This window comes from Microbacterium sp., assembly GCF_052102115.1.
Lineage (GTDB): Bacteria > Actinomycetota > Actinomycetes > Actinomycetales > Microbacteriaceae > Microbacterium.
Genome location: NZ_JBQDVP010000023.1, coordinates 1 through 43,688, shown reverse-complemented (window position 1 = coordinate 43,688; position 43,688 = coordinate 1). Strand labels below are relative to the sequence as shown.

Genomic DNA, 43,688 nt, shown 5'->3' with positions numbered 1-43,688 from the left:
CAGCGCCGCTGAGGTCGAAGGCACGCATGAGGTCGGCGGAGCGCTTCTCGATGACATCGGCGGGGAGACCGCGCAGCAGGCCGTAGTAGTGCAGCAGCTGCCGCCCGGTCAGCCGGTCGAAGGTGCGCAGGCGATCGGGCAGCACCCCCATGACCCGCTTGGCGCCGAGCGGATCGGTCGCCTGGTCGATGCCGCACACCTCGACCTCGCCGGCGTCGGCGCGGAGGAGCCCGGCGAGAATCGAGAGAGTTGTCGTCTTTCCTGCGCCGTTCGGTCCGACGATCCCGTAGAAGGTACCGGTCGGCACGGTGAGGTCGATCCCGTTCACGGCCCGCTGATCGCCGAACTCCTTCACGAGGCCGCGAATGACGATCGCATCGGATGCCGCCCCCGCGCGCACGTCCGTGACGACGGCCTCGGCGGCAGCGACAGGGTCGGGAGACGGTTCGGGGTCGGATGCAGGTTCGGGCTCCGACTCGGGCTGAGGTTCCGGCTCCGGCTCGGGCTGCGATTCCGGCTCCGGCTCGGGCTGCGATTCCGGCTCCGGCTCGGGCTGGGGTTCCGGCGCCGGGTCCTCCTCCGGAACGACCGAAGGCGCGGGCTCAGGGGCTGGCGGGATCTCCGGCTCGACGGGTGCGATGACGGCTTCGGCCGTGGGTGCCGCGTCGTCGGCGATGGCTGCGGCGGTGGCATCCCGCTTCTCGTCCGCCGCGCGCTGCGCCTCTTCCTTCGCGGCTTTCGTCGCCGCGGCCTTCGCGGCCCTGGTCTCCGCAGCTTTCTTCGCAGCCGCCGTCTTCGCGGCGCTCGTGCGTGCACTCGTCTTCTTCGCGGTCGCCTTCGCGGTGGTGTTGCGCGCGGATGCATCCTTGGCTGCCGCGGTCTTCGCAGCATTCGTACGCGCCGTGGTCTTCTTCGCGGCACCTGCCTTGGTCTCTTCGGACTTCACCGCGGCAGCCCGTGCCGACGTCTGAGGTTTCGGCGTCGCCTTCGGTCGCGACGCCACCGTTCTCACAGCGGAAGTACGCGTCGTGGTCGCCGATGAGCGTGCCGGAGCGTCCGATGCGTCGCCATCGGAGCCTTCGACGTGAGCGTCTTCAGAAGCAGTCACTGCTCTAACGTATCAACGGCAGTGGACTTTCCCGCGGTCACGCGAAACAATCGAAGCAGGAAGTCTTTCGACCCACGAGACCTGTGGATCCGGTGTGCACCTCATCACGAAACGGCAACAGCGGGGCCTCACCCCGCAGCTTCCCAGGAGGAATGGCTACCATGAAGGCGGCACGAAGAAGTGTCTGGTCGGTAAACCGGCCATGAACACCGATTCTTTTTAGGAGTATTCGTGACTCTTCAGACCGTCATCCTCGCCGCAGGCATGGGCTCGCGCCTCGGGCGCGCGCTGCCGAAGCCGTTGACGCAGCTCAACGATGGCCGCACCATCATGCAGCAGCAGCACGAGAACATCCGGGCCGTGTTCGGCACCGAAGCCCGCATCACCGCCGTCGTCGGCTACCGCGCCGAGACGATCATCGAAGCGTTCCCGAACGTCAACTACGTGCATAACGAGCGCTACGACGAGACGAACACTTCCAAGAGCCTGCTGCGCGCCCTCGGCGCCACGGGCAAGAGCGGTGTGCTCTGGATGAACGGCGACGTCGTCTTCGACCCGCGCATCCTCGGTCGTGCGATCGAGTTCATCGAGCGCGACCAGTCGTTCGTCGCCGTGAACACTTCCAAGGTGAGCGACGAAGAGGTCAAGTACACCGTCACCGCGGAAGGCTTCGTCAAGGAGCTCTCCAAGAGCGTCAAGGGTGGTCTCGGCGAGGCCATCGGTATCAACTACATCTCGTCCACGTACAAGAAGGCGTTCATGCGCCAGCTGTCGCGTGTGGATGACCAGGAGTACTTCGAGGGCGGTCTCGAGCTTGCGATCGCCGAAGACGGCCTGCTGCTCGAGCCGATGGACGTCTCCGACCTGTACGCGGTCGAGGTCGACTTCGCCGAAGACCTCGAGCAGGCGAATCTGTACGTCTGATCTGCTCGTCCCGAAAGCCCGGCTCCGCATGGTGCCGGGCTTTCGGCATTCTCGCGGACACTCTGCATAGGATCTGGACATGGCCAACAAGGTGCACAAGATCCACTCCCTCCCGGACGACTCCGCCTGGGACAAGGGCGTGCCACCGGTCGGCTCGGACGAGCATCCGCTGACCGTACGCGGCATCGATCGTGTGCTCGCGATCCAGCGTCCTCTCGTGCTCGCGCATATCCGCAGCATCCGCCTGCGCAATCCGGATGCCACCCCCGAGAAGCTCGTGCGCGTCCTCGAACGCCGCTATCTCGCGGCCGTGACGACCGGCGGCGCGGCCGTCGGTGCGACGGCCGTGGTGCCTGGCATCGGCACGGGGGTCACACTCGCCCTCTCAGGAGTCGAGACGATCGGGTTCCTCGAATCCACCGCGCTGTTCGCGCAGTCGCTCGCCGAGGTGCACGGCATCGCGATCGAGAACCCGGACCGCGCGCGTGCGCTCGTGATGACGCTGATGCTGGGCAAGGAGGGCGTGGATCTGGTCGCTCAACTGGCCAGGCAGGCCACCGGACGAGGTACCGGGCGCGCGTCGTACTGGGGCGAAATGGTGACCAAATCACTCCCCCGCGCCGCGATCGGGCCGATCGTCGATCAGCTGAAGACGCGCTTCGTCAAGCACTTCGCAGCGTCCGGGGGCGCTTCGTTCATCGGCAAGGCCATGCCGTTCGGCATCGGTGCCGCCGTCGGCGGCGCAGGCAACCATCTGCTCGGCCGGCGCGTGCTCACCACCTCGCGTCGTGCCTTCGGCATCGCGCCGGCGACGCTTCCCGCAGAGCTGGAACCCGGAGCGGATGCGGAGAAGCTCGAGCTTCGGATGCTGCGGGGCGCCCGCTACGCCAGCACCGCGATCACCGGTGCCGCGGGGACCGTCACGCGCGGTGTCGGCTGGGTCGGGCACAAGGCCGGAGCGGTGATGCGGACGAAGCGTAAGGACCGCGAGCTCGACTCGGCCTCCACAGACACCGATCTGTAGCGGTTCTCCCCCGTTTCTGGCTAGGCGCGCCTCGCCGCGCTCGTGGCGTCGGATGCCGCTCATACCGTGGCGCGCATGCTGCGCCCCATCGAACCTTCACAGACTCCGCCTCCCGTCGCTTATCGCGTGCCCTGGTCCATCCGTCGCGCTGACCCCAGCCATCCAGTCGTCACGAACGACAGCGCGGAGAGCGCCGACTTCGTACGTATCGTCCGTGCCGACCAGAGCGGCGAAGTGGTCCAGCTCTGGGGTCAGGTGCTGCCGTCCGAGGACATCGAGCTGTGCCTGTGCGCGGCCGATCTCGACGAGGTGATTGTCACCCTCGCATGGTTCCGACCGGTGGACGGGCTCGAGTACGTCTGGCGATTCGTGGTGTGAGTGGACCGTCAGTCCGCACGAGCCGACTCGCGCACGGGCTCGTTCATCGCGAGCAGCACGGCGAACACGCCCCAAAGCATTGAGATGTTCATCGCCGTGTCCTTGCCGTTCCACGACGAGGACTGCCACATGGCGAACCACTCGGAGCCGATGATGACGAAGCCGAGATACCAGATGAGGAAGCCGAGTCCGTAGGCGGCGAACCCCCAGATCTTCGCTCGGTTGAACCGCGCCGCGTCGTTCCGGCGCAGGAACAGCAGGATGCCGCCGACGATGCCGAGCGCGGCGAAGGCGCCCTCGGCGAGGATGATGCCGATGTAGGCGACGTGGTGGATCCAGGTCACGTCGATCGCACGCCACATGAGGGCGTTGCCCTCGAACGTGGTGTCCATCGAGAGGACGTGCTTGACGAACTGGAAGTTCGAGTCGTAGTCCATGAGGTTGCCCGCGAAGACGAACAGGGCGAACACGCCGGACAGAAAAACGACGAGGGACTGCAGCAGCCGGAGCGGGAACTTCATCGTGGATCTTCCTTTCGCATGAAAACGAGATCGAATCGAGGTTCGGAATAGGTGTCGAACGAGATCGCCTGGACGAACGTCCACCCGAGCTCAGCACGGTCGCGGATGATCTGGCGGTAGTCGTCAGCGAGTCGATGGCCGTCGCGGTGCTGCGTCACCGCGATGCTCACTATGTCGTACTGGGTCATCTCTGCCACCCGCGCGCTTGCCGTCTGATTTGGTATGTGCTGGGCGTCCGGTCCGTGCCACGCGGGAGCGCCCCGGCCGTGGCCGGGGCGCTCCCGCCGAACGAACCGAACTCAGCTGAACTGGTTCATCGTGTTGTCCTTGCCGCCGGCCTTGAGAGCCGCGTCTCCGGCGAAGTACTCCTTGTGGTTGTCGCCGATGTCGCTGCCGGCCATGTTCTGGTGCTTGACCGTCGCGATCCCCTCGCGGATCTCGCGGCGCTGGACGCCGGTGACGTAGGCGAGCATGCCCTCGTCGCCGAAGTAGCCCTTGGCCAGGTCATCCGTCGAGAGTGCTGCCGTGTGGTAGGTCGGCAGCGTGATGAGGTGGTGGAAGATCCCCGCCTGTGCGGAACCGTCGCGCTGGAACGAGCGGATCATCTCGTCGGCGACCTGCGCGAGCTCGGTGCCGTCGTAGTCGACGCTCATGAGCTCGGCCCGGTCATAGGACGACACGTCCTTGCCCTCTTCCACGAACCGGTCGTACGCCTGCTGGCGGAAGTTGAGCGTCCAGTTGAACGACGGGCTGTTGTTGTAGACGAGCTTCGCGTTCGGGATGACCTTGCGCACCTCGTTCATCATTCCAGCGATCTGCGCGACGTGCGGCTTCTCCGTCTCGATCCACAGCAGATCGGCACCGTTCTGCAACGAGGTGATGCTGTCGAGCACGCAGCGCGCTTCACCCGTGCCTGCACGGAACTGGTACAGGTTGCTCGCCAGACGCTTCGGCCGCAGCAGCTTGCCGTCGCGCTTGATGACGACATCGCCGTTGCCCAGCTGGTCTTCCGAAATCTCCTCGACGTCGAGGAACGAGTTGTACTGGTCTCCCAGGTCACCCGGCTCGTGGGTGACTGCGAGCTTCTGCGTGAGCCCGGCACCGAGCGAGTCGGTGCGGGCCACGATCACGCCGTTGTCGACGCCGAGCTCGAGGAACGCGTAGCGCACGGCTGCGAGCTTCGCGACGAAGTCCTCGTGCGGAACCGTGACCTTGCCGTCCTGGTGGCCGCACTGCTTCTCATCCGAGACCTGGTTCTCGATCTGGATGGCGCAGGCACCCGCCTCGATCATCTTCTTGGCAAGGAGGTAGGTCGCCTCCGGGTTGCCGAAACCGGCGTCGATGTCGGCGATGATCGGCACCACGTGGGTCTCGAAGCTGTCGATCTGCGACTGGACGAACTCCACCGCTGTCTCGTCTCCGGCGCGGCGCGCGTCATCGAGCTGGCTGAACAGCAGGTCGAGCTCACGGGCGTCGGCCTGACGCAGGAACGTGTAGAGCTCCTCGATGAGCGCCGGGACCGACGTCTTCTCGTGCATCGACTGGTCGGGCAGCGGCCCGAACTCCGAGCGGAGAGCGGCGACCATCCACCCCGATAGGTAGAGGTAGCGCTTATTCGTCGTCTTCAGGTGCTTCTTGATCGAGATGAGCTTCTGCTGGCCGATGAAACCGTGCCAGACGCCGAGCGACTGCGTGTAGAGCGACGAGTCGGCGTCGTATTCCGTCATGTCGCGACGCATGATGTCGGCGGTGTACTGGGCGATCTCGAGTCCGGTCCTGAAGCGGTTCTGCGCCCGCATGCGGGCGACGTACTCGGGGTTGATCGCATCCCAGCTGGAGCCGTTCTGCTCCTTGAGAGCCTGAACGGCGTCGATGTCGTCTTGGTACGCAGTCATCTTGTTTCCTTTGCGGTGGTGGCTGAGTCGCATTGCTTCCACCTTGTGTCAAGAACGAAGCCCTTTCCCGACATTGGAAGGGTGAAGATTTGCCGATCTTCTACGAAGCGGAATATGGTCTGCGCAGCCCCGCACGCGCGAACCACCAAAGGAACCCGCAACCCGTTGTGCGAGGCATCCAACGAGACGCGACCTCCCGCTACTAGGGTTGAATCCGTGACGGAAACGCCTGACCTCTCCACGACCGCCGGCAAGATCGCCGACCTCCGCTCCCGCTTCAGCGAAGCGGTCACCGAGCCCGAGAAGATCGCACGGGAGAAGCAGCACGCCAAGGGCAAGATGACCGCCCGTGAGCGCATCGAACTACTGGTCGACCCCGGCAGCTTCGTCGAGTTCGACGAGTACGTCCGCCACCGCACCACGTCGTTCGGCATGGACCGCAACCGCCCGTACGGCGACTCGGTGGCCACCGGAATCGGCACCATCCACGGCCGCACCGTCGCCGTCTACTCGCAGGACTTCACGACCTTCGGCGGGTCGCTCGGCGAGGTCGCCGGCGACAAGATCATCAAGATCATGGAGTTCGCCCTCACCAGCGGCATGCCCATCATCGGCATCCTCGACTCCGGTGGCGCCCGCATCCAGGAGGGCGTGCTCGCTCTCAGCAAGTACGGCGAGATCTTCCGCCTCAACACCCGCTCGTCGGGCGTCATCCCGCAGATCTCGATCATCATGGGGCCGGCCGCCGGCGGCGCCGTCTACGGCCCTGCCCTGACCGACTTCGTCATCATGGTCGACAAGACCAGCCAGATGTTCGTCACCGGGCCCGACGTCATCAAGACCGTCACCGGCGAGGACGTCGGCATGGAGGAGCTCGGCGGCGCCCTCACCCACAACACCCGCTCTGGCGTCGCGCACTACCTCGCCGATGACGAGGACGACGCGATCGACTACGCGCGGACGCTCCTCGGCTATCTGCCCGACAACAACATGGCCGAGATCCCCGGCTATGAGACCGACTTCGAGTTCGAGACGACGGATGCCGATCAGCGCCTGAACACGGTCATCCCCGACTCGGCGAACCAGCCCTACGACATCCACACGGTCATCGACCATGTGATCGACGACGACTTCCTCGAGGTGCAGCCGCTGTTCGCACCGAACATCGTCATCGGCTTCGGCCGCATCGAAGGCCGGTCGGTCGGCATCATCGCGAACCAGCCCTCACAGATGGCGGGCACGCTGAACATCGAGGCCGGCGAGAAGGCGAGCCGCTTCGTGCGGTTCTGCGACGCGTTCTCGATCCCGATCGTCACGCTCGTCGACGTGCCGGGATACCTGCCCGGAACAGACCAGGAGTGGACCGGCGTCATCCGCCGCGGAGCCAAGCTCATCTACGCTTACGCGGAAGCCACTGTGCCTCTGGTCACCGTGATCCTGCGCAAGGCCTACGGCGGCGCCTACATCGTGATGGGCTCCAAGCAGCTCGGCGCCGACGTCAACCTCGCCTGGCCGACGGCCGAGATCGCCGTGATGGGCGGCCAGGGCGCCGTGAACATCCTGTATCGCAACGAGATCAAGAAGGCAGAAGAGGCCGGCGAAGACGTCGCGGCCGTCCGCACCCGGCTGGCGAACGAGTACACCTACAGCGTCACCTCGCCGTTCCTCGCCGCCGAGCGCGGCGAGATCGACGGCGTCATCGAACCAGCGAACACCCGCGTCTCGGTCGCGAAGGCGCTGCGGGCGCTGCGGGGCAAGCGCGCCGAACTGCCACCCAAGAAGCACGGGAACATCCCGCTGTGACCGACGAGCACGCCGCACCGGATCTTCGCATCGTCCGCGGAACCGCGAACGAAGAAGAGCTCGCCGCGCTCATCGCGGTGGTCACCGACGCGTACGAGCGTGAGGCGACGGATGCTGTCGCCGAACAATCACGAGAGTCGGCGTGGCAGCGTACGCAGCGCCCGTTGCGCAAGCCGCTGCGCCGGGATATCCCGTGGGGTCGGTTCTCGGGGTAGCGAGAAAGCGCGGCGGAGCCGACGTCCCTCAGCCGCGCGGACGACGAAAGCGCAGGGTGACGAGCTGGAACGGTCGCAGCGCCAGCTCGACATTCTGCCCCGACGCGGAGCCGACGGCCGCGGCATCCACCTCGCGCTCGAGCAGATCCGTCTCGGAGAAACCATCGAACGCGAACGAGGTCGACAACGTGACCTGAGCCCGGCCGCCGAACGCTTCGTATAGCCGCACGATCACGTCTCCGCTGCGGTCCTCCGCCAGCTTCACCGCTTCGACCACCACGGCATCCGAGGAAACCGACAGCAGCGGCGCGATGCCCTGAGCGCCCACCACCTGCCGGGTCGGCAGATTCAACCGGTATCCCTCACGCACAGCATCCGCGATCGACGCATCGGGGCGGATGCTGACCCGGAAGGTGTGCTCGCCCTGGTCGGCCTCGGGGTCGGGGTACAGCGGCGCACGCAGCAGCGACAGCCGCACGTTCGTAACCGTGCCCCCTAACCCACCGACTTCGCGCGGGGCGCTCGTGATGTCGTGGCCGTACGTGGAGTCGTTCGCCACAGCGACACCGAATCCGTGTTCGCCGACGTGCACCCACCGGTGGGCCACCGTCTCGAACCGGGCCATGTCCCACGACGTGTTCGCGTGCGTCGGACGCCGCACGTGCCCGAACTGGATCTCTGAGCTCGCCTGGTCGGTGTGCACATCGAGAGGGAACGCGAGCTTGAGCAGCTTCTGGCGCTCATGCCAGTCCACGACCGTCTCGATCTCGACCGCACGCGAACCTGCCGCGAGCGTCAAAGTCTGCGTGATCCGCGTAGCCCCCCGGCCGCGGACCACGCAGACGACTGCGGCGGTGGGATGGGCGACCTGCTCGACGGATTCCGCTTCGGTCAGGTCGACGACCTGCCGGCGGTAGTGCTCGTCGATGTCCCAGGCATCCCACCTGGTCGGAGTGTCTCGATGCAGTTGGAGAAGATTGGCGCGCTGCCCCGGCGCGATGGTCTCGCGGCCGGAAGAGCGGTCGACGAGCGAGGTGATCAGACCCTCGCCGTCGATGTGCACGACGAGGTGCTCATTCGACAGCTCGAACTCCGTGTCAGTACGCGTCAGAGTCGCAGCCGGTGCCGCAGGCGGCGCCGGCGCTCCGATGCCCATCGGTTCGGTGCCGTCCTGCGCGTACGGGCCGGCGTTGGCCGCCAGCGCCGTGCCGCCCTCGCCGACGAGGGCGGAGAGCGCTCGCGTCGTCAACTTCTCGGTGGTCGCCAGCACCTCGTCGTAGCGCCGCTCGGCCTCACGGTGCACCCAACCGATCGAGCTGCCGGGGAGGATGTCGTGGAACTGCTGCAGCAGCACCGTCTCCCACAGCCCGTCCAGCTCGTCATAGGGGTATTCCTCGCCGCGGAGCGCCGCAGCCGTCGCCCACAGTTCGGTCTCGCGCAGCGCATGCTCGCTGCGGCGGTTGCCGCGCTTGGTGCGGGCCTGCGACGTGTACGTGCCGCGGTGGAACTCGAGGTACATCTCCCCCGACCACACCGGCGGGTGCGGGTACTCGGCCTCGGCCGTCTCGAAGAACTCTGTCGGACTCGACAACGTGACCGTCGGCGACCCCTCCAGTGACCGCAGGCGCGCTGCCGCGGCGATCATCTCGCGGGTCGGGCCCCCACCGCCGTCGCCGTACCCGAAAGGCACGAGAGAGGTGCTCGCGAGCCCTTTCTCGGCGTACTGCCGCTCGGCTCTGGCGAGTTCGGCTCCGGTCAGCTGTGCACTGTAGCTGTCGACGGGCGGAAAATGCGTGAAGATGCGCGTGCCGTCGATGCCTTCCCACAGAAAGGTGTGGTGCGGCATCCGGTTCGTCTCGTTCCACGACATCTTCTGCGTCAGCATCCAGCGCGAGCCCGCGGCACGGGCGATCTGCGGGAGCGCGGCGGAATATCCGAACGAGTCGGGCAGCCAGACATCGGGCGGTTCTATACCGAACTCGTCGATGAAGAAGCGCTTGCCGCGCACGAACTGCCGGGCAAGCGCCTCGCCGCCGGGCATGTTCGTATCGGATTCGACCCACATCCCGCCGGTGGGGACGAACCGGCCCGCCGCCACGGCCTCGCGCACCCGGGCGAACAGCTCGGGCTGGTACTGCTTCAGCCAGGCGTACTGCTGCGCCGACGATGCGGCGAAGGTGAAGTCGGCCTCCTGCTGCAGTGACAGCACGTTCGAGAATGTGCGGGCGATCTTGCGCTGCGTCTCGCGCACCGGCCACAGCCATGCCGAATCGATGTGCGCATGCCCGACGGCGTGCACGCGATGCGCGGAAGCGGATGCCGGGCGCGACAGCGCGTCGGCGAGTTCGGCCCTGGCCTCGGTGGCCGTACCGACGATGTCGTCGGGATCGGCCGTATCGACCATCCGCTCCAGCGCCCGCAGGATCTCGGCGCGCCGTGTCGAGGACTCGGGGAGCTCGACCATCAGCTGCGACAGCACCGTGGCATCTTGAAGCAGCTCCCAGACCTGGGCGTTGCGCACCGCGACGTCGGCCTGGCGGAACTCGTAGAGCGGTTCTGCGCCCGCCGTCTCGAGCGCACCGAGAGCGGTGGGCCGGAAGTCACGGAATCCGTCTGCGACGTCCGGATTCGCGGCCGCCTCCAGGAACAGCTCGAACGCGCTGCCCGGAGCAGCCTCGAGGGGCACATGCGCATTGCGCGGTTCGACCGCCTTGACGATCGAGCCATCGGGCCGGTAGACGGTCCCCTCAGCCTGGAACCCGGGCTCGGCCGCATTGAACCCGAGATCGAAGAGCAGCTCGGCACCGGGTGCCTCCGGTGCCGTCCCCCGAAATCGCAGCCAGGTCGTCCCCCACGGACTGCCCCACCGTGTCCCGACGGCGAATGGCGCATACACCTGACCGGCTGCTTCGGCGAACGGCACCGGCTCCCCCGGCACTTCCCAACTCGCCAGCGTGAGCGGCGTGAATCCGGTGTGCACATTCCTTCGCAACCGCTCGTCGATGAAGCGTCGTACGCGGGCTTCGATCAGAGCGGATGTGTCGTGCATGCGGCAACGGACTCCAAGGTCGGGATGCAGATAGTCAATCGATTGGAAATACTCCTGTCAAGGTGTTCCCCGATCGTGCCGCGCCGATCAGGAATCGAGGAACAGCGCAGCTGCCCGCGGGGTGAGCACCTCATCGAGCACAACGCATCCCGCCCCGACAGCGGCGACGTCGTCGCCGATCACGGTGCCCCGCACAGGGAGATCTCGTACGGCGCGGGTGGCGCTGCTGCGATCCAACAGCGTGGGAAGCCGTGAGAGCGAGATCGCCGACAGTCGCGACCAGAATGGGCCACCGAGCACGACGCGATCGATGTCGAGCATGTTGGTGAGCGCCGAGATGAGAACCGCGAGGTGGTGCACAGCGGTCTCGAGCACCGCCGATGCGTCCCGGTCACCGCCGGCCGCACGATCACACAGTTCGGTGAAGCGAGCGTCCACGGACTCCGCATCGCTGCCGACGCGATCATCGGCGAGCACACCGGCATGCTCGGCCCGTTCGACGATCGCCTGCGGTGTGCAGACGACCTCGACGCAGCCGCGTTGCCCGCACGTGCATTCGGGGCCTTCCGGATCCACGATGATGTGGCCGACCTCGCCGGCGTTGTGCGACGCCCCGCGCACGACGGCGCCGTCGAGCACCAGCGCCGTGCCGATCCCGATGCCGAGGTACACGAAGAGGAACGAGCCGTCCGGCGGGTGGTCTCCCGTCCACAGTTCGGCGACGGCGGCCGAGGTCGTGTCCTTCTCGAGCGTCACGCTCAGGCCCGTCGCCTCCTGCAGTGCGTCACGCAGCGGCACGCGGTGCCAAGAGTGCAGCTTGGGCGGGTCGATGACGGTTCCGCGGGCGGCATCCAACGGCCCGGGCGTGGCGACGCCGATGCCCGTGATGGCCGCACGATCGAGCTGTGACCTCTCGATGAGATCCTCGACGGACTCCGCCATCGCCGCGATGATCCGGCGCGCATCGTCGGCCGGCATCCGTGTCGTGCTGCGTTCGAGAACCGCACCCGTGAGATCCAGCAGCACGAACGTCATCATCGCCGGATCGAGATGCACGCCGATCGACAAGCGACTGGCGGCGTTCAGGCGCAGGGTGGTGCGCGGCTTTCCGGGCCCCTGTATCATCCGGCCGGCCTCCTCGATGAGCCCTTCGCTCAGGAGCCGGCGCGTGATGTTCGTGATCGTCTGAGCGGACAAACCGGTGGCTTCCACGAGCTCGGTGCGGCTCAGCCCCTCGCGGGAGCGGCGGATCGCTTCGAGGATGACGGACTGATTGAAGTCCCCCATCTTCGGGAGATTCGTGCCCCGCCGCCGCAGATCCATCGCTCCATCATGACGCATTCAGACGAATCCGTGTCCCCCGAAATACCTACAGACAAACATCTTGCGCCCGGGCGAGACTGTTATCAACGCTTCGCGTTCGATCGGTCTCTCTGCCCCAGGGTAGGCAGACGGTGATCGATCTCCCGCGGTGAGTTTTCGGGTAACTGCACCGCACATGGCGAGGGGCGGGCGGCTTCGCCGCCCCTCGCCCTTCTTCTCACCGCACTTCTGGTCATGACGTCGCGTCGTCACGCCATACGCGCGGAATCTCGTGCCAGAGTCCGACGGCGTCCTCATCAGAGGAATCACCGGCACCCGAGCGCCCGACCACGGTGACCGCAATGTGCTCATCCCGCGCGGCGCGGATGATCACCCGTTCGGACGCTGCGCTGCCGATGACGTCGGCGAGCTCGTCGCGGATCTCACTGCGTCGAACTTCGTCGAGCTCGTCCAGACCACCCTCGTCGAAGACCGTCACCGACACCCCGCGCACGCGAACCTCGTGGATGGCATGGCGCACGGCATCGTTGAGCAGGCTCGCGCCGCGCAGCTCATCGCGCAGCCGCCCCTCGGCAAGGCGCGCCTCGAGACGCTCAGCGTCAGTGAGATTTCCGCGGGAAGCGACGGTCCTGGTCAGCACAGGGCCCGCGGCGCCCAGCGCGTACTTGACGCGTACGCGCCGCTCGCGCTGACGCACCAGCTGCGTCGCGTGCCACGCCGAGGCGGCCCTCTGGATGTCGGCGAGACGGTCCGTGTCGTGCACGGCGCGGTCCCAGAACAGGACGAGCAGCTGCGCGATGACCGTCCACATGATCGAGCCGACCAGACCAAGCTTGAGCGCTTCGAAGAATCCGAGGTAGATGGTCGATGTCACGATGAGCACGACGAGCACCGACCAGCCCGTCAGCGGACGACGCCGCACGGTGCACACGACGGCGAGCAGACCGAGTCCGCCGATGTACCAGGTCGCGAACGGCGCAGCCCAGTGCGTGGATTGCAGCGAGGCATTGACCATGACGGGGATGGCGACGGTCGTCACCACCGCGGCCACGCCCAGCCAGCGCGGCATCTGCGCGCCGTCATGGGAGTCGATGAGCACGGTGGCCAGGATGATGCCGAGGAACACGAGGATCGCGGCGACCATCAGCAGCGGCGCCGTCGGCTGCACGATCCACCACACCGCTCGCGCGGCGAAATACACCGCGAATCCTACGGCGAGCGCCGTCGCGACGCTGCGGACCGAGCGGTTCATGCGCGATCCCAGCGCAGCACGACGCGGGTGCCCGCGTCGTTCGAGTCGATGTCGGTGCTGCCGGCGACGGCGGCCATCCTGGCGACGATGGACGCACGGATGCCGAGCCGGTCCTCACCGATCGCTTCCATGTCGAATCCGGGCCCCGCGTCGATGATCGTCAGGGTGACGCCGTCGTCGCCGTCCCCCTTCGCGACGACGTGCATGCCGCGCCCATGCGCATGCGTGATCGCGTTGCCGATCGCCTGTCGTGCCGCCAGCACCAGGGCGCGGGCGACCCGACCGGGGATCAGCCCCGCCGTGCCGCGCTCCTCCACGATGGCATCCGCGCCGAGTTCGGACAGCGCCCGCCGGAGTTCGGCGATGATCTGCGCCGTGCCGACCGGATCGTCGCTTCCCTCTTGGGCGACGGCCGCTTCGGTGTTGGCGAGGCGTGTCAGCGCCTCCCTCGCCATCGCGACGGCGAGATCCCTGGCGCGGTCCGAGTCGGCCCGCTCCGCCGCGATGAGCGCGGCGAGGACGCTGTCGTGCATGAGCGCGGCCATCGCGACCCGCTCCTCCTCCGCTGCGGCGCCTGCGGCCACAGACGCATACGAGGCCACGGCTTGGCCGCGGGCCTCATCCACCCCAGCGGCAACGGACCGGAACACCCATCCCAGCGCGATGATCACGATGCCGAGGATGAGTGTGAACGACACGTCGAAAGCCGTCGTCGTCCAGTACGTGCCGGTGAACTCCCCCTCGACGAGGCGGACGTACCCGTAGACGAGAGGCACGCCGAAGGCCCAGACGAGCTGCAGCCGCATCGGGAACGCGAGCATCGCCGCCACGACGGCGACATTCACCATGAAGAAGATCCAGGGCTGTCCGTCGCGCGCCCCGTGCTCTTCGATCACCAGCGGCCAGATCGCGAGCGCTGCGACGTAGGCGACCGCGAACAGGCCGGACATCGCACGCACGCCGCGTCCGATCACGCAGGCCACCAGCATTCCGATCAGCGGCACGTACACGACAAGCAGCAGCACCAGCTGCGTGATGGAGGGGTTCTCCGCCAGGTCACCGAATGCGGCGACCAGCGCCTGGGCACCGAGGATCGCGGAACCGATCGCCACCACCGTGGCGAGGATGCGCTCCATGCGCTTGCCTGTGAAGCGTTCGAACCGGGTCTCCGTCGCACCCGGCGAGGGGATCTGTCCCCACGCTGCGCGCAGCGACGCGTCAGCCGGCACTGGCGGCCCCGTCCGGTGCGACGATGCCGTCCTCCATCGCTCGCCGCAGCAGGTCGACCTTCGTCGGGGCGGGGCGCCCGACCTCGACGTACTTCACCCGCACCCTGGTGATGTTCTCCTTGGCCGTCGAGTAGGCCACTCCGAGCCGGTCGGCGACCGCCTTCAGCGGCAGGCCCGTGGCATACAGCCGCAGCACGTCACGCTCTCGCACCGACAGCTGCGCATCGGCGAAATCGCGGTCGCCTTCGACGGCGCTGGCCCACTCGACGTTGTTCAGCGCCTCCCCGCGGGCAACCGTGCGGATCGCGTCGAGGACGTCGTCCAGCGCTGAGGACTTGCTCACCACACCGGCTGCCCCCGCGGCGAGCGCTTCGCGCACGGCCGCCGGGCGATCGGCGACGCTGTGGATGACGACGCTCGCGCCGTCCATGACGAGCGCGGTCACATTCTCGGTAACCGTGGTGCCGTCGCCGAGGGTCAGATCGAGTACAACGACGTCGGCGGACGTCGAACGGGTCGATGTCCGCCAGTCCAGATACTCCACCACCGTGCTGCCGGAGAACACCACTGTGCCGCTGTTCGCACGCTCGCACGCCAGCTCCAGCCCGAGACGGACGGACTCGTGATCGTCGATGAGTGCGACCCTGCTCATGGACTCAGCCTATCGGCGAGCGCTCAGCGGCTGAGCGCTGCGACCGCCTCGACATGGTGCGAGTGCGGGAAGAGGTCGAACGCACGCATCGAATCGACACGCCAGCCGAGGCCCCGGAAGGTTCCGAGATCCCGCGCGAGAGCGACGGGATCGCACGCGACGTAGACGACGGCATCCGGGTTCAGAGCGTGCACGCCCTCGACGACCGCGCGACCGGCACCGGCGCGCGGCGGGTCGAGCACGACGGAGCCGGCGCCGGCAGCGTCGGGCAGTCCTGCCAGATACCGGTCCACGCGAGCGGTGATCGCGACGGCGTCGATGGCGGCCAGATTCTCGCGTGCGTGGGCGGTCGCGCGGCCGCTGGATTCGACCGTGACGATGTCGGTCGCGCCGGCATCGGCGAGGGTGGCGGCCAGCAGTCCCACCCCGCCGTAGAGATCGAAGTGGGTCTGCCCCGGATCGACGCGCCCGGCGAGTGCCGAGCGCACCGCGGCGTCGAGGACGGATGCTGCGCGCGCGTGCACCTGCCAGAAGCCGTCGGCGTCGAGGCGGAACGATCGCCCGCCCACGCGCTCGACGATCACCGGCGCCTTCGGCCGCCGCCCGTGTTCCGGCCGCCGCAGCACGTGCACCGTGCCGTCGGCGGACTCGACGAGATCGACGCGCCCGGGCTCGGCGTTCGTCAGCGCACGGGCCTCAGCCTCGATGCGCGGCCGGGCGAGCGGGTGCGAGGCGACCGGGATGACCCGGTGGCTGCGAGACGCGTACGGGCCGACGTTGCCGTGTGCGTCGACGTGCAGCGAGACGCGTGTGCGCCAGCCGGTTCCGTCGGTGTCGTCGACCGGCTCGACGACCGGGGCTTCCAGACCCGCGCCGGCGAACTTGTCCAGCGCCTCACTGAGCACCTGCCGCTTGAGCGTGCGCTGGTGATCGAGGTCGATGTGCCCGAGATCGGCGCCCCCGGCACGATCGTCGGGGTCGCGCGAGATGTCGGCCTCGGGCCAGACGTGCGGCCGGCGGTGCGGCGAGGCATCCAGCACTTCCACGGTCTCGGCCCGCCAGAACGATGACTTGGCGTCGTCGGTGACGCGCGCCCGCACCCGTTCGCCGGGGATGGCATCCGACACGAAGACGACGCGCCCCTCATACCGGGCGATGAAAGTGCCGCCGTGCGCGATTCCGGTGATGTCGAGATCGAGCAGATCGGATGCAGAGCGGTCCATCCTTCGAGGATACGGTGACGGCGACGTTACCGTGGTGGCATGCAGGTATGTCTCGCCTCCACCTCACCCGCCCGTCTCATGCTGCTGCGCCAGGCCGGGATCGAACCGATCACCCGTGCACCGGAGACAGATGAAGATGCCGTGACCGCACAGGCCGTCGCCGAACGCGGCGCCGACCTGCCGCCGGACGAGCTCGTGCTGCTGCTCGCGCGCGCCAAGGCCGCCGATGTCGCCCACCGGCTGGCCGCCGAGGAGACGGACTTCGACGGGATCGTGATCGGCGGCGACTCGATGTTCGCCCTCGACGGTCGCGTATACGGCAAGCCGTATACGACGGAGGAGGCGACCCGGCGGTGGCGCGAGATGCGGGGCGGCACCGGCATCCTGCACTCCGGTCATTCCGTTTTCCGCGTGCGGCCGGGCGAGAAGCTGCACGAGGCGACCGCGGTCGCCGAGGCCGCCGTGACGTTCGCCGACGACATCACCGATGACGAGATCGCGGCGTACGTCGCCAGCGGCGAGCCCCTGCACGTCGCCGGGGCCTTCACCGTCGACAGCCTCGGCGGGGCCTTCATCACCCGTGTCGACGGTGATCCCTCCACGGTCGTCGGCATGTCCCTGTCGACCATCCGTCGCCTCACCCGAGAGCTGGGTGTGTCGTGGACGGATCTGTGGTCGTAGACATCCCGCTACGTTTTTCGCGGTTTCTTGTAGGGAGTTGTCAAAGGGATCGGGGGTCTTCTCGCTAGGCTGGCACTCATGCCAATCGAGAAGGTGCTCATCGCCAACCGCGGTGAGATCGCCGTACGCATCGTCCGCGCCGCTCGCGATTCCGGGATATCCTCGGTCGCCATCTACGCGGATCAGGACCGGGACGCGATGCACTCGCGGCTCGCCGACGAAGCGTACGCGCTCGGCGGCGACACGAGCGCGACCACGTACCTGCAGATCGACAAGATCCTCTCGATAGCCCGGCGCTCCGGGGCCGATGCCGTGCACCCCGGCTACGGATTCCTCGCCGAGAACGCCGAGTTCGCCCGAGCCGTGATCGGCGCAGGAATGACCTGGATCGGCCCCTCCCCCGAAGCCATCGAGTCGCTCGGCGACAAGGTGACAGCCCGTCACGTCGCCGAGAAGGTCGGCGCGCCGCTCGCCCCCGGCACCCCCGGCCCCGTCGAGACGGCCGACGAGGTCGTCGCATTCGCGAGGCAGCACGGGCTGCCGATCGCGATCAAGGCTGCCTACGGGGGCGGCGGACGCGGCTTGAAGGTCGCCCGTGAACTCGACGAGGTCGCCGAACTGTTCGAATCGGCGACGCGTGAGGCTGTCGCAGCCTTCGGTCGCGGCGAGTGCTTCGTCGAGAAGTATCTCGACAAGCCGCGTCACGTCGAGACGCAGTGCCTCGCGGATGCTGCGGGCAACGTCGTCGTGATCTCGACGCGCGACTGCTCGCTGCAGCGCCGTCACCAGAAGCTCGTCGAAGAGGCACCGGCACCGTTCCTCACCGATGCGCAGAACGACCTGCTGTACTCGGCTTCCAAAGCCATCCTCAAGGAGGTCGGCTACGTCGGAGCCGGCACCTGCGAGTTCCTCATCGGCGCCGACGGCACCGTGTCGTTCCTCGAGGTGAACACGCGCCTTCAGGTCGAGCACCCGGTCTCCGAAGAGGTCACCGGGATCGATCTGGTGCGCGAGCAGTTCCGCATCGCCGCCGGCGGGACGATCGACTACGACGACCCGACGCCGAACGGCCACTCCTTCGAGTTCCGCATCAACGGCGAGGACCCCGGCCGCGGGTTCCTCCCCCAGCCGGGCCCCATTCACGTCTTCAAGACCTTCGGCGGCCCCGGCATCCGGCTCGACTCCGGCGTGACCGCCGGCGACGCGGTCTCGGGCGCGTTCGACTCGCTGCTGGCGAAGATCATCGTCACCGGCAAGAACCGCGAAGAGGCGCTCGAGCGCGCCCGCCGCGCCCTGGATGAGTTCGAGGTCGCCGGGCTTCCGACGGTTCTGCCGTTCCACCGTCAGGTCGTGCGGGATACTGCATTCACCGCCCCAGACGGCGTGTTCGGCGTCTTCACCCGCTGGATCGAAACCGAGTTCGAGAACGACATCCCCCCGTGGGACGGCGAGCTCGATGCTCCCGCCGCTGCGGAGAGCCGCCACACGGTCGTCGTCGAGGTCGCAGGCAAGCGCCTCGAGGTGAGCCTGCCCGACCGCGTGACCGTCGCCGCCGGCACCGCGGGGCGCCCGGCCGCCGTGCCGCCATCGCGCCGCAGCCACGCGACGACCGCTTCAGCCGGAGCATCCGGCGACGCCGTGAAGTCGCCGATGCAGGCTTCGATCATCAAGATCGCCGTCAAGGATGGCCAGGAGGTCGTCAAGGGCGACCTCGTCGTGGTCCTTGAGGCGATGAAGATGGAGCAGCCCCTGCAGGCACACAAGGACGGGGTCATCGGCAACATCAACGCCGCCGCCGGCACCACGGTCTCGGCCGGGCACCAGCTGCTGACCATCAGCTGACCCGTGGAGTGACGGCGCTTGTGGAGTGACAGCGCTTTCGTCTCGTCGCTGCGCTCCTCGCTCAAGCCGTTTCGTCGCGCTCCGCTCGCTCAACGCCCCACCGGGAATCATTCCGGGCCGAATCGAAGCCTGCCCCCGCCGACCGGATTCCTCAGCCGGTGTTTGTCTCGCTCCGCTCGCTCAACGCCCCCACGGGGAATCATTCCGGCCGTTGAGCGCAGGCCGAAGGCCGCAGACGAAACGGGCTGAGCGAGCCGAAGGCGAATCGAAGCCTGACCCCGCCGACCGGACTCGTCAGCCGATGTTCACCAGGTGCATCGCACGGCTCGCATCCGTGATGCTCGAGGACAGCGACGGATAGGCGGCGAACACGCGCGAGACCTGGTCGACGGTCAACCGCCGCTCCACCGCGACGGCGATCGGGTAGATGAGCTCCGATGCCTTCGGCGCGACGATGACCCCGCCGATGACGGTCCCAGAGCCCTTGCGGGCGATGATCTTCACGAAGCCGTCCTTGATGCCCATCATCTTCGCCCGTGGATTCGCGGCGAGCGGCAGCTTGTAGACGAGGCCGTCGGCGACGCCGTCCTCGACGTCTTTCTCGCCCCACCCGACGGTGGCGATCTCGGGGGCGGTGAAGATGTTCGAGGTGACCTTGATCTTCTCCAGCGGGATGACGATGTCGCCCAGCGCGTGGAAGACGGCCGTGCGCCCCTGCATGGAGGCGACAGAGGCGAGCGGCATGAAGTTGGTGCAGTCGCCGACCGCGTAGATGTTCGGCACCGAGGCGCGAGCGACCCGGTTCACCCGCACGTGACCCGACTCGGTGAGTTCGACACCCGCCTCTTCCAGGCCGATTCCGTCGGTGTTCGGCACGGAGCCGACCGCCATCAGGCAGTGGCTGCCCTCGACCTCACGGCCGTCCGAGAGCGTCACCTTCACACCGTCATCCGTGCGCTCGACGGTGTCGGCACGCGACTTCGACAGCACGGTCATGCCGCCGCGCTTGAACACCTTCTCGAGCACGCGCGCGGCATCCTGATCCTCGCCCGGCAGCACCTGCTCGCGGCTGGAGACCAGCGTCACCTTGGCCCCCAGGTTCATGTAGGCCGACGCGAACTCCGCACCGGTGACGCCGGAGCCGACCACGATGAGGTGCTCGGGCAGCGCCTTCATGTCGTAGAGCTGAGTCCAGGTGAGAATGCGCTCCCCGTCGGGCTTGGCAGTGTCGAGCTCGCGCGGCGACGCACCGACCGAGATGATGATCGTGTCGGCTTCGACACGATCGAAGTCGGTGCCGCCCGGGCCCGTCGAGACGACGATGGCGTTCGGCCCCTCGAGACGGCCGTGGCCGGGGAGGATGCGCACGCCGGACTCGAGCAGCGTCGAACGCATGTCTTCGGATTGCTGTCCGGCCAGCGCCAACAGGCGCTTGTTTACCGCGGCGAGGTTGATCGCGATCTCGGGCTTGAGGGGCTTGCCCGCCGCGCCCTTCGCATAGAACTGCACGCCGAGGTCGCTCGCCTCCGAGATCGCGACGGCGGCGTCGGCGGTCGCGATGAGACTCTTCGACGGCACGACATCGGTCAGCACGGCTGATCCGCCGACGCCGACCCGCTCGACGAGGGTCACCTCGGCTCCGAGCTGAGCGGCGGCCAGCGCCGCCTCGTAGCCGCCGGGACCGCCACCGAGGACGGCGACGTGCTGAGTGCGCTCAAAGGGAGTCGAAGACATGGTCACCATTCTCCCGCAATCCGCACCGACTTGCCGTCGCCTTCCATAGAGTGGATTCATGACCGACATTCACCACAATCCCCTCGACGATCCGGACGCAGACCCGTTCGAGATCGCAGCCCGTGCAGCCGCAGACATCGCGCGGCTCACCGGCGTCGAGAAGCATGACATCGCCCTCACCCTCGGCAGCGGCTGGGGCAAGGCGGCCGAGCTCATCGGCGAGACCACCGCGACGATCCCGGCCACCGACGTGACCGGCTTCTCGAAGCCTGCTCTGGAAGGCCACGTCGGCACGCTTCGCAGCATCCGCACCCCGGCCGGAAAGCACGTGCTCGTCATCGGCGCACGCACGCACTACTACGAGGGTCACGGCGTCCGCCGCGTCGTGCACAGCGTCCGCACCGCAGCGGCCACCGGCGCACAGATCATGGTGCTCACCAACGGTGCCGGCGGCATCCGCGAGACCTGGACTCCTGGTCAGCCGGTGCTCATCAGCGACCACCTCAACCTCACCGCCGACTCTCCGCTCGAGGGCGCGACGTTCGTCGACCTCACCGACCTGTACGCGCAGCGCCTGCGCGACATCGCCCACACCATCGACCCCTCGCTCGACGAGGGCGTGTACACGCAATTCCGCGGCCCGCACTACGAGACCCCGGCCGAGGTGCAGATGGTCCGGCGCATCGGCGGCGACATCGTCGGCATGTCCACCGCCCTCGAGGCGATCGCCGCCCGCGAGGCCAGCATGGAGATCCTGGGCTTCTCGCTCATCACGAACCTCGCCGCCGGCATCCAGAAGACGCCGCTCAGCCACGGCGAGGTGATCGACGCCGGCACGGCGGCGGAGCCGGTGATTTCGGCGCTGCTGGCCCGTGTGGTGGAGGCGCTGTGAACGGGCAGGCACTCGACGACCGGCTCGCGCAGGCGCGGGCCTGGCTGCGTCAGGACCCGGATGCCGAGACCCGCGACGAACTCGCCGTCGTCGTCACGCGTGCGGCTTCGGGTGATGCCGCCGCCGCCGCCGATCTCGATGATCGCTTCGGCGCTCGCCTCGCGTTCGGCACCGCGGGGCTGCGCGGCGAACTCGGAGCCGGCAGCAACCGGATGAACCGGGTCCTCGTGGCACAGGCCGCCGCGGGCTTCGCCGCGTATCTGCGCGAGCGTGCCGACGCGGCCGCGCCGACGGTCGTGATCGGCTACGACGGCAGGCGGAACTCGCGCCGGTTCGCGCTGGACTCCGCCGAGCTGTTCGCCGGCGCCGGCCTCCGCGCGATCCTGCTCCCCCGCCTGCTCCCTACGCCGGTGCTGGCATTCGCCGTGCGCCATCTCGGCGCGGATGCCGGTGTCATGGTGACCGCGAGCCACAATCCGCCGAACGACAACGGTTACAAGGTCTACCTCGGCGGCGAGGACGCCGGGGCGCAGATCGTGTCGCCCGCGGACGTTGAGATCGCCGCTCGCATCCAGCAGATCGCGGATGCCGGTGACATCAGCGCGCTCCCCCGCTCCGACGCGTACGAGACCGCCGGCGACGACGTCGTGGACGCCTATGTCGCCGCGACCGCCGCCGTCGCCCCGGCACCCGAGTCTGCGAAGAGCCTCACCTGGGTCTACACCGCGATGCACGGGGTGGGCTGGGAGACGTTCGCGCGGATCGTGGATGCTGCCGGCTACCCCCGCCCGAAGACGGTCGGCGAGCAGTTGAGCCCGGATCCGACGTTCCGCACCGTCGCGTTCCCCAACCCGGAGGAGCCGGGTGCGATGGATCTCGCCTTCGCAGCGGGCCGCCGCACACGCGCGGACTTCATCCTCGCGAACGACCCGGATGCCGATCGCCTGGCCGTCGCGATCCCCGATGAGTCCGTCGAGAGCGGCTGGCGCCGACTGACCGGCAACGAGATCGGATTGCTGCTCGGGGCCCGTGCCGCGCGCGCGGCTGAAGGAACCGCGGGGGCGACGCTGGCCTGCTCGCTGGTTTCATCACCGGGGCTCGGCGCGATCGCCGCGCACCACGGCCTAGACTTCCGCGAAACGCTCACCGGCTTCAAGTGGATCTCCCGCGCCCCCGGCATGGTCTTCGGGTACGAGGAGGCGCTCGGCTACCTTGTGAATCCCGAAACGGTGCGCGACAAGGACGGCATCTCCGCGGCGATCGCCGTCCTGGGGCTGGCGGCCGAGGCACACGGGCGCGGCGCGACCCTGGCCGACGTGCTCACCGAGCTCGGTGAGACCTATGGACACTTCGCGAGCGGGCAGGTCTCGGTGCGCGTCGACGACCTCTCGGTCATCGCCAAGGTCATGCTGGCGCTGCGGACACTGCCGCCGGTCCGCATCGGAGAGACGCCCGTCGCTTCGGCCGAGGATCTGCTCGATGCCGCGCCGGGTCACCCGTCCGGCGACGTGCTGCGGTACCGGCTCGCTGACGGCTCGCGCGTGATCGTGCGCCCCAGCGGCACGGAGCCCAAGCTCAAGGTGTACCTCGATGCACAGGCAGCGTCGGCACAGGATGCGGCGCACGTCGTCGCGGCGCTCGAGGACGGCGTTCAGGCACTGCTGGAGGAGCGCTCCTGATCCTCGCCCTCGTCGGCGCCACGGCGCTCGTGGCAGGGGTCATCCAGCGCGTTACGGGCCTGGCGTTCGTCCTCGTGCTGATCGGCCCGATCGTGCTGGTGTACGGGCCGATCGAAGGCGTCACCCTGGCGCTGCTGCTCGCCGTGATCGCCTCGGCGATCACCTTGCCTTCGGCGTGGCGTGAGATCGACTGGCATCGCGTGGTCTGGTTGCTCGGTGCGGGACTGATCGCCGTGCCCTTCGGTGCGCTGCTGACGACGCTGCTGCCCGACCCCGCCCTGCTGTTCGTCATCGCGGGGGTGGCGATCGTCGCTCTGCTCGGACCACGGGTGAGCGGTCCGGCCGCCGCCATGCTCCGTGGTCGCCGCGGCGTGATCGTGGCCGGCGCGGCCGCCGGGTTCATGCACAGCTCGAGCGGGCTGTCCGGACCCGCGCTGGCCGCGTACGCGATCGCCGACCACTGGGAGCAGCGCCGGTTCGCCGCGAGCGCCCAGGTGATCTTCCTCGGTTACGGCGTGACCTCGGTGCTGCTTCGCGGCCTGCCCGTCTCGCCGCCGTGGGAGGTACTCACGCTCGGCGTCTGCACGGCGATCGGCATCGTCGGCGGCTCGCTGCTGACCCGAGTCGTCCCCGTCGCCCTCGCTCGCGCGGTGATGCTGTGGTGCGCTTGGATCGGCGCGCTCGTCGTGCTGGCACGTGCGGTCGTGGCCGTCGTGCAGTGAGCCCGGTAGCATCTCCCGGAGAGGAGGCCGCGATGCCGATCAGACAGCTGGTGATCAGCGCGACTGACGGCTTGCATGCTCGTCCGGTCGCCGATCTGGCTCGTCTGGCCCGCGCGCACCCCGATCCGGTGAGTCTGACCACGACGAGCGGGGTCACCGTCGACGTGGGCAGCGTCCTGGCGGTGATGGACCTCGCGCTTTCCCCCGGAGATGCCGTCCGGCTGGAGACGTCCGCCTCGGCAGCCGCGGAGCCCGTGCTCGATGCGATGGCGGCGGTCCTCGACCCGCGCGGCTGATCAGCCGTCGATGACGGCGACGAGTTCGTCGAGGAACGCCTCGAACGTGGTGCCGCGTCGGACGATCCGCTGCACACTCTCCCGCTCGCTGAACACCTCGACGAGCTGTTCGAAGACGGTCTGGAACGCGGTGCGGTCGCTCTCGCTGAACGCGGCGAGGGCGACGACCTGCACCCGCCCGTCGCCCCAGGCGACGGATCCGTCGGCGACGCCGATCGCGATCGCGGTGCGTTCGGCGGTCATCTGCAGCGCGTGCGGCACGGCGAGCGCATCGGTGAACGCTGTCGATGACATCCGCTCGCGGGCGATCGTGTTCTCGACGTAGTCGTCGCCGATGAGGCCCGATGCCGTCAGCATTCCGCCGAGCCGTCGGATGATCGCCTCTGCGCCCTCGTCGGGCAGCGGCTGCAGGTACGCGTCCGGCGAGAAGTAGCGCGAGAGCTCCTCCCGCAGTCGGTTGAGGCGGCGCGCACGCCGCAGGCGCGCGGCGGTCTGCGACACGCGCTCGACGTCGGCGTCGGTGAGGAACGGCTGGATGCGCACGTACCGTTCGCCGCTGGCGCCCGGATCGATGGTGGTGAGCACGAGATCGGTGTCGATGCTCTCCCAGTCCGGGTCGACGGTCGTGACGACGCCGGTGACCTCGACCGATGACCCCAGCGACCGGTCGACGCTCGAGCGCAGCAGTTCGTGCAGCTCGTAGTAGCCGGGGCAGACGATGGTGGCGGTGAGGATGGACTCTGCCTTGCGGCTGCGCTCGAGCCGTCCGCCGATGTGCATGGCGATGTACGCGATCTCGTCGTCGTGGATCGGGGCGCCGAGCCGGTCGTGCAGACCGCTCGCGATCGACACAGCGACCTCGAAGATCATCGGATACGCCGACTTCAGCGAGCGGGTCAGCGGATTGCGCGTCCAGGCCTGCTCATCGGCGCGGCGCAGCAGATTCTGCACGTGCAGTGCGAGACGGAGGATGAACTTCTCGTCGACGAGGTCGACCTGGTAATCGGCGGCCGCTTGGACGATCTCGGTCCGAACCGCCGCCTCGATGCCGGGGGCGACCCCGCTGCGCACGGCGTCGTCGGCTGCCGCCTGCCCCGGAGCGATCGCGCGCGTGAGCACGAGGGTCGCCAGGTGCGCGCTGTCCCCCTCGCCCAGCGCGACGCCGAAGTGCTCGGCCGCGAGGTCGCGGATCACGGCCCCGAGTTTCGGGATCTCCTCCCACGTGCCGGTGACGGGGGTCTCCAACGCGCGACCGGCCGAGACGCGGTCCGCGGCGATCGCGATGTGCAGCAGGACGTCCGAGATCGCCAGCTCATTGACGTAGTAGCCCAGCGCACCGAGCTCGCGCACCAACTCTGTCTTGAACGGCCCCACCGCGTGTGCCGCCACTGCGGTGCCGGTCAGCGCGCGGCGGATGCTCTCGGGGTGGAACGATCCGGCATCCATCTCATCGTGGGCCAGTCGGCTCAGCAGTCGGCGCTGGGCGATCTCCGCGCCGCTGAGGCGCACCATCTCGCGGTCGCGCTCGAGTCGGAGCGCCATGCCGTCGAGCAGCCCGCGGACCCGCGCGAGGTCGGCCTCAAGGGTTGCCTCGCTGATGTGCAGCCGACCGGCAGTCTCATAGAAATCGATCCCGTCCGTCGCATCGAGCAGCATGCGCACCAGCGCGTGCAGCCGGTCACGGGGCGCAGACTCGTTGCCCGGGCGCGCGCGCAGCGCGTCGTGCGCGCCGGCCCCTGCCCGGTACCCGGCGGGGCCCGACTCGACGGCATCGGCAGCGGGGGTGCGGGCGTTGAGGGCGACGACGTACGAGCGGATGCTGCGCGGAGTCACACCCAGCAGATCGGCGAGACTCGCGGCGGTCGCCCACTCGTCCTGCCGGAGCAGGGTCTGCAGGAGGCGATCCTGACGCTGTCGCGACATGCCTCCCATGATGCCAGCACGCGTGGACGCCCGGGCGGAACCGCATGTTCCGCGGGGGCGGAAAGGAACGTGGTGGCGCCGCTCTCAGCGTTTTCCCAGAATGGAGAGAGCCTGACAGGGGTGTGTGGAAGAGGTGGCATCGATGAGGATTCTGGTGGTGTGCGGCGCGGGTGCGTCCAGCACCTTCGTCGCCCAGCGGTTGCGACGCGCCGCGTCCGCTGCGGGGCGTGACTGGGAGACCACCGCGGGCAGCGAGAGCACGATCGCCTCGGCCCCCGCCGATCTCGTGCTCGTCGGCCCGCACCTCGCCGACCGGATGCCGACGATCCAGGCCGCGACGAGCGCTCCGGTGGCCATCCTCCCCGACGACGTGTTCGACGACCGCGACGGCACCAGAACCCTCGCGATCGTTGAGGCCGCGCTGACTGATCCCCCACCCACCGCGAAAGGAACATCATGACCGAGATCTCCCGCACCGTCCGCATCGGCTCCTCCCACGGGCTGCACGCCCGCCCCGCGAAGCTGTTCGCACAGGCCGCGAAAGATGCCGGCATCCCCGTCACCATCGCGAAGGGCGACGGCAAGCCGGTCAACGCCGCCAGCATCCTCGGTGTCATCGCGCTCGCCGTCGAGCATGGCGACTATGTGACGCTCGCAGCCGACGGCGACGGCGCCGAGGCGGCGCTGGACAAGCTCACCGAACTGCTGACCACCGACCATGACCAGGAGCCTGCCTGATGGCCGAGATCCGGGGCGTCGGCATCGGACAGGGCGTCGCTCAGGGCGCCGTGGTCCGCATGGCCGAGGCTCTTCCTGCTCCCGAGAACACACCGAGCACGATCAGTGCCGAGGCCGAGCGCGCCCGAGCACGCGAGGCCGTTGCCGCCGTCGCCGGTGAGCTGCAGCAGCGGGCCGAGACCGCCGGAGGCTCTGCCCAGGACGTGCTCGAAGCCCAGGCCATGATCGCGGAGGACCCGACTCTGCAGGACGAGGTCGACTCCCGCATCGATGACGGCGGCACCGCCGAGTGGGCGGTGCACGACGCCTTCGAGGGGTTCAAGGCGACGCTCGAAGCGGTCGGCGGCTACCTCGGCGAGCGCGCGGCCGACCTCGACGACATCGCCCAACGGGTGCTCGCGCACCTGCGCGGCGTCGACGCCCCCGGCGTCCCCGATCCCGGCCACCCGTTCGTCCTCGTCGCCCGCGATCTCGCGCCGGCCGACACGGCGCTGCTCAAGCTCGACCAGGTGCTCGCGCTGATCACCACCGACGGCGGTCCGACCTCGCACACGGCGATCCTCGCCAGGGAGAAGGGCATCGTCGCCGTCGTCGGCGCGGTGGAGGCGGCATCGCTCGAGAACGGTACGACGGTGATCGTCGACGCCGCGGCGGGCACCGTTTTTACCAATCCGTCCGCCGCGCAGCTCGAACGCGCCGATGCACGCGCGGCGGCGCGCGCGGCGGCCGTCGACGCTCCGCCCTCCCCCGGCGCGCTCGCAGACGGCACGCCCATCGCTCTGCTGGCGAATCTCGGCAAGCCCGCCGATGCGGCCGATGCCGTGGAGCGCGGTGCGGAGGGTGTGGGCCTGTTCCGCACCGAATTCCTGTTCCTGTCGGCATCCCAGGCGCCCACCATCGCAGATCAGCGCGCGACCTACCAAGAGCTGCTCGCGGCCTTCAGCGGTCAGAAGGTCGTCGTGCGGATGCTGGATGCCGGTGCCGACAAGCCACTGGCCTTCCTCAACGACGCGCACGAGGAGAACCCCGCCCTCGGGCTGCGCGGGCTCCGGTCGCTGCGGGCGAGCGAGGACATCCTGCGCGAGCAGCTCACCGCTCTGGCCGAGGCCGACGCCGCCACGGACGCCGATCTGTGGGTGATGGCGCCGATGGTGACCACGGTCGAGGAGACGAAGTACTTCACCGATCTCGCACGCGAGTACGGGCTGAAGACGGCGGGCGTCATGGTCGAGGTGCCCGCCAGTGCACTGCTGGCGGATCGGGTGCTCGCCCACGCCGACTTCGCCTCGATCGGCACGAACGACCTCACCCAGTACACGATGGCCGCCGACCGCATGCTCGGCTCGGTCGCCGGGTTCCAGGACCCGTGGCATCCCGCCGTTCTGCGCCTGGTCGGCGAGGTCGGCGCCGCCGGTGCCCGCACCGGCAAGCCGGTGGGCGTCTGCGGCGAGGCCGCGGCAGACCCGATGCTCGCGCTGGTGCTCGTGGGCCTCGGCGCCACGAGCCTGTCGATGGCCCCACCGGCCCTCGCCGATGTCAGACTCGCGCTCTCCGAGCGCACCCTCGATGAGGCGCGGAGCCTCGCCGAGATCGCACTGGCTGCAGATGACGCCGCCGGTGCACGCAACGCCGTGGCGGCAGCCGTCGCGGATCTCCCCTCACAGCAGAAAGAGACGACATCATGACGACGACGTCAACCGCCGCCCCGAAGAAGGGCGGCCTCAGAGTCGGCGTGCAGAGGTTCGGCACGTTCCTCTCCGGCATGATCATGCCGAACATCGCGGCCTTCATCGCCTGGGGCTTCATCACGATGCTCTTCATCCCCGCCGGGTTCTTCGGCGCGGAGAGCCCCTTCGGGTGGCACTGGGCACCGGTCGCCGAGATCATCGGCGGCGGCGGTGACTCCGGCGTCATCCTGTGGCAGGGCGCCATGACCGCCATTGCCGAGGGCGACGGCGGGAACATTCTCGCGTACGTCGGACTCGTCGGTCCCATGGTCACGTATCTGCTACCGCTGCTCATCGCGAACATGGGCGGGCGCATGGTCTACGGCGAGCGCGGCGGCGTCGTCGCCACCATCGCCACGATGGGCGTCATCGTCGGCACGAACATCCCGATGTTCCTCGGTGCGATGATCATGGGCCCGCTCGCGGCGTGGATCACCAAGCAGATGGACAAGCTCTGGGACGGCAAGATCCGCGCCGGCTTCGAGATGCTGGTGAACAACTTCTCGGCCGGCATCCTCGGCATGATCCTCGCCATCGCCGGCTTCTTCGCCTTCGGTCCGGTGATGCTCGGCATCAGCACCGTGCTCGGCGCGGCCGTCGACTGGCTCGTGCAGCTGCAGCTGCTGCCGCTGGTGTCGATCATCGTCGAACCGGCGAAGGTGCTGTTCCTGAACAACGCCATCAACCACGGCGTGTTCACCCCGCTCGGCATCGAGCAGGCCACCGAGACCGGCAAATCGATCCTGTTCCTCATCGAGGCCAACCCCGGCCCGGGTGTCGGGCTGCTGCTCGCCTTCACGTTCTTCGGCGTCGGTGCCGCCAAGGCTTCCGCTCCCGGAGCTGCGATCATCCAGTTCTTCGGTGGCATCCACGAGATCTACTTCCCGTACGCGCTGAGCAAGCCGACCACCATCCTCGCCCTCATCGCCGGAGGCGCGGCAGGCGTGACGACGAACATGCTCCTCGGCGGCGGTCTCGCATTCCCGGCTGCTCCGGGAAGCATCATCGCCGTGACGGCGGCTGCCATCGGACCGGGCATCTGGAACCTGGTGGTGGTCTACCTCTCGGTCGTCATCGCAGCCGTCGTGACGTTCCTGATCACCGCGGTCATCCTGCGGGCGTCCCGCAAGCGCGATCTGGCGGCCGAGGGCGACAGCTTCGGCGCCGCCATCGCGCAGACCGAGGCGAACAAGGGCAAGAAGTCCGAGCACCTGTCGAACCTGGCAGCTTCGGCCGCGACGACGGAGTCCGCCCCCGCCACCACCGCCGTCGCCACGGCACCGATTCAGAACATCGTGTTCGCATGCGACGCCGGAATGGGCTCGTCCGCGATGGGCGCGAGCGTGCTGCGCAACAAGCTGAAGAAGGCCGGGATCACCGACATCACGGTCACCAACCAGGCGATCGCGAACCTCGACGGCACCGCCGACCTCGTGATCACCCAGCAGCAGCTGACCGATCGGGCGAGGGACAAGTCCCCGAACTCGGAGCACGTCTCTGTCGACAACTTCATGAATGCGCCGCAGTATGAAGAGGTCGTCGAAAAGGTCAAGTCTCAGCGAGAGGAATCAGAATGAGCGTTCTCACGATCGGCCAGGTGCGCATCCACCCCGGAAGCGCAACGCAGGAGCAGGCACTGCAGGAGGCCACGGACATCCTCGTCTCCGCCGGTGCGGTCACGCCCGCCTACGTCGACGCGATGCGTCTGCGTGAGCAGACCGTGTCCACGTTCATGGGCAACGGCCTCGCCATCCCGCACGGCACGAACGAGACCAAGGAATCGATCCTCGCCTCGGGTCTGTCCGTCGTGCGCTACGACGGCGGTGTGGACTGGGCCGGCGATCAGGCGACGTTCGTCATCGGCATCGCCGGGCAGGGCGATGAGCACCTCGAGATCCTGTCGCAGATCGCGATCCTGTTCTCCGACGAGGACGACGTCGCGAAGCTCAACGCGGCGCAGACCCCCGATGAGCTGTTCGAGCTCCTGTCGGCGGTGAACGAAGGATGAAGGCCGTCCACTTCGGCGCCGGCAACATCGGGCGCGGCTTCGTCGGGCTGCTGCTGCACGAGGGCGGGTACGAACTCGTCTTCTCCGACGTCGCCGGCACCCTGGTGGACGCTATCAACGCCACTGACTCGTACACCGTGCATGAGGCCGGTCCCGGCGGCGTCGACCGCGGCGTCACCGGGTACCGCGCACTCAACAGCGCGGAGGATCCGGATGCCGTGGCCGATGAAGTCGCGACAGCCGATGTCGTCACCTGCGCGGTGGGTCCGACGGTGCTGCGGTTCATCGCCCCGGCGATCGTCGCCGGTCTCACCCGCCGCGACGCCGCTCTCGGGCCGCTGAAGGTCATGGCGTGCGAGAACGCCATCGGGGCGACCGATCAGCTGCGCGGCGAGATCGAGAAGGCGGCCGGGGACGACGCCGTCGAGCTCCTCGCCCGTGCCGTGTTCGCGAACACCGCCGTCGACCGCATCGTGCCGGCGCAGCCCGCCGCCGGCGGCGTCGACGTCACGGTCGAGCCGTACTTCGAATGGGCCATCGAACGGGGGCCCTTCGGCGACGATCTGCCGAACATCCCTGGTGCGCATTTCGTCGACGATCTCGGTCCGTTCATCGAGCGCAAGCTCTTCACCGTCAACACCGGCCACGCCGCCACCGCGTATTTCGGCGCTCAGGCGGGTATCGAGCGCATTTCGGATGTCCTCTCGGACCCGTCGATCGCCGCGCGCGTCGGGGCGGCGCTGGAGGAGACGTCGGCGATGCTCTCCGCCGTGCACGGACTGGATCCAGCCGACCTCACCGCGTACCGGGCGACGATCCTCGACCGGTTCCGCAATCCTGAGCTCGTCGACACCGTCCAGCGCGTGGGGCGCCAGCCGCTGCGCAAGCTGTCCCGGCACGAGCGGTTCATCGGTCCTGCCGCGCAGGCGGCAGAGCACGGCATCCCCACCGCGGCACTGGTGGCCGCCGTCGGCGCAACGCTCGCCTTCGACGACCCCGAGGACGAGCAGTCCGTCGAACTGCAGCGGATGCTGCGCAGCGACGACGCCAACGCGCTCACCGCCACCGTGACGGGGCTGGAACCGCAGCATCCGCTCTTCGCCGCGGTCCGCGACGTGTTCGCGGCCCGCATGCGAGAGGCCTCCTCAGGCTGAGGCGCTCCTCGCACGCCCGCGACGCCTAGTCTGAGTTCGTGCAGAGATCACGGGGCAGACGCGTCCTCCGATGGACGATGTGGGGCGTGGGCGCCGTGCTCGTCCTCGCCGTCGGCGGCACGCTCGCGTGGACCCAGATCGGAGTCATGACCGCTGAAGAGGGTCCGCTGGCGGACGCGCGGGCCAACCCGAACATCACGATCGACGATGCTCCGGAGGGAATCGTGCTCGCGCCCGCCGACGGCGATTCGGCTGCCGGCCTCGTGTTCGTTCCCGGCGCGAAAGTCGATCCGTGGGCCTACGTCGCCGTTCTTCAGGGCACCGCCGAGGCCGGCACGACCGTGGTGATCACCCGTCCCTGGCTGAATCTGGCGTTCTTCGACCTGCGCGGCCTCGATGCTTTCACCTCTGCGGCCCCCGAGATCAACGAGTGGAGCGTCGGCGGACATTCCCTCGGCGGAGTGCGGGCGTGCCAGCTCACCGAGGAGGCCGAGGCACTCGTGCTGTTCGCGTCATACTGCTCGGCAGACCTCGCCGGCGCCGACCTCGACGTGCTCAGTCTGTCCGGGAGCGAGGACGGACTCTCCACCCCTGCTGAGATCGCCGACAGCCGGCATCTGCTGCCCGCGACCGCCGAACTGATCGAGATCGAAGGTGCCTCCCACGCATCCTTCGGCGAATACGGCCCGCAGAACGGTGACGGCACGCCGACCATCTCGGCTGCCGAGATGCACGCGACCGTGACGGAACTGGTCGTGTCGTTCTTCGCGGACTGATGACGGGCCGGCGCCGCGCCGCTCACGACGTCTGGAAGCCCTCGGCGATCAGCTCGACGAGCTCTTCGCGCTCTTCGACCGGCAGGAAGGCCGCCGCGGCGGCGTTGAACTGGAAAGTCTCCAGGTCGTCGAGGTCGTAGCCGAACGCATCGACGAGCAGCGCGAGCTCGCGGGTGAGCGAGGTTCCGCTCATGGTGCGATTGTCGACGTTCACCGTGACGGCGAAGCCGAGCTGATACAGCAGGTCGAACGGGTGGTCGGCGAGCTCGGTGCCCCACGCTTCGATCGCCGCGGTGTGTACGTTGGACGACGGCGACAGCTCGAGCGGGATCTCACGGTCGCGCACCCAACGGGCGAGGTCGCCGAACTTCACCTGCACCTCGTCGCCGTCGCGGCCCATGACCTCGAGATCCGACACGATGCGCACGCCGTGTCCGAGCCGCAGCGCCCGTCCGTCGAGCAGCGCGCTGCGGATGGATGCCAGACCGGCAGCCTCACCGGCGTGCACGGTGACGGGCATGAAGTTCGCGGCGAGCAGGTCGAACGCCTCGCGATGGTCGGAGGGCGGGAAGCCGTCCTCGGGGCCGGCGATGTCGAACCCGACCACACCGTCCTCGCGGTGATCGAGGGCGAGCTCGGCGATCTCGACGGCACGGTCGTTCTGGCGCATCGCGCTGAGGATCTGACCGACCCGGATGCTGTGCCCGGCGCTGTCGGCGGCATCCTCACCCTCTTCGAGCCCCTGCTGGACGGCGTCGACGACGTCGTCCAGCGACAGTCCGCCCTGCAGATGCTGCTCGGGCGCCCAGCGCACCTCGCCGTAGACGACGCCGTCGTCGGCGAGGTCTTCGACGAACTCCCGGGCGATCCGGGTGAGGCCCTCCGCGGACTGCATGACGCCGACGGTGAGGTCGAACGCCTTCAGGTACTTCACCAGCGATCCGGATTCGGCCTGCGACCCGATCCACTCCTCGAGCCCGCGGCCCGAGGAGGCCGGCAGCTCGAGTCCGATCTCCTCGGCCAGCTCGACGACCGTCGCCGGGCGCACGGCGCCGTCGAGGTGGTCGTGCAGCGAGATCTTCGGCAGCGAGCGCAGCGATACGCCCTGGATTCTGACGTCACCGTCGGATGCGATCGACATGTTTGTTGTCCTCCCGATGGCGGGTCGTTGAGCGAGCGGAGCGAGACGAAACGCACTGAGCGAGCGAAGCGAGTCGAAGTGGCCTTCGACAGCGAGGCGCATACAGCCTACGCGGTGATGCGCTCGCGGACGAGGGGGCCGATCTCGGGCGCGGTGTCTGTGACAGCCCACGCTCCCTCGAGCGCCTCCAGCGCACGGGGGAAGCGCGCCTCATCCGCTGCCGACAGGGTGAACAGCGGCTGCCCCGCCGCGACGCCGTCGCCCGGCTTGGCATGCAGGTCGATGCCGGCGGCATGCACGACCGGATCCTCGGCTCTGGCCCGCCCGGCGCCCAGGCGCCACGCGGCGACGCCGAACGGCAGGGCGTCCATCCGGTTCATCACGCCGTCGGCCTCGGCCGTGACGACGTGCGTCTCACGAGCGGTTGGCAGCGTCGCATCCGGATCGCCGTCCTGGGCGCGGATCATCGCCTTCCAGGTGTCCATCGCCCGTCCGTCCGCCAGCGCGGCCTCGACATCGGCATCCGGCTGTCCGGCCACGGCGAGCATCTCGCTGGCGAGTGCGAGGGCGAGCTCGCGCACGTCGGCGGGGCCGCCACCGGCGAGGATCTCGACCGACTCGCGCACCTCGTTCGCGTTTCCGATGGCGAGCCCGAGCGGCACGTTCATGTCGGTCAGCAGCGCCGTGGTCGCCACCCCCGAATCGGTGCCGAGCGCGACCATGGTCTGCGCCAGCTCGCGGGCGCGGTCGATGTCCTGCATGAAGGCGCCGGAGCCGAACTTCACATCGAGCACCAGCGCATCAGTGCCCTCGGCGATCTTCTTCGACATGATGCTCGAGGCGATCAGCGGGATGGCCTCGACAGTGCCCGTGACGTCCCGCAGCGCGTACAGCTTCTTGTCCGCGGGGGCGAGTCCTGAGCCCGCGGCGCAGATCACCGCGCCGACATCGCCCTGCATCTGCGCGAACATCTCGTCGTTCGACAGCGCGGCGCGCCACCCGGGGATCGACTCGAGCTTGTCGAGCGTGCCGCCGGTGTGGCCCAGGCCGCGCCCGGACAACTGGGGAACGGCGACACCGAAGGATGCCACCAGCGGCGCCAGCGGCAACGTGATCTTGTCTCCCACGCCCCCGGTGGAGTGCTTGTCGACGGTGCGCTTGCCGAGACCGGCGAAGCTCATCCGCTCCCCCGAGGCGATCATGGCGTCGGTGAGCACGCGGATCTCGCTTCGCTCCATGCCGCGCTGGAAGATCGCCATCGCGAACGATGCCATCTGCGCGTCGGAGACGTAACCACGGGTGTATGCGTCGACCATCCAGCGCAGCGCCGGCTCGGGGACGGCGCCGCCATCGCGCTTGGCGCGGATCACATCGATCGCGTCGAAGGCCTCCACGCTCACCGGACATCCTCCAGGTCGCGCGGCCCGAAAGCATCGGGAAGCACTTCGTCGATGGTGCGGATGCCGGAGACGGTCTCGAGCAGCATCTCGGGCATCGCGTGCTCGAACAGCAGCTGCCGGCAGCGGCCGCACGGCATGATCGTCTGACCATCGCCGTTCACGCACACGAAGGCGACGAGCTGGCCGCCGCCGGACATGTGCAGGTCTCCGACCAGCGCGCACTCGGCGCACAGTCCGACGCCGTACGAGGCGTTCTCGACGTTGCATCCCGAGACGATGCGTCCGTCCGAGACGAGGGCGGCAGCCCCCACCTTGTAGCGCGAGTACGGGGCGTACGCCTTCTGCATGGCGTCGGTGGCGACGTGACGAAGCTCGTCCCAGTCGATGTCTGTCATGGCTCCTCTAGCTCTTGGATTTTCAGTTCTTGCGTTTCTAGCTCTTGATATAGGGCTCGCCGGAGGCGGCCGGCGCGCGCGAACGCCCGACGAGACCCGCCACGGCGAAGATGGTCACCACGTACGGCAGCATCAGCATGAACTGGCTCGGCACCGGAGATCCGATCACCGACAGCACGCCCTGCAGGTTCGTGGCGAAGCCGAACAGCAGCGCCGCCAGCGTTGCGCGCACCGGGTCCCACTTGCCGAAGATCACGGCGGCCAGGGCGATGTAGCCGGCACCCGCGGTCATCTCGCGACCGAACTGCGGGTTCGTGACCAGCGTGTAGAACGCACCGCCCATGCCGGCGATCGCGCCGGCGAGCATCATGTTCCAATAGCGGGTCGGCGCCACCTTGATGCCGACCGTGTCGGCCGCCTGCGGGTGCTCGCCCACGGCGCGAAGACGCAGCCCCCAGCGGGTGCGGTACAGGCCGTACCAGACGAGGAACACGGTGACGTACATCAGGTAGACGATGATCGTCTGGCGGAACAGCACCGGCCCCAGCACCGGGATCTCGCTGAGCAGCGGGATCGGGATCACGGGGAACAGCGGCGGCGAGTTCAGCGTCTGCGGATCGGCGCCCAGAACCTGCCGATACAGGAACGTCGTCAGTCCCGCCACGAGTACGTTCAGCACCACGCCGACGATCACCTGGTTGACGTAGTAGGTGATGGCGAACACGGCGAGCACGAGCGAGACGAGCACCCCGGCGACCATCGCGGCGATGAGGCCCGCCCACGGGCTCCCGGTCGCCGATCCGACGAGTGCGGCCAGGAAGGCACCGGCGAGCAGCTGCGCCTCGATGGCGATGTTGACGACACCGACTCGCTCGCCGATGACGCCGCCCAGGGCACCGAAGATCAGGGGTGTGGCGAGTGCGAGCGCACCGCCGAGCAGGCCGATCATCGGAAGCGTTCCCCCGGCGGATGCCCAGGCGAGGAAGCCGATCAGGAGCACGGCGACGTAGACGACCGTCAGCCACAGCGGCAGGCGGCGGCGCGCGACCGTCCATGCCGCCGACAGTGCCGTGATCCCGGCGAGCAGGACGACGGCGACCCACGCCGTGGCGGTGGCCGGCAGCACGAGCTCCGGCAGCTGGATGGCGGCGTCGGCAGAGCGGACGAGCCGGAACGTGCTGTCTCCCTCGCGCGGGACGAGGAGCGGCAGCAGCGCGAACAGGATGGTGAACAGGCCGAAGATGATCGGCGTCTTCCAGGAGGTGACGGTGACGTGACGCTGCTCGTCGCTGACCACCGCTTCGGCCGTGATGGTCATGCGGACACCTCCTCGGTGATCTGCGCCGCGTTCTTCTTCGGCTTCTTCGGCTTCTTCTTGCGCGCTCCGGGCTGGGGCAGGCCGAAGATCGCGCGCACCAGCGGCGGAGCGGCGATGAACAGCACGATCAGCGACTGGACGACGAGCACGATCTCAATCGGCACGTTCTCGGACGCCTGCATCGCGAACCCGCCGGCCTTGAACGCGCCGAACAGGATGCCAGCAGCCAGGATGCCCAGCGGCGTGGAGCGACCGAGCAGGGCCACGGTGATCGCATCGAACCCGATGCCGGCGTCGATGTCGCCGCCGAACCCGCTGGTCACCGTGCCGAGCACCTGGCTGGCCCCGGCGATGCCGACGAGGCCTCCGGCGATCACCATGACGAGGAAGTACATCTTTCCGACGCTGATACCGGCCACCTTCGCCGCGCTCGGGTTCTCCCCCACCGCGCGGAATCGGAAACCGAGGCTCGAGCGCTCCAGCAGCCACCAGGTGAACGCGACCCCGATGAGCGCGAGGATGAAGCCCGCGTGCAGGTTGTACTGCGGTCCGAGGATCTCGGGGAGGATCGCCGATTCGGCCATCGCCGCCGTCTTCGGGTTGTTCGAGCCCGGCGCCTGCAGGATGCCCTGCGTCGCCAGCATCCACGCCAGCAGATAGAAGGCGATGTGGTTGAGCATGATCGTCACGATCACCTCGTGCGCCCCCGTTCTCGCCTTGAGGATGCCGGCGATGCCGGCCCACAGCGCGCCGGCGACGATGCCGGCGATGACGGCGACCAGCATGTGCAGCGGCCACGGGAGGTTCATGCTCGTGGCCACCCAGCCGGCAGCCGCGGCGGCCATGAGCATCTGCCCCTGGCCGCCGATGTTGAACAGACCGGCTCGGAAGGCCAGGCCCACACCGAGGCCGGCCGCGATCAGCGGCGTGGCGAACTTGAGGGTCTCGGTGAGCGGCTTGATGCCGGCGGCGAAACCGTCGACGCGGAAGTTGTAGATCGCGCCCTGGAACAGCGCCACGTACGCACCGGAGATCGAGTTCCAGACGGCGGCGAGCATGTCGCCGGGCCGGGCGAAGAAGTACCCGGCGGCGCGCTGGACGTCGGAGTCGGTGAAAGCGATCATGATCGACCCGGCGAGGAGGGCGAGCACGACCGAGAGCACGGAGATCAGTCCGTTGCCCGTCACGATGCGCCGGAACGCACCGTGCCAACGGGAGGGTCCGGTACCGGCCGGATCGGCCGCGGGGTCGGTGCCGAAGTCCGCCGGTGACGACGCGATCGGCTTCAGCTCGGGGCCGGTCATGCGCTGGTCTCCTCGGTATCGGCTGCCGTCGCCGCGGCCGTCGTGTCGGTTTCGATCATGCCGGCCATCATCAGGCCGAGCTGCTCGCGGGAGGTGTCGCCGGGCACGATGCCGACGACCTTGCCGCGGTACATCACCATGATGCGGTCGGCGAGAGCCGCCGCCTCGTCGAGTTCTGTGGAGATCACGATCACGGGGATGCCCGAGTCACGGGTCTCGACGATGCGCTTGTGGATGAACTCGATCGATCCGACGTCGACGCCGCGGGTGGGCTGCGCCGCGACGAACAGGGACAGGTCGCGGCTGAGTTCGCGCGCGAGCACGACCTTCTGCTGGTTTCCGCCCGACAGGTGCCCGGCTGCCTGCGCCGCCCCCTGGGTACGGATGTCGAACTCGGCGATCTTCTCCTTGGCGAAGGAGTCCAGTGCTCCGAGCTGCAGCGTGCCCGCCTTCACGAACGGGGCGCCGACCGAGCGGTCGAGCATGAGGTTCTCGGCGATCGAGAACTCTTTGACGATGCCGTCGACGCTGCGGTCCTCGGGGACGAAGCCGACGCCGTCGTCGAGGATGCTGCGCACGGAGCGTCCGATGAGCTCGTCACCGTTCAGCCGGACGCTGCCCTCGACGCGCGGCTGGAGCCCGACGATCGCCTCGGTGAGTTCGGTCTGGCCGTTCCCCTGCACACCGGCGATGACGAGCACCTCGCCGCCGCGCACGCTGAACGACACGTCGTCGACGAGGACGGTGCCGAACGGGTCGGTGACGGTCAGCTCCTTGACCACGAGCGACTCGTCGCCGAGCTGGGGGGCATCCTTGTGCACGGTGAGTTCGACGGCGCGCCCCACCATCAGCGAGGCGAGCTCCTCGTTGCTGGCGGTCGGGGCCGCCTCGCCGACCACCTGGCCGAGCCGGATCACCGTGATGCGGTCGGCGACCTCGCGGACCTCGCGGAGCTTGTGGGTGATGAAGACGATCGAGGTGCCGGCATCCTGCAGCTGACGCATGGTGTTCATCAGCTCGTCGGTCTCCTGCGGCGTGAGCACGGCGGTGGGCTCGTCGAACACCAGCACCTTCGCGTCGCGTGAGAGTGCCTTGATGATCTCCACCCGCTGCTGCACACCGACCGGGAGGTCTTCGACTACGGCATCCGGGTCGACATGGAACCCGAAACGACCGGAGATCTCGCGCACCATCGCGCGAGCGGCGGCGAGGTCGAGGCGCCCTCCGAAGGTGGTCTGCTCATGGCCGAGCATGACGTTCTCGGCGACGGTGAAGACGGGGATCAGCATGAAATGCTGGTGGACCATGCCGATGCCGGCGGCCATGGCGTCGCCGGGGCCGGCGAAGTGCTGCTCGACGTCGTCCAGCAGGATCTCGCCCTCGTCGGCCTGGTACAGGCCGTAGAGCACGTTCATCAGCGTCGACTTGCCGGCGCCGTTCTCACCCAGGAGACAGTGGATCTCGCCGGGTTCGATCGTGAGATCGATGTGGTCGTTGGCCGTCAGCGCGCCGAACCTCTTCGTAATGCCGCGCAGTTCAAGCTTCATATTTCAGATCCTAATCAGCAAACGTGCTCCGCCCCAGGCTCCGGTGGGATCCGAGGGCGACAGCGAGGGGAGGTCGGCGGGTCGCCGACCTCCCCCGTGGTTCTTCCCTCGATCAGCCGAGGTAGGACTCGACGGTCACTTCACCGTCGATGATCTGCTGCTGCAGGTCCTGGACCGCGGTCCAGAGCTCGGGGTCGACCTTGTCCTCGAAGTTGTGCAGCTCGGCGAGGCCGACGCCCTCGTTCTCGAGGGTTCCGATGTACGCCTCGGGGTCGAACTCATCGTTCGCGCTGCTCATCGTCGCCTCGTAGGTCGACAGCTTCATGTCCTTGAGGATCGAGGTGAGCACGAAGTCGGCCGTCGTCGGGTCGGTGACGAACAGGTCGGCATCCGCACCGATCAGTGCGATGTCACGGCCGGACTCCTTGATGGCCTGCAGACCCGACTGGTAGATCGGGCCGCCGACCGGCAGCAGCACGTCGACGCCCTGGTCGATGATGTTCTGCGCGACGGTCTTGGCCTCGGGACCGGCTTCGAACCCGCCCGTGAACGAGCCGGTCTCGCCATCCCAGCCGACGACCTGGACGTCGGTGTCGTTCTGCTCGTTGTAGTAGTTGACGCCCTGGTAGAAGCCGTCCATGAAGATGGTCACGGTCGGGAACTCCTCGCCGCCGAAGGTGCCGACCTTGCCGGCCTCCGAGTAGCCGGCCGACAGATACCCGGCGAGGAACGCGGCCTGGGCGGTGTCGTACAGCAGCGGCTTGACGTTCTCGGCATCCTTCTCGCCGTCGAAGTCGTTGTCGGCGGCATCATCGACGAGGATGAAGTCGATGCCCTCGTTCGCGGTCGCGGCCTCGACGGTCGCAGCCGACAGCGCGAAGCCGACCGCGACGATGGCGTTGCAGCCCTGGGAGACGAGGCTCTCGAGGTTCGGAGCGTAGTCGGTGGCGCTGTTGGACTCGACATCCGTGGCCTCGACGCCGAGCTCGTCGGCCGCCTGTACGACGCCCTCGTAGGAGAGCTGGTTGAACGACTTGTCGTCGAACCCGCCGGCATCGGAGACGATGCAGGGCAGGAAGTCGATCGCTTCGCCGCCGTTGTCCCCGCCGTTGTCTTCGGGAGCTGCCCCGCAGCCTGCGAGTGCGACCGCGACGCCGGTCGCGACGAGCGCGGCAAGTGCGCGCTTCTTGGTGGAAATGGTCACGTAAGCCTCCACGACTACTGGCCTGCGCCGATCGCAAGGCCCCGTTCGGCTAAGTTACCGAGTGTTACGGCATCCGACATCACGAGTGCAGTTAATGGTTATGAACTCGCAATAGATTCGTGACGTACGCCTAGAGAACGTCGCCGCGGCCGGTGAGTTTCAGGGATTCGACGACACCCTTCACCCGCTGGGCGTGCTCGGTCGTCGTGACCAGCAGGGCATCGGGAGTATCGACGACGACGATGTCCTGCACGCCGACGAGACTGATCACCCGAGAGGTCTGGCTCACGAGGATCCCCGTCGCCGCATCCGACAGCACGCGGGCCCGCGGCCCGAGCACGGCGAGATCGTTCTTGCGCCCGCCCGCGATGAGCTTGGTCAGCGATGCGAAATCCCCCACGTCGTCCCAGTCGAAGTGACCGGGGATGACGGCGAGGCGCCCTCTGTCTGCGGCGGGCTCGGCGACGGCGTAATCGATCGCGATCTTCTTGATCGACGGCCAGATCCGGTCGACCGCTGGTCCCCGGCGGTCGCGATCGTCCCAGGCCTCGGCGAGTTCCATGAGCCCGGCGTGCAGCTCGGGTTCATTCGCGGCGAGCTCGTCCAGCAGCACGCTCGCCTTCGAGATGAACATGCCCGCGTTCCAGAGGAACGACCTGTCCGCGTAGTACAGCTTCGCCGTTTCGAGATCGGGCTTCTCGACGAAGCGCACGACCGTGGCCGCCTCCGGCGCACGATCGACGATCAGCTCGCCGCCCTTCTCGATGTACCCGAAGCCGACCGACGGCTCGGAAGGCTGGATGCCGATAGTGCAGATGTAGCCGTCCCGAGCGACCGCGACGGCCTGCTCCACCGCGAACTCGAACGTTCTCGTACCGCGGATGACGTGGTCGGCGGCGAACGAACCGATGATGACATCCGGGTCCCGCCGGTGCAGGATCGCCGCGGCCAGACCGATCGCGGCGGCAGAGTCGCGCGGTTCGGATTCGAGGAAGACGTTCTTGTCCGGGATGCCGGGGAGTTCGGCCTCCACCGCGGCCCGGTGCGCGCGGCCCGTGACGACCGCGATGCGATCGGGGCCGGTGAGCGGCTCCAGACGGTCCCAGGTATCGCGCAGCAGCGAGTTGCCCGACCCCGTCAGGTCATGCAGGAACTTCGGCGCATCCGCCCGCGAGAGCGGCCAGAGCCTGCTGCCGATGCCGCCCGCGGGGATCACAGCGTAGAAGTCGTCGAACGGCGCGGTCATGACCCCAGCGTACTGTGCGCGAGAAATCTCGATATCGAGATACTTAGGTCACCCTTCGTCGCTCGGGGCGTTCGATCGGGAATAGGATGGGACACGATCGGGCATGCCCTGCGGTCGGTTCGGACCCAGCGCGTGCTGCCGACCTCGCATCGATAGGGAGGACGACCGTGTCCGCAGGCACTCGCTTGGCACCGTCGATTTCGGAAACCACGTCCAAGTCCCCACGCGGCACGCTGTATCGCGGCCGTGAGGGAATGTGGTCGTGGGTGCTTCATCGCATCACCGGAGTCGCGATCTTCTTCTTCCTGCTCGTCCATGTGCTCGACACGGCGCTGATCCGGGTATCCCCCGAGGCGTACAACGCCGTGATCGGCACCTATAAGAACCCGATCATGGCCCTCGGCGAGGTCGTGCTCGTCGGCGCGATCGTGTTCCACGCCATCAACGGTCTGCGCATCATCCTCGTCGACTTCTGGTCGAAGGGCGCGCGCTTCCAGCGCCAGCTCTTCTGGGGCGTCATCGCGGTATGGGTCGTGCTGATGGCCGGCTTCGTACCTCGCCATCTGATGCTGGCCTTCGCCGGATTCGGAGGGGGTCACTGATGTCCGCGCAGACCATCGCCGCCCCGGCGCGCCGCCGCCGCGGCGTCAACCTCGAGAAGTGGGGCTGGGTGTTCATGCGAGCATCCGGTGTCGTGCTGATCGTCCTCATCTTCGGCCACCTGTTCGTCAACCTGATGGTCGGTGAAGGCATCCACGCCCTCGATTTCGCGTTCATCGCCGGCAAGTTCGCCACGCCGTTCTGGCAGTGGTGGGATGTGCTGATGCTGTGGCTCGCGTTCATCCACGGCGGCAACGGCATGCGCACGATCGTCAATGACTACGTGACGACCCCGAAGCTCCGCGCGGCCCTGGTGTGGGCGATTGGACTGGCCGCCGGGCTCCTCATCATCCTCGGCACCCTGGTCGTCTTCACCTTCGACCCCTGCCTCGGCGTGACCGAGTCGAGCACGCTGTGGGACACCTGCGTGGCAGCGGGCGTCGTCGGAAACTGAGAAGAGAGCAATAAGAAGTGACTACCGAGACTCAGGATTCCGTCGTTCGCGACGGTGTGCACTACCACCAGTTCGACGTCGTGATCGTCGGCGCCGGCGGCGCCGGCATGCGCGCGGCCATCGAGGCTGGCCCCGGCGCGAAGACCGCGGTGATCTCCAAGCTGTACCCGACGCGCTCCCACACCGGGGCTGCGCAGGGCGGCATGGCCGCCGCGCTCGCGAACGTCGAAGAAGATTCCTGGGAGTGGCACACCTTCGACACCGTCAAGGGCGGCGACTACCTCGTCGACCAGGACGCTGCGGAGATCCTC

At 68.2% G+C, this 43,688-nt stretch carries 41 protein-coding genes; 21 read left to right on the top strand and 20 right to left on the bottom strand.

All coding sequences use genetic code 11. From position 1 onward, the window contains the following. A partial coding sequence (locus ACTICP_RS09080; protein ID WP_441891586.1) for an ATP-binding cassette domain-containing protein occupies positions 1-1,108 on the bottom strand: 1,108 nt, incomplete at its 3' end. A 231-nt stretch (positions 1,109-1,339) separates the two neighbouring features. Here ACTICP_RS09080 and ACTICP_RS09075 point away from each other — a divergent pair. The 3 genes from ACTICP_RS09075 to ACTICP_RS09065 all read left to right on the top strand — a co-directional run bounded on the left by ACTICP_RS09075 (position 1,340) and on the right by ACTICP_RS09065 (position 3,434). Continuing rightward, the gene (locus ACTICP_RS09075; protein WP_441891584.1) at positions 1,340-2,032 is read left to right on the top strand and encodes an NTP transferase domain-containing protein; all 693 of its coding nucleotides are present in this window, start codon (positions 1,340-1,342) and stop codon (positions 2,030-2,032) included. Positions 2,033-2,111: 79 nt separating this feature from the next. Next, positions 2,112-3,056, top strand: coding sequence for a hypothetical protein (locus tag ACTICP_RS09070; protein ID WP_441891582.1), 945 nt, complete (start codon positions 2,112-2,114; stop codon positions 3,054-3,056). 126 nt (positions 3,057-3,182) lie between these two features. After that, a complete protein-coding gene (locus ACTICP_RS09065) occupies positions 3,183-3,434 on the top strand; it encodes a hypothetical protein (RefSeq protein ID WP_441891580.1) in 252 nt (83 codons plus the stop codon). Between the two features lie 8 nt (positions 3,435-3,442). On the opposite strand, the gene ACTICP_RS09060 is transcribed toward ACTICP_RS09065, so the two are convergent. The 3 genes from ACTICP_RS09060 to ACTICP_RS09050 form a co-directional block, all read right to left on the bottom strand. Beyond that, complete coding sequence (locus ACTICP_RS09060; protein WP_441891578.1) at positions 3,443-3,955, bottom strand: DUF2165 family protein; 513 nt, start codon at positions 3,953-3,955, stop codon at positions 3,443-3,445. Continuing rightward, complete coding sequence (locus ACTICP_RS09055; protein WP_441891576.1) at positions 3,952-4,143, bottom strand: DUF4177 domain-containing protein; 192 nt, start codon at positions 4,141-4,143, stop codon at positions 3,952-3,954. Before ACTICP_RS09055 ends, ACTICP_RS09060 begins: the two co-directional genes overlap by 4 nt. Before the next feature lie 111 nt (positions 4,144-4,254). Then, positions 4,255-5,850, bottom strand: a complete 1,596-nt coding sequence (locus ACTICP_RS09050) for an isocitrate lyase (protein WP_441891575.1) — start codon at positions 5,848-5,850, stop codon at positions 4,255-4,257. Positions 5,851-6,066: 216 nt separating this feature from the next. Here ACTICP_RS09050 and ACTICP_RS09045 point away from each other — a divergent pair, with 216 nt between their 5' ends. Then, the gene (locus ACTICP_RS09045; RefSeq protein ID WP_441891573.1) at positions 6,067-7,653 is read left to right on the top strand and encodes an acyl-CoA carboxylase subunit beta; all 1,587 of its coding nucleotides are present in this window, start codon (positions 6,067-6,069) and stop codon (positions 7,651-7,653) included. Next, complete coding sequence (locus ACTICP_RS09040) at positions 7,650-7,868, top strand: acyl-CoA carboxylase subunit epsilon (protein ID WP_441891571.1); 219 nt, start codon at positions 7,650-7,652, stop codon at positions 7,866-7,868. The genes ACTICP_RS09045 and ACTICP_RS09040 overlap by 4 nt, the downstream gene beginning before the upstream one ends. Positions 7,869-7,896: 28 nt before the next feature. On the opposite strand, the gene ACTICP_RS09035 is transcribed toward ACTICP_RS09040, so the two are convergent. The 6 genes from ACTICP_RS09035 to ACTICP_RS09010 form a co-directional block, all read right to left on the bottom strand. Next, complete coding sequence (locus ACTICP_RS09035) at positions 7,897-10,917, bottom strand: alpha-mannosidase (RefSeq protein WP_441891569.1); 3,021 nt, start codon at positions 10,915-10,917, stop codon at positions 7,897-7,899. A gap of 87 nt (positions 10,918-11,004) precedes the next feature. Further along, on the bottom strand, positions 11,005-12,240 hold the full coding sequence (locus ACTICP_RS09030) for an ROK family transcriptional regulator (RefSeq protein WP_441891567.1): 1,236 nt from the start codon (positions 12,238-12,240) through the stop codon (positions 11,005-11,007). A 232-nt stretch (positions 12,241-12,472) separates the two neighbouring features. Then, positions 12,473-13,492, bottom strand: a complete 1,020-nt coding sequence (locus tag ACTICP_RS09025) for a hypothetical protein (RefSeq protein WP_441891565.1) — start codon at positions 13,490-13,492, stop codon at positions 12,473-12,475. Further along, entirely contained in the window at positions 13,489-14,721 is a 1,233-nt protein-coding gene (locus tag ACTICP_RS09020) for a sensor histidine kinase (protein WP_441891563.1), read from the bottom strand. Before ACTICP_RS09020 ends, ACTICP_RS09025 begins: the two co-directional genes overlap by 4 nt. After that, the gene (locus ACTICP_RS09015; RefSeq protein WP_441891561.1) at positions 14,711-15,373 is read right to left on the bottom strand and encodes a response regulator transcription factor; all 663 of its coding nucleotides are present in this window, start codon (positions 15,371-15,373) and stop codon (positions 14,711-14,713) included. The genes ACTICP_RS09020 and ACTICP_RS09015 overlap by 11 nt, the downstream gene beginning before the upstream one ends. A 23-nt stretch (positions 15,374-15,396) precedes the next feature. Then, complete coding sequence (locus ACTICP_RS09010; protein ID WP_441891559.1) at positions 15,397-16,596, bottom strand: class I SAM-dependent RNA methyltransferase; 1,200 nt, start codon at positions 16,594-16,596, stop codon at positions 15,397-15,399. Positions 16,597-16,635: 39 nt separating this feature from the next. Between ACTICP_RS09010 and ACTICP_RS09005 the strand changes: the two genes are divergently transcribed. After that, positions 16,636-17,277 (top strand): Maf family protein, encoded by a 642-nt coding sequence (locus tag ACTICP_RS09005; protein WP_441891557.1) that lies wholly within the window; start codon positions 16,636-16,638, stop codon positions 17,275-17,277. A 78-nt stretch (positions 17,278-17,355) separates the two neighbouring features. Beyond that, entirely contained in the window at positions 17,356-19,119 is a 1,764-nt protein-coding gene (locus tag ACTICP_RS09000; RefSeq protein WP_441891555.1) for an acetyl/propionyl/methylcrotonyl-CoA carboxylase subunit alpha, read from the top strand. 294 nt (positions 19,120-19,413) lie between these two features. Here ACTICP_RS09000 and ACTICP_RS08995 read toward each other — a convergent pair whose 3' ends face one another. After that, entirely contained in the window at positions 19,414-20,862 is a 1,449-nt protein-coding gene (locus tag ACTICP_RS08995; protein WP_441891553.1) for an NAD(P)H-quinone dehydrogenase, read from the bottom strand. Between the two features lie 49 nt (positions 20,863-20,911). Between ACTICP_RS08995 and ACTICP_RS08990 the strand changes: the two genes are divergently transcribed. Genes ACTICP_RS08990 through ACTICP_RS08975 form a run of 4 tightly spaced genes read left to right on the top strand, consistent with a single transcriptional unit; the run spans position 20,912 to position 24,442 of the window. Continuing rightward, positions 20,912-21,745: a purine-nucleoside phosphorylase gene (locus ACTICP_RS08990; RefSeq protein WP_441891551.1), complete on the top strand. Its 834-nt coding sequence runs from the start codon at positions 20,912-20,914 to the stop codon at positions 21,743-21,745. Beyond that, positions 21,742-23,424, top strand: coding sequence for a phospho-sugar mutase (locus tag ACTICP_RS08985; protein ID WP_441891549.1), 1,683 nt, complete (start codon positions 21,742-21,744; stop codon positions 23,422-23,424). Before ACTICP_RS08990 ends, ACTICP_RS08985 begins: the two co-directional genes overlap by 4 nt. Positions 23,425-23,453: 29 nt before the next feature. After that, a complete protein-coding gene (locus ACTICP_RS08980; RefSeq protein ID WP_441891547.1) occupies positions 23,454-24,146 on the top strand; it encodes a TSUP family transporter in 693 nt (230 codons plus the stop codon). A 32-nt stretch (positions 24,147-24,178) separates the two neighbouring features. Beyond that, entirely contained in the window at positions 24,179-24,442 is a 264-nt protein-coding gene (locus tag ACTICP_RS08975) for an HPr family phosphocarrier protein (protein ID WP_441891545.1), read from the top strand. On the opposite strand, the gene ACTICP_RS08970 is transcribed toward ACTICP_RS08975, so the two are convergent. Then, positions 24,443-26,365 carry a BglG family transcription antiterminator gene (locus ACTICP_RS08970; RefSeq protein WP_441891543.1) on the bottom strand — a complete coding sequence of 641 codons (1,923 nt, stop codon included), beginning with the start codon at positions 26,363-26,365 and terminating at the stop codon, positions 24,443-24,445. Between the two features lie 142 nt (positions 26,366-26,507). On the opposite strand from ACTICP_RS08970, the gene ACTICP_RS08965 reads away from it, so the two are divergent. The 7 genes from ACTICP_RS08965 to ACTICP_RS08935 are packed head-to-tail and all read left to right on the top strand — an operon-like array spanning position 26,508 to position 32,768. Further along, positions 26,508-26,825: a PTS sugar transporter subunit IIB gene (locus ACTICP_RS08965; RefSeq protein WP_441891541.1), complete on the top strand. Its 318-nt coding sequence runs from the start codon at positions 26,508-26,510 to the stop codon at positions 26,823-26,825. Then, positions 26,822-27,103: an HPr family phosphocarrier protein gene (locus tag ACTICP_RS08960; protein ID WP_441891539.1), complete on the top strand. Its 282-nt coding sequence runs from the start codon at positions 26,822-26,824 to the stop codon at positions 27,101-27,103. Before ACTICP_RS08965 ends, ACTICP_RS08960 begins: the two co-directional genes overlap by 4 nt. After that, positions 27,103-28,788, top strand: coding sequence for a phosphoenolpyruvate--protein phosphotransferase (ptsP, locus tag ACTICP_RS08955; protein ID WP_441891537.1), 1,686 nt, complete (start codon positions 27,103-27,105; stop codon positions 28,786-28,788). The genes ACTICP_RS08960 and ptsP overlap by 1 nt, the downstream gene beginning before the upstream one ends. After that, on the top strand, positions 28,785-30,407 hold the full coding sequence (locus ACTICP_RS08950) for a PTS mannitol transporter subunit IICB (RefSeq protein ID WP_441891535.1): 1,623 nt from the start codon (positions 28,785-28,787) through the stop codon (positions 30,405-30,407). Before ptsP ends, ACTICP_RS08950 begins: the two co-directional genes overlap by 4 nt. After that, the gene (locus tag ACTICP_RS08945; protein ID WP_441891533.1) at positions 30,404-30,838 is read left to right on the top strand and encodes a PTS sugar transporter subunit IIA; all 435 of its coding nucleotides are present in this window, start codon (positions 30,404-30,406) and stop codon (positions 30,836-30,838) included. The genes ACTICP_RS08950 and ACTICP_RS08945 overlap by 4 nt, the downstream gene beginning before the upstream one ends. After that, on the top strand, positions 30,835-31,992 hold the full coding sequence (locus ACTICP_RS08940) for a mannitol-1-phosphate 5-dehydrogenase (protein ID WP_441891531.1): 1,158 nt from the start codon (positions 30,835-30,837) through the stop codon (positions 31,990-31,992). The genes ACTICP_RS08945 and ACTICP_RS08940 overlap by 4 nt, the downstream gene beginning before the upstream one ends. Positions 31,993-32,030: 38 nt before the next feature. Beyond that, a complete protein-coding gene (locus tag ACTICP_RS08935; protein ID WP_441891530.1) occupies positions 32,031-32,768 on the top strand; it encodes an alpha/beta hydrolase in 738 nt (245 codons plus the stop codon). A gap of 22 nt (positions 32,769-32,790) precedes the next feature. Here the strand turns inward: ACTICP_RS08935 and ACTICP_RS08930 are convergent, their stop codons facing one another. The 8 genes from ACTICP_RS08930 to ACTICP_RS08895 all read right to left on the bottom strand — a co-directional run bounded on the left by ACTICP_RS08930 (position 32,791) and on the right by ACTICP_RS08895 (position 42,323). Further along, positions 32,791-33,909 (bottom strand): adenosine deaminase, encoded by a 1,119-nt coding sequence (locus ACTICP_RS08930; protein WP_441891528.1) that lies wholly within the window; start codon positions 33,907-33,909, stop codon positions 32,791-32,793. 107 nt (positions 33,910-34,016) lie between these two features. Further along, the gene (locus ACTICP_RS08925) at positions 34,017-35,309 is read right to left on the bottom strand and encodes a thymidine phosphorylase (protein WP_441891526.1); all 1,293 of its coding nucleotides are present in this window, start codon (positions 35,307-35,309) and stop codon (positions 34,017-34,019) included. Beyond that, positions 35,306-35,704 carry a cytidine deaminase gene (locus ACTICP_RS08920; RefSeq protein WP_441891524.1) on the bottom strand — a complete coding sequence of 133 codons (399 nt, stop codon included), beginning with the start codon at positions 35,702-35,704 and terminating at the stop codon, positions 35,306-35,308. The genes ACTICP_RS08925 and ACTICP_RS08920 overlap by 4 nt, the downstream gene beginning before the upstream one ends. Positions 35,705-35,741: 37 nt before the next feature. Further along, positions 35,742-37,022: an ABC transporter permease gene (locus ACTICP_RS08915; protein WP_441891522.1), complete on the bottom strand. Its 1,281-nt coding sequence runs from the start codon at positions 37,020-37,022 to the stop codon at positions 35,742-35,744. Next, positions 37,019-38,326 carry an ABC transporter permease gene (locus ACTICP_RS08910; protein ID WP_441891520.1) on the bottom strand — a complete coding sequence of 436 codons (1,308 nt, stop codon included), beginning with the start codon at positions 38,324-38,326 and terminating at the stop codon, positions 37,019-37,021. Before ACTICP_RS08910 ends, ACTICP_RS08915 begins: the two co-directional genes overlap by 4 nt. Then, positions 38,323-39,873: an ABC transporter ATP-binding protein gene (locus tag ACTICP_RS08905; protein WP_441891518.1), complete on the bottom strand. Its 1,551-nt coding sequence runs from the start codon at positions 39,871-39,873 to the stop codon at positions 38,323-38,325. Before ACTICP_RS08905 ends, ACTICP_RS08910 begins: the two co-directional genes overlap by 4 nt. A gap of 112 nt (positions 39,874-39,985) precedes the next feature. After that, positions 39,986-41,077, bottom strand: a complete 1,092-nt coding sequence (locus ACTICP_RS08900; RefSeq protein ID WP_441891516.1) for a BMP family lipoprotein — start codon at positions 41,075-41,077, stop codon at positions 39,986-39,988. A gap of 130 nt (positions 41,078-41,207) precedes the next feature. Further along, complete coding sequence (locus tag ACTICP_RS08895) at positions 41,208-42,323, bottom strand: mannose-1-phosphate guanylyltransferase (protein WP_441891514.1); 1,116 nt, start codon at positions 42,321-42,323, stop codon at positions 41,208-41,210. Positions 42,324-42,490: 167 nt separating this feature from the next. Here ACTICP_RS08895 and sdhC point away from each other — a divergent pair, with 167 nt between their 5' ends. The 3 genes from sdhC to ACTICP_RS08880 form a co-directional block, all read left to right on the top strand. Then, the gene (sdhC, locus tag ACTICP_RS08890; RefSeq protein ID WP_441891512.1) at positions 42,491-42,925 is read left to right on the top strand and encodes a succinate dehydrogenase, cytochrome b556 subunit; all 435 of its coding nucleotides are present in this window, start codon (positions 42,491-42,493) and stop codon (positions 42,923-42,925) included. Continuing rightward, positions 42,925-43,377 (top strand): succinate dehydrogenase hydrophobic membrane anchor subunit, encoded by a 453-nt coding sequence (locus ACTICP_RS08885; RefSeq protein WP_441891510.1) that lies wholly within the window; start codon positions 42,925-42,927, stop codon positions 43,375-43,377. Before sdhC ends, ACTICP_RS08885 begins: the two co-directional genes overlap by 1 nt. 17 nt (positions 43,378-43,394) lie before the next feature. Beyond that, positions 43,395-43,688, top strand: a 294-nt coding sequence (locus ACTICP_RS08880) for an FAD-binding protein (protein WP_441891508.1), incomplete at its 3' end; no start/stop codon positions are given.

Bases quoted from the DNA above. Each gene is read 5' to 3' on its own strand.
- ACTICP_RS09060 (WP_441891578.1), bottom strand. From the start codon at position 3,955: ATGAAGTTCCCGCTCCGGCTGCTGCAGTCCCTCGTCGTTTTTCTGTCC.
- ACTICP_RS08885 (WP_441891510.1), top strand. From the start codon at position 42,925: ATGTCCGCGCAGACCATCGCCGCCCCGGCGCGCCGCCGCCGCGGCGTC.
- ACTICP_RS08975 (WP_441891545.1), top strand. From the start codon at position 24,179: ATGCCGATCAGACAGCTGGTGATCAGCGCGACTGACGGCTTGCATGCT.
- ACTICP_RS08965 (WP_441891541.1), top strand. From the start codon at position 26,508: ATGAGGATTCTGGTGGTGTGCGGCGCGGGTGCGTCCAGCACCTTCGTC.
- ACTICP_RS09070 (WP_441891582.1), top strand. From the start codon at position 2,112: ATGGCCAACAAGGTGCACAAGATCCACTCCCTCCCGGACGACTCCGCC.
- ACTICP_RS09010 (WP_441891559.1), bottom strand. From the start codon at position 16,596: ATGGACCGCTCTGCATCCGATCTGCTCGATCTCGACATCACCGGAATC.
- ACTICP_RS09055 (WP_441891576.1), bottom strand. From the start codon at position 4,143: ATGACCCAGTACGACATAGTGAGCATCGCGGTGACGCAGCACCGCGAC.
- ACTICP_RS09035 (WP_441891569.1), bottom strand. From the start codon at position 10,917: ATGCACGACACATCCGCTCTGATCGAAGCCCGCGTACGACGCTTCATC.
- ACTICP_RS08995 (WP_441891553.1), bottom strand. From the start codon at position 20,862: ATGGTGACCATGTCTTCGACTCCCTTTGAGCGCACTCAGCACGTCGCC.
- ACTICP_RS09025 (WP_441891565.1), bottom strand. From the start codon at position 13,492: ATGAACCGCTCGGTCCGCAGCGTCGCGACGGCGCTCGCCGTAGGATTC.
- ACTICP_RS08915 (WP_441891522.1), bottom strand. From the start codon at position 37,022: ATGACCATCACGGCCGAAGCGGTGGTCAGCGACGAGCAGCGTCACGTC.
- ACTICP_RS09000 (WP_441891555.1), top strand. From the start codon at position 17,356: ATGCCAATCGAGAAGGTGCTCATCGCCAACCGCGGTGAGATCGCCGTA.
- ACTICP_RS08895 (WP_441891514.1), bottom strand. From the start codon at position 42,323: ATGACCGCGCCGTTCGACGACTTCTACGCTGTGATCCCCGCGGGCGGC.
- ACTICP_RS09050 (WP_441891575.1), bottom strand. From the start codon at position 5,850: ATGACTGCGTACCAAGACGACATCGACGCCGTTCAGGCTCTCAAGGAG.
- ACTICP_RS08945 (WP_441891533.1), top strand. From the start codon at position 30,404: ATGAGCGTTCTCACGATCGGCCAGGTGCGCATCCACCCCGGAAGCGCA.
- ACTICP_RS09030 (WP_441891567.1), bottom strand. From the start codon at position 12,240: ATGGATCTGCGGCGGCGGGGCACGAATCTCCCGAAGATGGGGGACTTC.
- ACTICP_RS08970 (WP_441891543.1), bottom strand. From the start codon at position 26,365: ATGTCGCGACAGCGTCAGGATCGCCTCCTGCAGACCCTGCTCCGGCAG.
- ACTICP_RS08950 (WP_441891535.1), top strand. From the start codon at position 28,785: ATGACGACGACGTCAACCGCCGCCCCGAAGAAGGGCGGCCTCAGAGTC.
- ACTICP_RS08930 (WP_441891528.1), bottom strand. From the start codon at position 33,909: ATGTCGATCGCATCCGACGGTGACGTCAGAATCCAGGGCGTATCGCTG.
- ACTICP_RS08910 (WP_441891520.1), bottom strand. From the start codon at position 38,326: ATGACCGGCCCCGAGCTGAAGCCGATCGCGTCGTCACCGGCGGACTTC.
- ACTICP_RS09005 (WP_441891557.1), top strand. From the start codon at position 16,636: ATGCAGGTATGTCTCGCCTCCACCTCACCCGCCCGTCTCATGCTGCTG.
- ACTICP_RS08990 (WP_441891551.1), top strand. From the start codon at position 20,912: ATGACCGACATTCACCACAATCCCCTCGACGATCCGGACGCAGACCCG.
- ptsP (WP_441891537.1), top strand. From the start codon at position 27,103: ATGGCCGAGATCCGGGGCGTCGGCATCGGACAGGGCGTCGCTCAGGGC.
- ACTICP_RS08920 (WP_441891524.1), bottom strand. From the start codon at position 35,704: ATGACAGACATCGACTGGGACGAGCTTCGTCACGTCGCCACCGACGCC.
- ACTICP_RS08960 (WP_441891539.1), top strand. From the start codon at position 26,822: ATGACCGAGATCTCCCGCACCGTCCGCATCGGCTCCTCCCACGGGCTG.
- ACTICP_RS09015 (WP_441891561.1), bottom strand. From the start codon at position 15,373: ATGAGCAGGGTCGCACTCATCGACGATCACGAGTCCGTCCGTCTCGGG.
- ACTICP_RS08905 (WP_441891518.1), bottom strand. From the start codon at position 39,873: ATGAAGCTTGAACTGCGCGGCATTACGAAGAGGTTCGGCGCGCTGACG.
- ACTICP_RS08940 (WP_441891531.1), top strand. From the start codon at position 30,835: ATGAAGGCCGTCCACTTCGGCGCCGGCAACATCGGGCGCGGCTTCGTC.